Origin of the sequence: Hydrogenophaga sp. (assembly GCF_011390835.1) — a bacterium.
GTDB lineage: Bacteria > Pseudomonadota > Gammaproteobacteria > Burkholderiales > Burkholderiaceae_C > Hydrogenophaga.
In genome coordinates this window covers 1-57,671 of record NZ_JAABRQ010000022.1, presented here as the reverse complement: position 1 = coordinate 57,671, position 57,671 = coordinate 1, and the positions used below count along the sequence as shown (strand labels likewise).

General features: G+C 64.6%; 49 protein-coding genes (1 of these 49 running past the window's edge). 16 read left to right on the top strand and 33 right to left on the bottom strand.

From position 1 onward, the window contains the following. Both GPT34_RS13505 and GPT34_RS13500 read right to left on the bottom strand, forming a co-directional pair. A protein-coding gene (locus GPT34_RS13505; RefSeq protein WP_291013371.1) for a thiamine pyrophosphate-binding protein crosses the window boundary here: on the bottom strand, positions 1–1,053 show its 5' portion. The gene continues 654 nt to the left of window position 1, outside the view; the window shows 1,053 of its 1,707 coding nt (coding positions 1–1,053); its start codon is at positions 1,051–1,053; the stop codon falls past the left edge of the window. Between the two features lie 22 nt (positions 1,054–1,075). Further along, positions 1,076–2,305 carry an MFS transporter gene (locus GPT34_RS13500; protein WP_291013368.1) on the bottom strand — a complete coding sequence of 410 codons (1,230 nt, stop codon included), beginning with the start codon at positions 2,303–2,305 and terminating at the stop codon, positions 1,076–1,078. 226 nt (positions 2,306–2,531) lie between these two features. On the opposite strand from GPT34_RS13500, the gene GPT34_RS13495 reads away from it, so the two are divergent. Further along, positions 2,532–2,789: a hypothetical protein gene (locus GPT34_RS13495; RefSeq protein ID WP_291013366.1), complete on the top strand. Its 258-nt coding sequence runs from the start codon at positions 2,532–2,534 to the stop codon at positions 2,787–2,789. A gap of 29 nt (positions 2,790–2,818) precedes the next feature. Here the strand turns inward: GPT34_RS13495 and GPT34_RS13490 are convergent, their stop codons facing one another. Both GPT34_RS13490 and GPT34_RS13485 read right to left on the bottom strand, forming a co-directional pair. Next, positions 2,819–4,246, bottom strand: coding sequence for a coniferyl aldehyde dehydrogenase (locus tag GPT34_RS13490; RefSeq protein ID WP_291013364.1), 1,428 nt, complete (start codon positions 4,244–4,246; stop codon positions 2,819–2,821). A gap of 83 nt (positions 4,247–4,329) precedes the next feature. Next, positions 4,330–5,049 carry a GntR family transcriptional regulator gene (locus GPT34_RS13485; protein WP_291013362.1) on the bottom strand — a complete coding sequence of 240 codons (720 nt, stop codon included), beginning with the start codon at positions 5,047–5,049 and terminating at the stop codon, positions 4,330–4,332. A 119-nt stretch (positions 5,050–5,168) separates the two neighbouring features. Between GPT34_RS13485 and dctP the strand changes: the two genes are divergently transcribed. The 5 genes from dctP to GPT34_RS13460 are packed head-to-tail and all read left to right on the top strand — an operon-like array spanning position 5,169 to position 10,906. Beyond that, entirely contained in the window at positions 5,169–6,173 is a 1,005-nt protein-coding gene (gene dctP / locus GPT34_RS13480) for a TRAP transporter substrate-binding protein DctP (protein WP_291013360.1), read from the top strand. Continuing rightward, entirely contained in the window at positions 6,163–6,702 is a 540-nt protein-coding gene (locus GPT34_RS13475) for a TRAP transporter small permease (RefSeq protein WP_291013358.1), read from the top strand. The genes dctP and GPT34_RS13475 overlap by 11 nt, the downstream gene beginning before the upstream one ends. Before the next feature lie 24 nt (positions 6,703–6,726). Further along, positions 6,727–8,034 (top strand): TRAP transporter large permease, encoded by a 1,308-nt coding sequence (locus GPT34_RS13470; protein ID WP_291013355.1) that lies wholly within the window; start codon positions 6,727–6,729, stop codon positions 8,032–8,034. A gap of 6 nt (positions 8,035–8,040) precedes the next feature. Next, positions 8,041–9,330, top strand: coding sequence for a malonyl-CoA decarboxylase (locus GPT34_RS13465; RefSeq protein WP_291013351.1), 1,290 nt, complete (start codon positions 8,041–8,043; stop codon positions 9,328–9,330). Positions 9,331–9,367: 37 nt separating this feature from the next. Next, positions 9,368–10,906: a malonyl-CoA synthase gene (locus GPT34_RS13460; protein ID WP_291013348.1), complete on the top strand. Its 1,539-nt coding sequence runs from the start codon at positions 9,368–9,370 to the stop codon at positions 10,904–10,906. 73 nt (positions 10,907–10,979) lie between these two features. Here the strand turns inward: GPT34_RS13460 and clpB are convergent, their stop codons facing one another. From clpB to GPT34_RS13415, 9 genes are all read right to left on the bottom strand, one after another. Further along, positions 10,980–13,598, bottom strand: coding sequence for an ATP-dependent chaperone ClpB (gene clpB / locus GPT34_RS13455; RefSeq protein ID WP_291013344.1), 2,619 nt, complete (start codon positions 13,596–13,598; stop codon positions 10,980–10,982). A 121-nt stretch (positions 13,599–13,719) separates the two neighbouring features. Next, positions 13,720–14,193 (bottom strand): molybdenum cofactor biosynthesis protein MoaE, encoded by a 474-nt coding sequence (locus GPT34_RS13450; RefSeq protein WP_291013341.1) that lies wholly within the window; start codon positions 14,191–14,193, stop codon positions 13,720–13,722. Beyond that, the gene (locus GPT34_RS13445) at positions 14,194–14,445 is read right to left on the bottom strand and encodes a MoaD/ThiS family protein (RefSeq protein WP_291013338.1); all 252 of its coding nucleotides are present in this window, start codon (positions 14,443–14,445) and stop codon (positions 14,194–14,196) included. Further along, the gene (glp, locus tag GPT34_RS13440) at positions 14,442–15,731 is read right to left on the bottom strand and encodes a gephyrin-like molybdotransferase Glp (RefSeq protein WP_291013335.1); all 1,290 of its coding nucleotides are present in this window, start codon (positions 15,729–15,731) and stop codon (positions 14,442–14,444) included. The genes GPT34_RS13445 and glp overlap by 4 nt, the downstream gene beginning before the upstream one ends. 22 nt (positions 15,732–15,753) lie before the next feature. Further along, the gene (gene mobB / locus GPT34_RS13435; protein ID WP_291013332.1) at positions 15,754–16,287 is read right to left on the bottom strand and encodes a molybdopterin-guanine dinucleotide biosynthesis protein B; all 534 of its coding nucleotides are present in this window, start codon (positions 16,285–16,287) and stop codon (positions 15,754–15,756) included. Further along, positions 16,284–17,726 carry a threonine synthase gene (gene thrC / locus GPT34_RS13430; protein ID WP_291013329.1) on the bottom strand — a complete coding sequence of 481 codons (1,443 nt, stop codon included), beginning with the start codon at positions 17,724–17,726 and terminating at the stop codon, positions 16,284–16,286. Before thrC ends, mobB begins: the two co-directional genes overlap by 4 nt. A 13-nt stretch (positions 17,727–17,739) precedes the next feature. Further along, a complete protein-coding gene (locus GPT34_RS13425) occupies positions 17,740–18,054 on the bottom strand; it encodes a response regulator (RefSeq protein WP_291013325.1) in 315 nt (104 codons plus the stop codon). A gap of 24 nt (positions 18,055–18,078) precedes the next feature. Beyond that, positions 18,079–19,401, bottom strand: a complete 1,323-nt coding sequence (locus GPT34_RS13420) for a homoserine dehydrogenase (RefSeq protein ID WP_291013323.1) — start codon at positions 19,399–19,401, stop codon at positions 18,079–18,081. Next, positions 19,398–20,666 carry a pyridoxal phosphate-dependent aminotransferase gene (locus GPT34_RS13415; RefSeq protein WP_291013320.1) on the bottom strand — a complete coding sequence of 423 codons (1,269 nt, stop codon included), beginning with the start codon at positions 20,664–20,666 and terminating at the stop codon, positions 19,398–19,400. The genes GPT34_RS13420 and GPT34_RS13415 overlap by 4 nt, the downstream gene beginning before the upstream one ends. A gap of 163 nt (positions 20,667–20,829) precedes the next feature. Here GPT34_RS13415 and GPT34_RS13410 point away from each other — a divergent pair, with 163 nt between their 5' ends. The 3 genes from GPT34_RS13410 to GPT34_RS13400 all read left to right on the top strand — a co-directional run bounded on the left by GPT34_RS13410 (position 20,830) and on the right by GPT34_RS13400 (position 23,783). Continuing rightward, positions 20,830–21,210, top strand: a complete 381-nt coding sequence (locus GPT34_RS13410; protein ID WP_291013317.1) for an Mth938-like domain-containing protein — start codon at positions 20,830–20,832, stop codon at positions 21,208–21,210. Positions 21,211–21,392: 182 nt separating this feature from the next. Next, positions 21,393–21,869, top strand: a complete 477-nt coding sequence (locus GPT34_RS13405) for a peroxiredoxin (RefSeq protein ID WP_291013314.1) — start codon at positions 21,393–21,395, stop codon at positions 21,867–21,869. A gap of 168 nt (positions 21,870–22,037) precedes the next feature. Beyond that, positions 22,038–23,783, top strand: a complete 1,746-nt coding sequence (locus tag GPT34_RS13400) for a PhoH family protein (RefSeq protein WP_291013312.1) — start codon at positions 22,038–22,040, stop codon at positions 23,781–23,783. 139 nt (positions 23,784–23,922) lie between these two features. On the opposite strand, the gene dnaB is transcribed toward GPT34_RS13400, so the two are convergent. The 9 genes from dnaB to GPT34_RS13355 form a co-directional block, all read right to left on the bottom strand. Then, positions 23,923–25,350 (bottom strand): replicative DNA helicase, encoded by a 1,428-nt coding sequence (dnaB, locus tag GPT34_RS13395; RefSeq protein WP_291013309.1) that lies wholly within the window; start codon positions 25,348–25,350, stop codon positions 23,923–23,925. 206 nt (positions 25,351–25,556) lie between these two features. Continuing rightward, a complete protein-coding gene (rplI, locus tag GPT34_RS13390; RefSeq protein WP_291013306.1) occupies positions 25,557–26,009 on the bottom strand; it encodes a 50S ribosomal protein L9 in 453 nt (150 codons plus the stop codon). Between the two features lie 13 nt (positions 26,010–26,022). Then, on the bottom strand, positions 26,023–26,304 hold the full coding sequence (gene rpsR, locus GPT34_RS13385) for a 30S ribosomal protein S18 (protein ID WP_291013303.1): 282 nt from the start codon (positions 26,302–26,304) through the stop codon (positions 26,023–26,025). Positions 26,305–26,315: 11 nt separating this feature from the next. Then, a complete protein-coding gene (gene priB, locus GPT34_RS13380; RefSeq protein WP_291013300.1) occupies positions 26,316–26,603 on the bottom strand; it encodes a primosomal replication protein N in 288 nt (95 codons plus the stop codon). Positions 26,604–26,628: 25 nt separating this feature from the next. Beyond that, positions 26,629–27,063 (bottom strand): 30S ribosomal protein S6, encoded by a 435-nt coding sequence (rpsF, locus tag GPT34_RS13375; protein ID WP_291013297.1) that lies wholly within the window; start codon positions 27,061–27,063, stop codon positions 26,629–26,631. A 179-nt stretch (positions 27,064–27,242) separates the two neighbouring features. Next, entirely contained in the window at positions 27,243–29,363 is a 2,121-nt protein-coding gene (locus GPT34_RS13370) for a sodium:solute symporter family protein (RefSeq protein ID WP_291013294.1), read from the bottom strand. 3 nt (positions 29,364–29,366) lie between these two features. After that, positions 29,367–29,627, bottom strand: a complete 261-nt coding sequence (locus tag GPT34_RS13365; protein ID WP_291013291.1) for a DUF4212 domain-containing protein — start codon at positions 29,625–29,627, stop codon at positions 29,367–29,369. 3 nt (positions 29,628–29,630) lie between these two features. Further along, on the bottom strand, positions 29,631–30,212 hold the full coding sequence (locus tag GPT34_RS13360) for a tetratricopeptide repeat protein (protein ID WP_291013288.1): 582 nt from the start codon (positions 30,210–30,212) through the stop codon (positions 29,631–29,633). Further along, a complete protein-coding gene (locus GPT34_RS13355) occupies positions 30,203–30,499 on the bottom strand; it encodes a hypothetical protein (RefSeq protein WP_291013285.1) in 297 nt (98 codons plus the stop codon). The genes GPT34_RS13360 and GPT34_RS13355 overlap by 10 nt, the downstream gene beginning before the upstream one ends. Positions 30,500–30,667: 168 nt before the next feature. Between GPT34_RS13355 and GPT34_RS13350 the strand changes: the two genes are divergently transcribed. Next, a complete protein-coding gene (locus GPT34_RS13350; RefSeq protein ID WP_291013282.1) occupies positions 30,668–32,515 on the top strand; it encodes a putative nucleotidyltransferase substrate binding domain-containing protein in 1,848 nt (615 codons plus the stop codon). A 45-nt stretch (positions 32,516–32,560) separates the two neighbouring features. Here GPT34_RS13350 and GPT34_RS13345 read toward each other — a convergent pair whose 3' ends face one another. From GPT34_RS13345 to ppsA, 5 genes are all read right to left on the bottom strand, one after another. Beyond that, positions 32,561–34,753, bottom strand: coding sequence for an exonuclease domain-containing protein (locus GPT34_RS13345; RefSeq protein ID WP_291013279.1), 2,193 nt, complete (start codon positions 34,751–34,753; stop codon positions 32,561–32,563). Then, entirely contained in the window at positions 34,750–35,124 is a 375-nt protein-coding gene (locus tag GPT34_RS13340) for a response regulator (protein WP_291013276.1), read from the bottom strand. The genes GPT34_RS13345 and GPT34_RS13340 overlap by 4 nt, the downstream gene beginning before the upstream one ends. Then, the gene (locus GPT34_RS13335; RefSeq protein ID WP_291013273.1) at positions 35,121–37,898 is read right to left on the bottom strand and encodes a sensor histidine kinase; all 2,778 of its coding nucleotides are present in this window, start codon (positions 37,896–37,898) and stop codon (positions 35,121–35,123) included. The genes GPT34_RS13340 and GPT34_RS13335 overlap by 4 nt, the downstream gene beginning before the upstream one ends. An 18-nt stretch (positions 37,899–37,916) precedes the next feature. Next, entirely contained in the window at positions 37,917–38,135 is a 219-nt protein-coding gene (locus GPT34_RS13330) for a hypothetical protein (protein ID WP_291013270.1), read from the bottom strand. 145 nt (positions 38,136–38,280) lie between these two features. Further along, complete coding sequence (gene ppsA, locus GPT34_RS13325) at positions 38,281–40,692, bottom strand: phosphoenolpyruvate synthase (protein ID WP_291013267.1); 2,412 nt, start codon at positions 40,690–40,692, stop codon at positions 38,281–38,283. A gap of 224 nt (positions 40,693–40,916) precedes the next feature. On the opposite strand from ppsA, the gene GPT34_RS13320 reads away from it, so the two are divergent. Beyond that, positions 40,917–41,738: a pyruvate, water dikinase regulatory protein gene (locus GPT34_RS13320; RefSeq protein WP_291013264.1), complete on the top strand. Its 822-nt coding sequence runs from the start codon at positions 40,917–40,919 to the stop codon at positions 41,736–41,738. A gap of 7 nt (positions 41,739–41,745) precedes the next feature. Here the strand turns inward: GPT34_RS13320 and GPT34_RS13315 are convergent, their stop codons facing one another. From GPT34_RS13315 to GPT34_RS13305, 3 genes are all read right to left on the bottom strand, one after another. Continuing rightward, a complete protein-coding gene (locus tag GPT34_RS13315) occupies positions 41,746–42,135 on the bottom strand; it encodes a hypothetical protein (protein ID WP_291013261.1) in 390 nt (129 codons plus the stop codon). 208 nt (positions 42,136–42,343) lie between these two features. Then, complete coding sequence (locus tag GPT34_RS13310) at positions 42,344–44,197, bottom strand: sodium:solute symporter family protein (protein WP_291013259.1); 1,854 nt, start codon at positions 44,195–44,197, stop codon at positions 42,344–42,346. 15 nt (positions 44,198–44,212) lie between these two features. Next, positions 44,213–44,473: a DUF4212 domain-containing protein gene (locus GPT34_RS13305; RefSeq protein WP_291013257.1), complete on the bottom strand. Its 261-nt coding sequence runs from the start codon at positions 44,471–44,473 to the stop codon at positions 44,213–44,215. Positions 44,474–44,816: 343 nt separating this feature from the next. On the opposite strand from GPT34_RS13305, the gene GPT34_RS13300 reads away from it, so the two are divergent. Genes GPT34_RS13300 through GPT34_RS13290 form a run of 3 tightly spaced genes read left to right on the top strand, consistent with a single transcriptional unit; the run spans position 44,817 to position 52,379 of the window. Then, positions 44,817–45,722, top strand: a complete 906-nt coding sequence (locus GPT34_RS13300) for a caspase family protein (protein ID WP_291013255.1) — start codon at positions 44,817–44,819, stop codon at positions 45,720–45,722. A 42-nt stretch (positions 45,723–45,764) separates the two neighbouring features. Further along, the gene (locus GPT34_RS13295; protein ID WP_291013253.1) at positions 45,765–46,763 is read left to right on the top strand and encodes an N-acetylmuramoyl-L-alanine amidase; all 999 of its coding nucleotides are present in this window, start codon (positions 45,765–45,767) and stop codon (positions 46,761–46,763) included. Positions 46,764–46,802: 39 nt separating this feature from the next. Next, positions 46,803–52,379 (top strand): CHAT domain-containing protein, encoded by a 5,577-nt coding sequence (locus GPT34_RS13290; RefSeq protein WP_291013251.1) that lies wholly within the window; start codon positions 46,803–46,805, stop codon positions 52,377–52,379. A 183-nt stretch (positions 52,380–52,562) separates the two neighbouring features. On the opposite strand, the gene ahpF is transcribed toward GPT34_RS13290, so the two are convergent. Further along, positions 52,563–54,164, bottom strand: a complete 1,602-nt coding sequence (ahpF, locus tag GPT34_RS13285; RefSeq protein ID WP_291013249.1) for an alkyl hydroperoxide reductase subunit F — start codon at positions 54,162–54,164, stop codon at positions 52,563–52,565. Positions 54,165–54,383: 219 nt separating this feature from the next. Then, complete coding sequence (gene ahpC / locus GPT34_RS13280) at positions 54,384–54,965, bottom strand: alkyl hydroperoxide reductase subunit C (RefSeq protein WP_291013247.1); 582 nt, start codon at positions 54,963–54,965, stop codon at positions 54,384–54,386. A 680-nt stretch (positions 54,966–55,645) separates the two neighbouring features. Here ahpC and GPT34_RS13275 point away from each other — a divergent pair. Further along, on the top strand, positions 55,646–56,098 hold the full coding sequence (locus tag GPT34_RS13275; protein ID WP_291013245.1) for an energy transducer TonB: 453 nt from the start codon (positions 55,646–55,648) through the stop codon (positions 56,096–56,098). 90 nt (positions 56,099–56,188) lie between these two features. On the opposite strand, the gene GPT34_RS13270 is transcribed toward GPT34_RS13275, so the two are convergent. Further along, positions 56,189–56,590 carry a heme-binding protein gene (locus GPT34_RS13270; protein ID WP_291013242.1) on the bottom strand — a complete coding sequence of 134 codons (402 nt, stop codon included), beginning with the start codon at positions 56,588–56,590 and terminating at the stop codon, positions 56,189–56,191. 235 nt (positions 56,591–56,825) lie between these two features. Here GPT34_RS13270 and GPT34_RS13265 point away from each other — a divergent pair, with 235 nt between their 5' ends. Next, the gene (locus GPT34_RS13265) at positions 56,826–57,521 is read left to right on the top strand and encodes a Bax inhibitor-1 family protein (RefSeq protein WP_291013239.1); all 696 of its coding nucleotides are present in this window, start codon (positions 56,826–56,828) and stop codon (positions 57,519–57,521) included. The last annotated feature ends 150 nt before the right edge of the window (positions 57,522–57,671 follow it).

Sequence of the window (57,671 nt, the reverse complement as noted above, 5' to 3'; positions counted from 1 at the left end):
GCAGGCCGCAGCCCAGGCGGTCCATGCGAGCTCCGGCGGTGCAGTCAACACCTCCAGGCTGCGCGCGGCGGCGTTCATGGTGGCGCAGATTGCCAGCGTGGGCTGATAGACGCGGCCCAGCTCTTCGGCACTCGAATGGATGTGCACCAGTTTCTGCCGGGGCATCGGCGCCTCGATCAGCGTGTAGCCGCCGGTGGTGGACTCACCCAGCCGTGGACCGATGGCGATCAGCAGGTCGCTCTCGCGCACACGTCGGGCCAGCGCCGGGTTGATGCCCAGGCCGACGTCGCCGGCGTACAGCGGGTGGTGGTTGTCGAACGTGTCTTGAAAGCGGAAGGCGTTGGCCACCGGCAGTTGCCAGTTTTCAGCGAAACGCTGCAGCGCGGCGGCGGCCTGGGGCGTCCAGCCGCCACCGCCCGCGAGCACCAGCGGTCGCTCGGCGGCCAGCAGGCGTTCGCGCAGCTGCCGCAACGAGCCAGGATCGGCCCAGCTTTGCACCGGCTCCAGGCGAGGCAGCGGCTCGGCGTCCACCATCTCGGTCAGCATGTCTTCCGGCAGCACCAGCACCACCGGACCGGGCCGCCCGTTCATCGCGGTGGCAAAGGCGCGCGCCACGTATTCGGGAATGCGCCGGGCGTCATCGATGCGCTCGACGCGCTTGGCCATGCCCTTGGTGCTGGGGCCGAAGAAAACCGCGTAGTCGACCTCCTGGAAGGCCTCGCGGTCGCGCGCGTCACTGGCCACGTCACCCACGAACAGCACCATGGGGGTGGAGTCCTGAAAAGCGGTGTGCACGCCGATGGACGCGTTGGTCGCGCCCGGCCCGCGCGTCACGAAACAGACGCCGGGTCGGCCGGTGAGCTTGCCCTGGGCGTCGGCCATGAAGGCGGCGCCGCCTTCCTGGCGGTTGGTGATGAAACGGATGCGGTCGGCGTGGGCGTGAAAACCGTCCAGCACCGCGAGATAACTTTCGCCCGGCACGCCAAAGGCGTGGGTCACACCCTGGGCAATGAGGCATTCGACCAGGAGGTGGCCAGCGAGTCGAGAGGTCATGGGCAAAGGAATCAAGACAACATCAGGCCGTGCGGCGGCCCACACCGAGGGCGGCAAACACCGCGAGGAACAGCACCAGCGCGGCACCGACCAGGGTGGTGCCATACCAGCCACGGTCCATGAGCTGGCCAAACACCAACGGCGACAGGGCAAAGCCGACGTCCAGCCCGGAGTACACCGTGCCGTAGACACGGCCGGTCGCGCCCTTGGGCGTGGCTTTCTTGATCATCATGTCGCGGCTCGGCCCGCCCACGCCGACCGCAAACCCGGTGGCAGCCAGCGCCACCATGGTGCCCACACCACCCAGCCAGCCGGTTGCGCAGACCAGCAGCAGCAGCGCACCGGCGGACATGGCGTACGCCACGACGCGGTCGCTGGAGAGATGGTGTTGCTGGCCATAGGCCGCCACAAACCCGCCCACCAGCATGCCCACCGCACCGCTGAGCATGTAGGCGCTGATGGTGAGCGTGGCCGCCTCCATGCTCACGCCGTGCAGGCTTTGCAGGATGGAGGGCGCAAAGCTCTGCACCACCGCCAGCGTCATGGTGGAGAGCAGGAAAAAGGCAAAACACCACCAGACCACCGGCAGCCTCAGGTAGGCCAGTTCGGCTCCCTTGGGCGCGTTCAGCTCGCGCACCACGACTTCGGTGCGCAAGTGCTCGCGCTGCCAGAAGAGCACGGCCAGCACGACCGCATACAGAACGGCCGCTGCGAGGTAAGCGGTGCGCCAGTCGGCCAGCGCTGTGATCCCGACCAGAAACGCTGGCGCCAGCGCCCAGCCCAGATTGCCGGTGAGCCCATGGGCACTGAAGGCGTGACCCAGGCGCGGCGCCGACACGCGCTGGTTGAGGATGGTGAAATCCGCCGGGTGGAACGGTGCATTGCCCAGCCCGGCCAGCGCGGCCACCAACACCAACCCGGCATAGCCGCTGGTCTGCGAGGCGAGCAAAGAAGCGAGCAAAAAACAGCCGATGGCACTGAACAGCACCGGGCGGGCGCCCAGACGGTCAACCACAAAGCCCGCGAGCGCCTGACCCACGCCGGAGATCACGAAAAAGATGCTGACCAGCAAACCAACGTCGGAGTAGCTCAGGCCGAAGTCGCGGATGAAGACCGGGAACAGGGGTGCCAGCAGCAGGTGGGAAAAGTGGGACGTGCCATGCGCCAGGCCAACCAGACCGATCACGGTTGCGTCACGGCGCAGAGGGACCGGTGGCGCGGCGGCGGTGTCATCGAGGGCGGCGGTCGTCATGAGGCCGCTATCGTACGCCGCCGCCTGCGGCCTCGCTGGCAGGCTCGAGACAGTGCACAGGACTGGGCCGACGCAGCGCGCCATGCACCGCCCTGGTGAGCAACCTGCCCCATGGCCGGGACCCGTGCGCTGTCAAGGCCCTGTCACACACCCGAACTATGCTGGTACGCATCTTGCATTTGCACAACAATCGCCACTTGCATGGCGGCACGCAGGGGAAGCCAACATGAACAGCTATCAACGATTCTGCAAAACCGCCAAGGCCTGGGACATGCTGGTCCAGCCGGCCCGCATGGGACGCTGCGCCCACAGCTTGCTGCTGCTGGCCAATGGCCGGCGCAGCGAGCAGGAGTTGTCTCTGTTGCTGGGCACCGACGTGTCGGACCTGGCGCGCGACCTGCAGGCAGACGGCTATCTGCAGCCAGTCGACTTCATTCCCTCAGACGATCCTGAAACTGAGCTTGAGCAGCGCACGCTCAACTGAGCGAGCGCCGGCGTTTCAGCGCGCACTGCTCAGAGCCAGCGCTTGAGCAGGCCCATGACGCGGTCGAACTTCGCCCCATAGGGTGGGTAGAAGACGTCGCTGATTGCAAAGCGCGACTGCACCATCACCGGCTTTTGCTGGGTGAAGCGCAGGAAACCCGCTTCACCGTGGTACGCGCCCCAGCCACTTTCGCCCACCCCGCCAAACGGCAGGTTCTCATGGGCGATGTGCATCAGCGTGTCGTTCACCGTCACGCCACCGCTCACGGTGCGGCTGAGTAGTCGATCGCAGGCGATGTGGTCGGTGCCGAACCAGTACAAGGCCAGGGGTCGCGGGCGCTCGTTGATATATTGCACAGCGTCGTCCATGCCGTCGTAGACCAGCACAGGCAGCACCGGGCCGAAAATTTCCTCAGCCATCAGGCGGGAATCGGCGGGTGCGTCGAACACCAGCGTAGGCGCCATCTGGCGGTTGAGCGGTGCGCCAGCGGTCTGGCCGCCCTGCCCCAGCGTCACCACGCGCGCGCCCTGTGATGCCACGTCGGCCACCAGGGATTGCAGGCGGGCCTGGTGGCGCTCGGTGAGGATGGCGGTGTAGTCCGGATTGCCGGCGATGGTGGGAAACAGGCGCTGCACGGCGGCGGTGAAGGCCTGCTCGAACGCCGCCTCCATGCCGCGTGGCAGCAGCACGTAGTCAGGCGCGATGCAGGTCTGGCCGCCGTTGAGCAACTTGCCGTGCGCGATCTTGAGCGCCGCATCGGCCAGGTTGACCGAGCGGTCGATCACACAGGGCGACTTGCCGCCCAGTTCCAGTGTGGTCGGCGTGAGGTTGGCCGCGGCGGCGGCAGCGACCTTGCGGCCCACCGCGGTGGACCCGGTGAACAGCAAGTGGTCAAACGGCAAGCTTGCAAATTCGTGCGCCACATCGGCCCCGCCCTGCACCACGCACAGCTCGTCGGCCTCAAAGGTCTCATGCAGCAGCTTGGCCAGCAAGGCAGAGCTGTGTGGCGTGAGCTCGCTGGGCTTGATCATCACCCGGTTGCCAGCGGCCAGGGCGGTGGCGGCCGGGCCCAACGTGAGTTGCAGCGGGTAGTTCCAAGGGCCAATCACGCCCACCACGCCCAGCGGCTGGCGCTGGATGTAGGCGCTGGCAGGCTTGAGGTAGAGCGGCGTCTTCACGCGCTGCGGTTTGGTCCAGGCGGCCAAGTGCTTTTCCAGGTCGCCCAGCAAGGCACGCAACACGAGGAAGTCGGCGACCTCGGTCAACTGGGGCGAGCGCACGCCGAAGTCGGCCTGTACCGCATCGGCCAGGGCCGCACCGTGGGTGTTGATGAGGGCGCGCATGCGCTTGAGGCGGTCGCGCCGGACCGCCAGGGGCACATCGATCTGAGCGCGGCTGGCCTGGTACTGGGCGTCGAACAGCGCGCGCATGGGAATGTCGGGTGGAGCTTGCGTCATGGAGCCATGATAGTCAGCCTAGGCACTCAACAATAGACCCGCCACCCCAGCAACCGGGTTTCGAATGGGTCGCAATCAGCGAATCAGGCGCCCAGGCGTTGCAGGGGCTCAATGCGCAGGGTGCGCGCAGGGGGCGCCAGCGGCTGGCTGGCCAGGCTCATGAGGTCGGTGAACCGCTGCCCTTGAATCAGCACGTGATCACGCGCGGCCTGCGCCGCGGCTTCTTCCTCACCCTGCTGGAGCGCCCGCACGATATCGCGGTGCTCCTGCAGCGACTGTGACATGCGGTTGCGCAACTGCAGCTGCAGGCGCCGGTAGGGCTTGAGGCGGTTTTTGAGCAACTGGGTCTGCTGCACAAGAAACGCGTTGCCACAGGCCTGGTAGATCAGCTGGTGAAACTGCTCGTTGGCATAGTAGTAGGCGTTGCTGTCCTGCGTGGCGCACTGCGCCTCGCAGGCCACCAGGGCAATCTCGATGTCTCGCAGGGCCGCCTGCGATACGCGGCGCGTGGCCAGGCGCGCGCACATGGCTTCCAGCTCAGCCATGACTTCAAACATCTGGATCAGCTCGGGCATGCCGACCTGTGCCACAAAGGTGCCGCGCTTGGGCTGCACCGCGACCAGGCCACTGATCTCAAGTTGCTGCAGGGCTTCGCGCACTGGCGTGCGCGACACTCCAAAACGCGCCATCAGCTGCTCAATCTGCACCTGCTCGCCCGGGCGCATGCGGCCGTTGACGATGTCGTCTTCCAGCTGGTCTCGCACCTGTTGCACACGGGAGCGGGTGGGTGAGTCGGCTTTCATGACGGCTGCTCCGGCTTGGACGGGCTCGGGGTAACTCCTAGGCCAGTCCTTGTGATGATGCACATAACATCCATGAGGTTTTATACAACATCACCGCCCCCACCAACAGGAGACAAACCATGACCCGATCTTTCAAATTCAGCTTCACCGCCTTGGGCATCGCCGCCCTCATCGGTCTGTCCAGCGCCGCCCAGGCCCAGGTGGTGCTTAAGGCATCCCACCAATTCCCGGGGGGCAAAGGCGACGTGCGCGACGAGATGGTGCAGATGATTGCCCGCGACGTTGCCGCGGCCAATGTGGGCGTGGAGATCAAGGTCTTTCCGGGTTCCAGCCTGGTCAAAGCGCAAGAGCAGTGGAAAGCCATGCTGAGCGGGCAGATCGACATGACCTCGCTCCCGCTGGATTACGCCTCGGGCTTCCACCCGCAGTTCGGCGCCACGCTGATGCCAGGCCTGGTCAAAGGCCACGCCCATGCGCGCCGCATCAACGACTCTGCGTTCATGAAAGACATCAAGGGCATCATTGAAAAAGGTGGTGCGAAGGTGCTGGCCGACGCCTGGCTGGCAGGCGCATTCGCCGGCAAGGACAAGTGCATCAAAAAGCCCGAAGATGTGGTCGGCATGAAGATGCGTTCGGCTGGCGCCACCTTCTCGCAGATGTGGGCGGGTGCGGGTGCCTCCATCGTCTCGATTCCTTCGAGCGAGGTGTACAGCGCACTGCAGCAGGGTGTGGCTACCGCCACCGACACCTCCTCCGGCAGCTTTGTTTCGTTCCGCCTGTACGAGCAACTCAAGTGCATCACCGCACCTGGCGACAATGCGCTGTGGTTCATGTACGAGCCGGTGCTGATCTCGATGAAGAGCTGGGACAAGCTGAACGATGCTCAGAAAAAGGCACTGATGGCCGCTTCGCAGAAGGCTGAAGCCTACTTTGAGGCCGAGTCCAAGAAGCTCGACGACAAAATGGTGGAAACCTTCAAGGCCAACAAGGTTGAGGTGGTCACGCTCACCGACGCCGAGGCCGAAGCTTGGCGCGCTGTGGCCCAGAAGACCTCCTACAAGGAATTCGCTGACAAGGTCCCCGGCGGCAAGGAGCTGATCGAGAAGGCCCTGAGTGTCAAGTAACGAGCGTCCGCTGCCCGCTTGGGTGGCTGGGGTGCACGCAGCGTCGCGCCTGTTTGGCGTGGTCGCTGCGGGCATGATCCTGGTGTCGATCGCAGTGGTGTGCCAGATGGTATTCGTGCGGGCGGTGCTCAACGAATCGTCCATCTGGCAGACCGAGTTCGTGATGTACCTGCTGGTCGCCGCCACCTTCATCGGAGCGCCCTACATATTGCTCACCCGCGGCCATGTCGCGGTGGACGTGGTACCCCTCATGGTGCGCCCGCGCATGCGGCGCCAGCTGCATCTGATCGGCAGTGTGATCGCGCTGGTGTTCTGCGGACTGTTTCTCTGGGCGTCCATTCCCTGGTGGCACGACACCTGGGTGAACAACCAGACGACGGCGTCCATGTGGCGCGCACGACTTTGGATTCCGTACCTTTCGGTGCCGGTGGGCTTGAGCCTGCTGTGCCTGCAGTACCTGGCCGAAGTGTGGCTGGTGATCACGCAACGTGAGCATCCGTTTGGTCTCTCACCCGACGATCGCATCTGACCTCCCCCTTTTCTTGGAGTCCGCATGAGTGCGCTCGCCATCGGTTTTCTGATTTTTCTCGTCACCATCCTGGTGCTGGCCACCGGGTTGCCCATCGCCTTTGGCCTGGGTGCGGTGGCGCTGCTGTTCATGGTGATCTTCGATGGCTGGAACAGCATCCACTTCGTCCCTGAGACCATCTTCGCAGGCCTGAGCGACTTCACCCTGGTGTCGCTACCCATGTTCGTGATCATGGGTGCGGCAGTGGCGAGCTCGCGCGCCGGCGGCGACCTCTACGAAGCCCTGGCCCGCTGGCTGCACCGGGTGCCGGGCTCGCTGGTGATCAGCAACATCGGCGCCTGCGCGCTGTTCTCAGCGCTCACGGGCTCTTCACCCGCCACCTGTGCTGCCATCGGCAAGATGGGCATTCCCGAGATGCGCAAGCGCGGCTACGACGCCGATCTGGCCACGGGCGCGATCGCCGCCGGCGGTACCCTGGGCATCCTGATCCCGCCCAGCATCACGATGATTCTGTACGGGATCGCTTCCGAGACCTCGATCGGACGGCTGTTCCTGGCCGGCGTGCTGCCGGGCCTGATGCTGACCGGTTTGTTCATGCTGTGGGCGCTGTTCATCAGCTGGAAGCGCGGCACGGTGCTGGTGGATGCCGACCGCATCTACAGCATGAAAGAAAAGCTGGAGCTGCTGCCCAGGCTTCTGCCCTTCATTGCCGTGATCGTCGGTGTGGTGTACGCGCTGTACGGCGGCATTGCGACGCCTTCAGAGGCGGCCGGCGTGGGTGCAGCGCTGTGCTTGCTGATGGTGATTGTGATCTACAAGGTCTGGAAGCCGATGGACCTTTGGGCGATCTTGCGCGACGGATTGCGCGAGTCAGGCATGTTGCTGATGATCATTGGCACCTCCATCTTGTTTGGCTACATGATGTCGTCGCTGCAAGTTACGCAGTCGGTAGCCGAGGCCATCGGCGAGATGCAGGTGAACAAGTGGGTGATTCTGGCCGCGGTCAACCTGCTACTGCTGGTCGCCGGCATGTTTCTGCCGCCAGCGGCCATCATCCTGATGACCACCCCGATCCTGATGCCGGTGATCACCGCAGCAGGCTTTGATCCGATCTGGTTCGGCGTCATCCTCACCATCAACATGGAGCTGGGCCTGATCACGCCGCCCGTGGGCCTTAACCTGTTCGTGATCAACAGCATCACACCCGATGTGCGCCTGCCCACCATCCTCAAGGGCGCGTTCCCCTTCATGATGTGCATGGTCGTGGCCATCGTCATCCTGTGCGTGTTCCCGGAGATCGCGACCTGGTTGCCCAAGACCTTGATGGGCTGATCCGCGATGCTCGACAAGCTGCTGCGCCTGACCCAGAAGGCCCGAGGCGACCGCACCCTTGAGCCGCTGCTTCGCTCTTGCCGCCAGCTCGTATCCGAGCGCGGGCAAGCCAATGTGTATGCGCTCGCGGTCGAGGTCATCGAAGGTTACCGGCAGGTGCCCGCTGCGCGACGCGAAGGCTTCTTTGCGGCATTGGCCACCGAGTTCGCGCCGGCGCCTACCGCCGTGCTGGCCGCCGCTACCCGCTATGCGCAGTCACCCGATGCCGATGCACTGGCCAAGCTGACGGAGGTGGTGGAGCCACCGCGCCAAGAGCTGCTGCGCCGGATCAACCGCGCACCCGGCGGCACCGCCATGCTGCTGTCCATGCGCTGCGACCTGCTGGCGCTGCGAAAGAACCAGCCCGAGCTGGCGGCGGTCGACGCTGATTTCCTTCACCTGCTCAGTTCCTGGTTCAACCCGGGATTTCTGCGCCTGGAGCAGGTGGACTGGCAATCGAGCGCGGCGCTGCTGGAGAAGATCATCCACCACGAAGCGGTGCATGAGATCAGCGGCTGGAACGACTTGCGCCGCCGCCTGCAACCCGACCGGCGCTGCTACGCCTTCTTCCACCCCCAGCTGGGGGACGAGCCGCTGATTTTTGTGGAAGTGGCCCTGGTCACTGAAATGGCCGACGCGATCGCCCCGCTGATCGAGTCGCCGCCCGACGCCTCATTAGCCGCCAAGGCGACCACCGCCGTTTTTTACTCCATCAGCAACTGTCAGCCAGGTCTGCGCGGCGTGTCGCTGGGCAATTTTCTGATCAAAAAGGTGGCCGACCAGCTCAAGCGCGAGCTGCCGCAGGTCAAGACCTTTTGCACGCTGTCGCCGGTTCCCGGATTCACCCGCTGGCTCAGCCATGCTGCCGACACCGAGACCCATATCGAATGGCGTTCAGCCATGCAACGGATCAAAGCCTGGCAGCAAGCCCACACCTCAGCACAGCCGGACGATGTGAAGCGCATGCCCAAAGGATTGCGCGAAGACCTGGTCTCGCTGGGTGCGCGCTACCTGGTCGAGTCCTCGCACGAGAGTCTGGGCGATCCGGTTGCGCGTTTCCATCTGGACAACGGTGCGCGCCTGGAGCGGGTGAATTTCGCCGCCGACCTTTCCCGAAAAGGCATTCGTCAGTCGCTGGGCCTGATGGTCAACTACCTGTACGACATCGGGTCGGTTGAGGCAAGACACCAGCAATTCGTTGACAACAAGGTCAGCCACGCGGCGGCCGTCAAACGCCTCTTGAAAACGCGGTCTTGAGACCGCGGTCCATCCGGCCTCTCGCGAGGTTTCTTCCATGAGCACCCAAGAATACAACCTCTACGCCCACTTCCAGTCGGTCTTCCGCCAGCATCCAGAGCGCGTCGCGATCGAATCCGACAGCGGTGAGCGCACCACTTTCGGTGAAATCGACCAGATCAGCGCCCGCATGGCGAACTGGCTGCACGCCAGCGGCGTGAAGCCCGGCGACCGGGTCATGGTGCAGGTGGAAAAGTCGGTACCCGCCCTGCTCTTCTACCTCGCCTGCCTGCGTGCCGGCGTGGTCTACGTGCCGCTCAACACCGCCTACCAGGCGGCAGAGCTGGCCTACTTCATCGCCAACGCCGAGCCACGCGTGTTCGTGTGTGACCCGGCCCGCGAGACAGCGCTGCGCGCCATCACCGAAGAACAGGGCGTGCCCACGCTGGTGAGCCTGGGCGCGGACGGCCAAGGCAGCCTGTTGGCGGCGGTGCAGACGCAGTCGAGCGAGCAGGCGGTTTGCTCGGTCAAGCCCGACGACCTGGCCGCCATCCTCTACACCAGCGGCACCACGGGACGCAGCAAAGGCGCGCAACTCACCCACGGCAACCTGACGTCCAATGTGCACGTCCTGCTGAACCATTGGGACTGGCAGGCTGACGATGTGCTGATCCACGCGCTGCCGATCTTCCATGTGCACGGCCTGTTTGTCGCCGCGCACTGTGCACTCCTGAACGGCAGCAAGATGCTGTGGATCACCAAGTTCCAGCCGGCGCAGGTGCTGGCCTGGCTGCCGCAAGCCACCGTGTTCATGGGCGTGCCTACTCTGTATGTGCGGCTGCTGCAGGAAGCGGCGCTGACGCCTGCGGCCTGCAGCCACATGCGACTCTTCATCAGTGGTTCGGCCCCGCTGCTCACCGAAACCTTTGTCGAATGGCAGGCCCGTACCGGACACACCATCCTCGAGCGCTACGGCATGAGCGAAACCATCATGCTCACGTCCAACCCCTGCCGGCCCGCAGACGGCGAGCGCAAGGGTGGCACGGTCGGCCGACCGCTGCCGGGCGTGCAGGTGCGCTGCGTCGATGAACAAGGGGCGCCCTGCCCTGCGGGCGACATCGGCGGCATCCAGGTGAAAGGCCCCAATGTGTTTCCTGGATACTGGCGCATGCCCGAAGCCAACGCCAAGGAGTTCACCGCCGAAGGCTGGTTTCGCACCGGCGACGTGGGGCGCTTCGATGCCGACGGCTACATCACCATCGTGGGTCGCAGCAAAGATCTCATCATCACCGGCGGCTACAACGTCTACCCGGCCGAGGTCGAGGGCTACCTCAACGACTTGCCCGGCGTCGCCGAATCGGCGGTGATCGGCTGCCCGCACAGCGATTTTGGCGAAGGCGTGGTGGCGGTGGTCGTGCCCCAGCCCGGCGCCAGTCTCAACGCCGAACAATTGACGCAGACCATCAAGTCGCAGATCGCGGCCTTCAAAGTGCCCAAGCGGCTGTTCGTGGTGGACGAACTGCCGCGCAACGTGATGGGCAAGGTGCAGAAGAACCTGCTGCGCGACACCTACGCCAAGGTGTTCGACGCCGCCTGAGGTTACCGCCAAGAAAAAGGCCCGATGCGTTGGCTGCATCGGGCCTTGTTCTTGAGTTGCCGCTTCTGCTGTTTCAGTCGGCCAGTACCGCCTCACCGAACGTGAACACGCCCGGGTTTCGCACCGGGTCCACGTCCACGGGGATCACCGACTTGGGCGCGTAACGGCCTTCCAGCAGCAACTTGGACAGCGGGTTCTCGATGCGCTGCTGAATCGCGCGCTTGAGCGGACGCGCGCCGAACACCGGGTCGAAGCCCACCTTGGCCAGCTCGGCCACCGCAGCGGGCGAGACCTCCAGCCGCAGGTCCATCTTGTGAAGTCGGGCCTGCAAAGCTTTGAGCTGGATGCCCGCAATCGCCTCGATGTGCTGGGCATCGAGTGCGTGGAACACCACCGTCTCGTCGATACGGTTGAGGAACTCGGGCCGGAAATGCTCCTTGAGTTCGCCCCACACCGCGTCCTTCACCTCTTCATAAGGCTGGCCGACCATGGCCTGGATCATGTGGGAACCGATGTTGCTGGTCATGACGATCACTGTGTTCTTGAAGTCCACGGTACGACCCTGGCCATCGGTCAGACGGCCATCGTCGAGCACCTGCAGCAGCACATTGAACACGTCCGGGTGAGCCTTCTCGACCTCGTCGAGCAGCAACACGCTGTAAGGTTTGCGGCGCACGGCCTCCGTCAGATAGCCGCCTTCCTCGTAGCCAACGTAGCCGGGCGGCGCGCCGATCAGGCGGGCCACCGAGTGCTTCTCCATGAATTCGCTCATGTCGATGCGGATCAGGTGGTCTTCGCTGTCAAACAGGAACCCGGCCAGCGCCTTGCACAGCTCGGTCTTCCCCACGCCGGTCGGGCCGAGGAAGAGGAATGATCCCGTGGGTCGGTTCGGATCGGACAGGCCCGAGCGCGAACGGCGGATGGCGTTGGCCACGGCGCCAATCGCCTCATCCTGACCCACCACGCGCTGGTGCAGCTTGTCCTCCATGACCAGCAGCTTGTCGCGCTCGCCCTGCATCAGCTTGGCCACCGGAATGCCAGTGGCGCGCGCCACCACTTCCGCAATCTCTTCTGCACCCACCTGGGTGCGCAGCAGCTGGTGGCGACCCTTGCCTTCTTTGTCAGCCGCCTTGCCGGACTCGACTGCCTGGGCGTCCTTCAGACGCTTCTCCAGCTCGGGCAGCTTGCCGTACTGCAACTCGGCCACCTTGTTGAAGTCACCCTTGTCGGTGTAGCTCTTGATCTGAGAACGGATGCGATCCATCTCCTCCATCACGTCCTTGGAACCCAGCGCCTGCGCCTTCTCGGCCTTCCAGATCTCGTCCAGGTCGGAAATTTCCTTCTCCAGACGGACAATCTCCTCTTCGATCAGACCAAACCGCTTTTGCGACGACTCGTCCTTCTCGCGGCGCACCGCCTCACGCTCAATCTGCAGCTGGATCAGCCGGCGATCAAGCTTGTCCATCACCTCGGGTTTGGAGTCGAGCTCGATCTTGATCTTGGACGCCGCCTCGTCGATCAGGTCGATCGCCTTATCGGGCAGGAAGCGGTCGGTGATGTAGCGATGGCTGAGCTCGGCCGCTGCCACGATAGCCGGGTCGGTAATCTGCACGCCATGATGCACCTCGTACTTTTCCTGCAGGCCGCGCAGGATGGCGATGGTGGCCTCCACGCTGGGTTCACCGACCAGAATTTTCTGGAAGCGGCGCTCCAGCGCTGCATCTTTTTCAATGTATTTGCGGTACTCGTCGAGCGTGGTGGCACCCACGCAGTGCAGCTCACCGCGCGCCAGCGCGGGCTTGAGCATGTTACCGGCGTCCATCGCGCCTTCGGCCTTGCCCGCGCCCACCATGGTGTGCAATTCATCGATGAACACGATGGTCTGGCCTTCGTCCTTGGCCAGTTCGTTCAGTACGCTCTTCAGGCGTTCCTCGAATTCACCGCGAAACTTGGCGCCAGCGAGCAGAGCGGCCATATCCAGCGACAGCACCCGCTTGCCTTTGAGCGAATCGGGCACCTCTCCGGCCACGATGCGCTGCGCCAGGCCTTCGACGATGGCTGTCTTGCCCACACCGGGCTCGCCGATCAGCACCGGGTTGTTCTTGGTACGGCGCTGCAGCACCTGGATGGCGCGGCGGATCTCGTCGTCGCGGCCGATCACCGGATCGAGCTTGCCGGCTCGGGCGCGCTCAGTGAGATCCATGGTGTATTTCTTGAGCGCTTCGCGCTGGCCTTCGGCTTCCGGGCTGTCTACCTTCTGGCCACCGCGCACCGCATCGATCGCCGACTCCAGGCTCTTGCGCGACAGACCATTTTCGTTCGCCATGCGGCCGATGTCGCCTTTGGCGTCTGCCACGGCAAGCAGAAACAGCTCGCTGGCCAGAAACTGATCGCCGCGCTTGATGGCTTCCTTTTCGGTCGCCTGCAGCAGCTTGCCAAGGTCGGGACCGACCGTGACCTGGTCGTGGCCTTGCACGCTGGGCAGCCTCTTGACCGCCGCTTCGGCAGCCTTCGCCAGTCCGGGCACATTGACACCCGCGCGCTGCAGCAGCGACTGCGGGCCATCGGCCTGGCGCAGCATGGCCGCCAGCAGGTGGGCTGGTTCGATGAAGGCGTTGTCGTTGCCCAGCGCCAGCGTCTGAGCATCGCTCAGGGCTTCCTGGAACTTGGTGGTGAGTTTGTCGAGTCGCATGAAAGGTTCACTCCACGAAGGGTTGCATTACCAGTCATGTGGCACTGCCCTGCCCATTTTCAAGGCATGAGGGCCTAGCTGCGTTCGCGACCTGCGATCTACTTGACCCAGATCAAACCACTCAGGCGTTGCTGGCAGCGATGCCCCAGCGGGCCAGCGCCGCGTCGTCGCTGACGCGGGCATCGACCCAGCGTGCACCGCCGGGCGTCTGCTCCTTCTTCCAGAACGGCGCCTGAGTCTTGAGGTAGTCCATCAAGAACTCGCAGGCCTGGAAGCTCTGACCCCGGTGGGCAGAGCTGACCACCACGAGCACGATCTGGTCCAGCGGCATCAGCAGGCCCACCCGGTGGACCACCCGCGCGCCGAGGATGTCGAAGCGCCGGTGCGCCTCGTCGATCATGGTCTCGATAGCCTTCTCCGTCATCCCTGGGTAGTGCTCCAGCTCCATGGTGCTGACGCTTTGGCCTTCATTGCGGTCTCTGACGGTGCCGATGAAGCTGCACACAGCACCCACGCCCGGGTTGGTGGCGCGCAGGCGCGCCACCTCGGTGCTGAGGTCAAAATCTCTGGTCTGGATGCTGACCCGCGCGTGCATTCAGCCCCCTGTGACCGGTGGGAAAAAGCCGACCTCGGCGCCTTCGCTGAGCGCGGCCGTCTCATCGCTCATGGTCTGATTCAGCGCCAGGCGCACAGGCCTGCCACGTGCCAGCGCTTCTGCGTGTGCGCCGCCGCGCGCAATCAGCTCATCACGCAGGGCGCCCAGGGTGGAGGCTTCAGTCTGGACCAGTTCGCTGCCCTGGCCCAGTGTCTCGCGGATGGAGGCGAAATAGCGCAGGGTCACGTTCATGCCAGCAGCTCGGAAAAAGAGAGGTAAGCGACCAGATCGCCACGGGCGATGGTCGTGCCCGCCGGGTTGTCGACCAGACCGTCGCCCCAGACCGCCGAGGTGAGCACACCCGAGCTTTGGTTGGGAAACAGGTCGAGGCCCTCCTGATCGTTGCGGCGCACCCGCAGAAATTCCCGCCGCCTGTCGGCGCGGGGCAGCTCGAAGTGGGCGGGCAACATCACCGGTCGGCGCGTCGGCACGGTGGCGCCTTGGAGCGCCAGCAGGAAAGGCCGCACAAGCAACAAGAAAGTGGCGAAGCTGGACACCGGGTTGCCCGGTAGGCCCATGAAATGGCACGGCTGGGCTGCGGCCGCACCGGCGCCAGCGTCGCGCCTCACGGTGCCGTAGGCAAAAGGCTTGCCCGGCTTCATCGCGATCTGCCACAGGTCGAGCGTGCCGAGCTGCTGCACCGAGGGCTTGATGTGGTCCTCTTCGCCCACCGATACGCCGCCGCTGGTGAGGATGAGGTCGTGGTGATCGGCTGCGGTCTTGAGCGCGGCCAGGGTCAGCGCGCGCTGGTCGGGCACGATGCCGAGGTCGCTCACCTCGCAACCCAGTCGTTGCAGCAGGGTGCGCAGGAAAAAACGGTTGGAGTTGTAAATGGCGCCTGGCTTCATGTCGGACGGCGCGACCTCGCCTGGCATGACCAGCTCGTCGCCCGTGGAGAACAAGGCCACGCGCGGACGCCGCACCACCGGCAGCTTCGCCAGCCCCAGGCTGGCCGCCAGACCCAGGCTGGCAGGCGACAGGCGCTGGCCGCGCGGCAAAACCACTGCGCCGCGTGTGACGTCTTCACCTGCCCGACGCACCCACTGGCCCACGCCAGGTACGGCATCAATGTGCACCGCGTGCAGGTCGCCCCCGACCTCGCGGGTGTCTTCCTGCATCACCACCGCATCCGCCCCCTCGGGCATGGACGCGCCGGTGAAGATGCGCGCACAGGTGCCGGCTCGCAAGGGTTCGGCGGCATGACCCGCAGGAATGCGCTGCGACACCGGCAGCACCACGCCCGCCTCGGTCACGTCGGCCCGGCGCACCGCATAACCGTCCATGGAGGAGTTGTCCTGCGGCGGCACCTGCAGTTCGGACACCAGATCCACCGCCAGCACCCGACCATCGGCCTCGAAGGTGGCCACGGTCTCGGTGGCATTCAGCGGCAACGCGTGCGCCAGCAGTTGGTCCAGTGCCTGGTCGAGCGCCATCAGCGGCGCGCGCGCCGGTGAGGTCGGGGGGTGTGCGGTGTTCATGGGCTTGCAGGTCGGGTCGGCTTCAGGCGTACGCCTCGGGGTTGTAGTCGAAGCGCTCACTATTGTCGATCAGCCACTGGGCCACGTCATCGACGCGGTTCAAATCCAGCACCGGGCGCAGGGTGGGTTCGGGCAGCTGATCGGCGCTATCGGTGGCGATCGCCACCACAAACGCATCATCGGGATAACGAGCGGGTTTCCCGCTGGCTGCGCGCCAGACCTCCAGCTTCAGCAGGTTGCTCTGCTTGAAGCCTTCGACCAGCACCCAGTCAACACCGTCGTACAGTGTGGCCAGGGCCTGGTGCACGGTGACGGCGCCGGGCACCTCGAACTCGCGCATCAACACCAGCCGCTGGCTGGAGACCGCTACCACTTCAAGCGCGCCGGCCTGCCGGTGGCGCCAGGTGTCCTTGCCGGGCTGATCGATATCAAAGTCGTGGTGGGCGTGTTTGACCACCGACACTCGCAGGCCGCGCAGCCGCAGCGCAGGAATGAGCTGTTCAACCAGCGTGGTCTTGCCCGAACCGGAGAAGCCGGCAAATCCCACAATCTTCATGGCGCTGCGCAGTGCTGGGTGACGTAGGCCTGCACCGCGGCCGTGTCCGCCGGCATGACCTTGACCCGCTTGGGCAGGTTTTCAATGCCATCGAACTGGGGCGGGCGATCCGGCTGGCGGCCCAGCGCCTCGACGATGGTCTCGGCGAACTTGATCGGCAGAGCGGTCTCCAGCACGATCATCGGTACGCCGGGCTGAAGGTGCTCACGCGCCACCTTCACACCATCGGCGGTGTGGGTGTCGACCACCATCTGGAAACGCGCAAACGTGTCGCGAATCGTTTCCAAGCGGTTGAGGTGGGTGCTGCGCCCGCTGACGAAACCGTAGCGGGTGGCGGCCTGTTCGAACGCCGGGTCGTCACCAAGCTCGAATCGGCCTTCGCGCCCCAGCTGTTCGCCAAACAAGGTCTTGACCCGGGCTCCGTCTCGGCCCAGCAGGTCGAACACGAAACGCTCGAAGTTGCTGGCCTTGGAAATGTCCATGGACGGGCTGGAGGTCTCGTGGGTATCGGCGCTGGCGCGAACGCGGTAGGTGCCGGTGCGGAAAAACTCGTCGAGCACATCGTTTTCGTTGGTGGCCACCACCAGTTGCGAAATCGGCAACCCCATCATGCGCGCCACGTGGCCCGCGCAGACGTTGCCGAAATTGCCGCTGGGCACGGTGAAGCTAACCCGCTGGTCGTCAGTCGAAGTGGCCTGGAAATAACCGGCGAAGTAATAGACGACTTGAGCCAGCAGCCGTGCCCAGTTGATCGAGTTCACCGTGCCGATCTTGTGAAGGCGCTTGAAGTCAAGGTCGTTGCTGACGTTCTTGACGATGTCCTGGCAGTCGTCGAACACGCCTTCGATGGCGATGTTGTGAATATTCTCGTCGAGCAGGCTGAACATCTGCGCCTGCTGAAATGGACTCATGCGCCCGTGCGGGCTGAGCATGAACACGCGCACACCCCGCTTGCCGCGCATCGCGTATTCGGCGGCGCTGCCGGTGTCACCCGAGGTGGCGCCCAGGATGTTGAGCGTTTCGCCGCGGCGCGCCAGCTCGTATTCGAACAGGTTGCCCAGCAGCTGCATGGCCATGTCCTTGAAGGCCAGCGTTGGCCCGTTGGACAAGGCTTCAAGCCAGAAACCTTCTTCAAGCATTTTCAGAGGCACGATCTGCGGCGTGCCGTACACCGCTTCGGTGTAGGTCTTGTCGCACAAGGCCTTGAGGTCGGCGGCCGGGATGTCGTCGATGAACAGCGACAACACCTCATAGGCCAGCGCCGCATAGCCGCCGGATGCGCCATTGGCGTACACCTTGCGCCAGCGCGCCAAGGTGGCCGCATCCACTTGGGGGTAGTGTTCCGGCAAGTAGAGTCCGCCATCAGGCGCCAGGCCCTCAAGCAAGATTTCGCAGAACTGCCGGCGCTCGGGATGGCCACGGGTGCTGAGGTATTTCACAGATCGGTCCAGGTCAGAAACTCACGCCGTACACACGGATGTCGATGAGGAAACGCGAGGCCATCAGGCCGACGAATCCGCCGATCAGGATCAGCCAGTGCAGCTCGCGCTGCGCCCGGTTGTCCGTGCGATCCAGCAACACAAAATACAGCCACGCAGCGAGGAAGCTGGCTGCGCCATTGAGCAGCACATCCCACCAGGGCAGAAACATTCGCAAGGCCAGCGAGACCAGCGCGGCATACCAGAAGGCCAGGTGCCAGCGTGGCATGTCCACGTGCGCCATCTTGAGCAGGGCCGCCAGGGTGAGGGCCGCAATCAGGGTGGGCATGGCGCCAGGCCAGGTTGCACCCGCTCAGCTCAGTTCCTCCTTGCGGATGCGCACAATGGGAGCGAGCACGGTGGGCAGGGCCTGCATCTGGGCCAGCACCGAATCCATGTCGCCCTCGCGGGTATCGTGGGTGAGGATGATGAGATCAGTGGAGGTGGCGCCCTCGCCGCCCACCTGGTCGGCCTCGCGCTGCAACACGGCGTCGATGCTGATGCCGGCGTTCGCCAGAAGGCCTGTCACCTTGGCCAACACGCCAGCCTGATCGGCCACGCGCAGGCGCAGGTAATAGCTGGTCACCACCTCGCTCATGGGCAAGACCTTGAGGTCGCTCAGGGAGTCGGGCTGGAATGCCAGGTGCGGCACGCGGTGCAGCGGATCGGCGGTGTGCAAGCGGGTGATGTCGACCAGATCGGCGATCACCGCGCTGGCGGTCGGCTCGCTGCCGGCGCCTTTGCCGTAGTACAGCGTGGAGCCCACCGCATCGGCCTGTACCAGCACCGCGTTCATCGCGCCTTCGACATTGGCGATCAGCCGACGGGTGGGCACCAGACTGGGGTGCACCCGCAGCTCCACACCCTGAGCGGTGCGCTTGGTGATGCCCAGCAGCTTGATCCGGTAGCCGAGCTGCTCGGCGTAGCGGATATCGGCTCCGGCCAGCTGGGTGATGCCCTCCACATAGGCCTTGTCGAACTGCACCGGGATGCCAAATGCGATAGCGCTCATCAGCGTTGCCTTGTGCGCCGCGTCCACTCCCTCGATGTCGAAGGTCGGGTCGGCCTCGGCGTAGCCCAGCGCCTGCGCTTCCTTGAGCACGACGTCAAAGTCCAGCCCCTTGTCGCGCATCTCGGACAGGATGAAGTTGGTCGTGCCGTTGATGATGCCCGCCACCCACTCGATGCGATTGGCGGTCAGCCCTTCACGCAGCGCCTTGATGATGGGAATGCCGCCGGCCACCGCGGCCTCGAAGGCCACCATGACGCCTTTGGCCGAAGCGGCTGAAAAAATCTCGGTGCCATGTACCGCCAGCAGCGCCTTGTTGGCGGTGACCACGTGCTTGCCCGCAGCGATGGCCTCCATCACCAGCGTCTTGGCGATGCCATAGCCTCCGATAAGCTCGATCACGATGTCGATCTCTGGGTTGGCAATCACGGCCCGGGCGTCGCTGACCACCCTCACATCAGGGCCGACGATGCTCTGGGCGCGCTCCACGTCCAGATCGGCCACCATGGTGATCTCAATACCACGGCCGGCGCGCCTCTGGATTTCTTCCTGGTTGCGTTGCAGCACGTTGAAGGTGCCGCTGCCCACGGTGCCTATGCCCAGCAGGCCTACTTGGATCGGTTTCATAAGGTCGTTGTCAGAGTGGGTCGAGAAGGGGATTCGGTGGCAGCAGCATGGCGCTTGCGCCAGCTCTCCAGGAATTTGGCGACGCGCCCGATCGCTTCGCGCAGATCATCTTCGTGCGGCAGGAACACAATGCGGAAATGCTGGTTGTCGGGGTAGTTGAAGCCCGAGCCCTGTACCAGCATCACCCGCGTTTCCTGCAGCAGTTCAAGGAACAGCTGCTGGTCGTCTTCCACCGGATACATGGCTGGATCGAGCTTGGGAAACATGTACAGCGCGGCGCTGGGCTTGACGCAGCTCACGCCGGGAATGGCGGTGATGAGCTCGTAGGCCAGGTCGCGCTGGCGGCGCAGTCGACCACCTTCGCATACCAGGTCGTTGATGCTCTGGTAGCCGCCGAGCGCGGTCTGGATCGCCCACTGGCCGGGCACGTTGGCACAGAGCCGCATGTTCGAGAGCATATTCAGACCCTCGATGTAATCCTTGGCAGGCTTCTTATCGCCCGAGACCACCATCCAGCCCGCTCGGTAGCCGCAGGAGCGGTAGCTTTTGGACAGCGAGTTAAACGTCAGGGTCAGCACGTCTTCGCTCAGGCTGGCCAGCGCGGTGTGCTGGACACCGTCATAAAGCACCTTGTCGTAAACCTCATCGGCAAAAATTACCAGATCGTGTTCGCGTGCCAGCTCAACGATGCCTTTGAGCAGCGCGTCGGAATACATCGCGCCGGTGGGATTGTTGGGATTGATCACCACGATGCCTTTTGTGGCCGGCGTGATCTTGGCCCGGATGTCGTCCAGATTGGGCATCCAGCCGTTGGCTTCGTCGCACATGTAATGCACCGGCGTGCCGCCCGAGAGGCTCACTGCGGCGGTCCACAGCGGGTAGTCAGGCGAAGGCAGCAGCAGCTCGTCGCCATCGTCGAGCAAGGCGTTGGTGGCCATCACTATCAGCTCGCTAGCCCCATTGCCTAGATAGATGTCTTCCAGCGTCACCCCGGCGATGTTCTGCTTCTGGGTCTCGTGCATGACCGCCTTGCGCGCGGCAAAAATGCCTTTGCTATCCGAGTAGCCCGCCGAATTCGGCAGGTTGCGGATCATGTCCTGCTGGATTTCCTCGGGCGCGTCGAACCCAAACACCGCCAGGTTGCCGATGTTGAGCTTGATGATCTTGTGCCCCTCTTCCTCCATCTGCCGCGCTGCGTCCATGATGGGGCCGCGGATGTCGTAGCAGACGTTGGCAAGCTTGGCGGATTTGTGGATGGTCTTCAAAGTCCCTCCCGGGGCATCAGGGGTCTTGCCGGGCAGCACCGGTCGATCAAGCGGCCGCACGCTACCATTTGACTGGCGGTCACTGAGGAAAACCTGCAATTTGACCACAGTTCAACCGCCCTTCCGCCCGCGGGCACCCCTCGACCTGACCACCACTTTCGCCATGAAACTGCACGCCGACCAGCCCGATGTCCAGACCATCACCGCCTACGGTGCCGGCTGGGTGGCGGTGGACGGCGAGCGCCACACCAGCAGCCTGGTGATCAGCGCAGCCGGCGCCCTCGAGGCCTGGGATTGCGACCGCTTTGAAGCGCTGACCGCCGCACAATTCGACCGCTTGCTGACGCTGGGCGCCGAACCGCCTGAGCTGGTGGTGTTCGGCAGTGGGGACCGCCTGCGTTTTGTGAAACCCGCCTTGCTCAAGAGCCTGATCGAGCGCCGCATCGGCGTGGAGACCATGGACACCGCCGCCGCCTGCCGCACCTACAACATCCTGGCCGGCGAAGGTCGGAGGGTAATCGCGGCCCTTCTACTTGAAGTCTGAAAGCCCGCTCCATGGCGACACAGCCTCTGGCGAACAGTGGCGTTTGGACCAAAGAGCCATTCAAGGTAAAATAGAAGATTGCCTGCCACGCCGTGGTAGCCCCTGCTCTGGCGGGGAGACGACGGCGATTCCCATGGCCGGCCAACGAGTCAGCATCCACTTAAGTCAGGGGTCCCAACAGCATGGCAGTCGTTGTCAACAAACCAATTCCCGAATTTGAATCCATGGCGACGGGTGGCCTTAAGGTCAGCAACCAGACGCATCTGGGTCAGACCATCGTGCTCTATTTCTACCCGAAAGACAACACGCCCGGCTGCACCACCGAAGCCATGCAGTTCCGAGACAAGTACAAGGATTTTGTGAAAGCTGGCGCCGAGGTCTTCGGCGTTTCGCGTGACAACATGACCTCGCACGACAGCTTCAAAGCCAAGCTGGAACTGCCCTTCGAGCTGGTGGCCGATACCGAAGAGAAGATGTGCCACATGTTCGGCGTGGTCAAAAACAAGATCATGTACGGCAAGAAGGTCAAGGGCATCGAGCGCAGCACCTTCCTGATCGGGCCTGACGGCGTGCTCCGGCACGAGTGGCGCGGGTTAAAAGTGCCCGGGCACGTGGAAGACGTTCTCAAGGCCGTCAAGGCGCTGAAAAAGGCCGCCTGAGCCTGTTGCGCCGGCCGAGCCTTCGGGTCCGGCGCGCGCCTCATGCATAATGAAATCATGTTTCGGGAAGCTCCAGCGCACAGTGTCAAACGCCAGTTTCCCGCCGCCTCATCAAGCCGTCCGGTTTTCCTGACGGCTTTTTCTTTTTCGGCCCTGCGCTGATCCCCCATGCCCCTGCCACCAGCCCCTGCCAAACGTGCCGCCCTGCTTTCCGCTGAGGCCTACCGCCTGAGGGCGGCCGAAGACAGCTTCGACCTCCTGCCTGAGCCTGCCATCGCCCCGGCCATCCAGCCGGCGGCCCGCCCAGCGCCCCCCCCTGCAACTGCGGCTCCAGCGGCTTCGCCAAAAGGCGGTCGCGGTCGAAGCGGACAGCGCTCGCGTCCCGAAGCCCGAGAGTCCGAGCCGGCCTCGGCACCCGCGCAGACCCCGGCGATGCATGCACGCTCGGCGCCTGCAGCACCAGTGCCTGACGCCCCCCCGGCAGCGCAGCGAAAGTCTGCGCGGAGCCGCTCCGCCAGCAACGGTCCAGCCCGCCTGTTTGTGCTTGACACCAACGTCTTGCTGCACGACCCGGTCAGCCTGTTCCGATTTGAAGAACACGACATCTTCCTGCCCATGATCGTGCTCGAAGAGCTCGATGGCCACAAGAAGGGCATGACCGAGGTGGCCCGCAACGGCCGTCAGACCAGCCGCACGCTGGACGCCCTGGTGGCGCAGCAGGGTGCAGACCTGGTCAAGGGCCTTCGCCTCTCGGGCACTGGCAATGTGTCAGCACGAGGCCTGTTGTTCTTTCAGACCGAGCCGCTGGACGCCACCTTGCCCAGCAGCCTGCCCCAAGGCAAGGCCGACAACCAGATCCTGGGCGTGGTCCAGGCGCTGCGCGACAAGTATCCCCAGCGCGAGGTGATCCTGGTGTCCAAGGACATCAACATGCGGGTCAAAGCCCGCGCGTTGGGTCTGGCCGCCGAGGACTACCAGAACGACAAGACGCTGGACGATGGCGAGTTGTTGTATGCCGGCGCGTTGTCCTTACCCTCCGATTTCTGGACGCGCCAGAGCAAGACCATTGAAAGCTGGCAGAGCGGCAGCCACACCTTTTACCGCGTCAGCGGGCCGGCGGTGGCGCAGTTCTACATCAACCAGTTCGTCTATTTCGAGGCGCCGGGCGAGCCCTCGCTCTATGCCCGCGTGACCGAAATTCGAGACAAGTCCGCAGTGCTCAAGACGCTCAAGGACTTCACCCACCTGAAGAACGCCGTGTGGGGCGTGAGCAGCCGTAACCGCGAACAGAACTTCGCGCTCAACCTGCTGATGGATCCCGAGATTGATTTTGTCACGCTGGCCGGCACCGCCGGCACCGGCAAGACGCTGATGGCACTGGCCAGTGGCCTGACCCAGGTGCTGGACGACCGGCGCTACACCGAGATCATCATGACGCGGGCCACGGTGAGCGTGGGTGAAGACATCGGCTTCCTGCCCGGCACCGAAGAAGAAAAAATGGGGCCCTGGATGGGTGCGCTGGACGACAACCTGGAGTTCCTGGCCAAGGGCGATGGCGGCAACGCCGGCGAATGGGGGCGCGCCGCGACCAACGAGCTGATCCGCAGCCGCATCAAGGTCAAGAGCATGAACTTCATGCGCGGACGCACGTTCATGAACAAGTACGTGATCATCGACGAGGCACAAAACCTCACGCCCAAGCAGATGAAGACGCTCATCACGCGGGCTGGTCCTGGCACCAAGATCATCTGCATGGGCAACCTGGCGCAGATCGACACGCCCTACCTCACAGAAGGCTCATCGGGCCTGACCTACGCGGTCGACCGCTTCAAAGGCTGGCCGCACGGTGGCCACATCACGTTGGCGCGCGGCGAACGTTCGCGACTGGCCGATTTCGCAAGCGAGATTTTGTAACCCCCGCGCTGCGCCTGCTGCGGTTCACCTCCCAGAGAGCGGCACCGATAGCCTGAAAGAGCCAGTTCCGATATGCCCTGGGCACCCAGAAGAAACCCGGTCAAGACCGGGTTTCTTTTTGTCTGGATCACGTTGCAGGTCAGAAATCGCCGCCGCCAGCCAGGCTCTCGAAGCGGGTGAGCATGTTCAGGAAGGCGAGCTTGACCGTGCCAGTGGGGCCATTTCGCTGCTTGCCGATGATGATCTCGGCCACGCCGGGCTCCTTGCACGCGTCCTTGGTGTAGTACTCGTCGCGATAGATGAACATGATGATGTCCGCGTCCTGTTCAATGGCGCCGGATTCGCGCAGGTCGCTCATCATGGGGCGCTTGTCGGTGCGGGTCTCGACGCTGCGGTTGAGCTGCGAGAGTGCGATCACCGGGCACTGCAGTTCTTTGGCCAGCATCTTCAGACCGCGAGAAATCTCGCCCAGTTCAGCGGCCCGGTTGTCGCCGTCTGAGCCGCTGCCACTCATGAGCTGCAGGTAGTCGACCACGATCAGGCCCAGCTTGCCGCACTGGCGCGAGAGACGGCGCGCGTTGGCGCGCAGCACTGAACTGGTGAGGCCCGGCGTCTCGTCGATGTGCAGCGACACATTGCGCAGCTTTTCGATCGCCTCGGTCAGGCGCGGCCACTCGTCGTCGGTCAGTTTGCCGTTGCGCAGATGGGTCTGGTTGATGCGGCCGATGGAGCCGACGATACGAACCGCCAGCTGGGACGCGCCCATCTCCATCGAGAACACTGCCACTGGCAGGCCTTCATTGAGCGCCACGTGTTCGGCGATGTTGATCGCAAAAGCGGTTTTGCCCATGGACGGGCGCGCGGCCAGCACCACCAGATCACCGGCTTGCAGGCCCGACGTCATGCGGTCCAGATCGACAAAGCCGGTCGGTACGCCGGTAATGTCGTTCGGGTTGTCAGCCATCTCCTGCACACGGTCCAGCAACTCAACCACCAGGGTGTCCATGCCCTGGAAGCCCTCCTTCATGCGCGAGCCCTCTTCCCCGATGTTGAAGATCTTCTGCTCGGCTTCATCCAGAATTTTGTCGACCGGACGGCCCTGGGTATTGAATGCTGCTGTAGCGATTTCGTCGCTGGCGGCGACGAGCTTGCGCAGGATCGCACGCTCGCGCACGATCTCGGCGTAGCGCCGGATGTTGGCGGCGCTAGGCACGTACTGTGCCAGGGAGTTCAGGTAGGCCAGACCGCCGGCGTCGTCGGCCTTGCCCAGGTTTTGCAGGTGCTCGTACACCGTGACCACATCGGCCGGCTTGCTGCCATTGACCAAGGTCGCGATAGCCGAATACACCAGCCGGTGTTCGTATCTGTAGAAGTCCGAATCGGTGACCAGGTCGGCCACCCTGTCCCAGGCGCCGTTGTCGAGCAACAAGCCGCCCAGCACGCTGGATTCGGCCTCGATTGAGTGCGGTGGCACCCGGAGCTGGGCCAGCTGGGGATCGGCAGCGGCGCCGAGGTCGTCAAGACCGGCATCGAAAGATGAGAAAGGGGTGGAGAAAACGGCAGGCATGTCGGGGTGCAAAGGGCAATGGGGCATGGTACGCCGGGGGGCGGCGCAAGTCACGGGACAAGTCTGTGGAAAAGCGGTGCATGGACGGTGAACAGCCGAATGGCGGCGATCGCCATCCCGGTTCATTTCCCCATGAAAAAAGCCGCCCTCCCAGCGGACGGCGGCTTCGGGGTTGGGCGCTGGGCGCCCCACCAGAGGTCAGATGATCAGGCGGTTTCGCCGAGCACCGATACCGGCACTTCCACCGTAACGTCGGTGTGCAGGTGCACGTTGACCGAGTAGTCACCCACGTTCTTCAGCAGGCCGTTGGGCATGCGAACCTGGGCCTTGGCGACGGTGAAGCCTTGCTTGTTCAGCGCTTCGGACACGTCGTGGTTGGTCACGGATCCGAACAGGCGGCCGTCCACGCCGGCCTTCTGGGTCAGCTTGACCGTCACGGCAGCGAGCTTTTCGCCCAGCGCCTGGGCTTCGGCCAGCTTGGCAGCCGCGACTTTTTCGAGCTCGGCACGGCGGCCTTCGAAATCAGCGATGGCCGTCTGGGTGGCGCGGCGGGCGCGGCCTTGAGGGATCAGGAAATTGCGGGCGTAGCCGTCTTTGACTTTGACCACATCGCCAAGGGCGCCGAGGTTGACAACTTTGTCGAGCAGGATGATTTGCATGTCAGGCTCTCTTTCAGACGCGGTGCTGGTCGCTGTAGGGCAGCATGGCCAGGAAGCGCGAGCGCTTGATGGCGGTGTTGACCTGGCGCTGGTAGAAGGCACGGGTGCCGGTCAGGCGCGCGGGGATGATCTTGCCGTTCTCGGCGATGAAGTCACGCAGGACATCCACGTCCTTGTAGTCGACTTCTTCGACGTTGGCCACGGTAAAGCGGCAGTAGCGCTTGCGCTTGAACAGCAGCGATTGCGTGTTGCGCTTGGGGCGCTTGTCTTTGTTGAAACGTTTGGGTGCAGCCATGATGGGCCTTCCTATGTCTTGCTGAAATCTTGAATGTGGAACAACAGGCCTTTGCCGTTGCGTGCGTTGGTCATGAAACCGGAGAAGTTGTAGGAAGAATCGAGGCCCGAGCGGGCCAGGGTTTCTGCCTGACTACCGAAGACAACAGCCCTCAGTTGCAACTTCACCTCTCTCGGCGTGCCCATTTCGACCACCTGAGACTCGTGCTCCAGCACGATGTTCAGAGCGGGGATGCCGGCCGGTGTGTAGCGCAGGGTTTGCACCTGCACCACGGAGGCCGACAATTCGAAACGGTTCACCGACTGACCAGATCACGCAGCGCGATCAGGCAGCCGTGCGCTCCTGCGAGTTGTTGCGGTCACCACGGTCACCACGGTCACCGCGGTCTCCACGATCACCCCGGTCGCTGGGCTGCTGAAGCTTTCGGGCTTCTTCGCGCTCGACCGACTTCATCATGCTTGAAGGACCAGTGTCGGCCTTCTTGCGCAGCACGGTCAAGTGGCGCAGCACGGCGTCGTTGAACTTGAAGGCGTGCTCCAATTCGGCCATCACCGCCTGGTCGGCTTCGATGTTGACGCACAGGTAGTGAGCCTTGGACAGCTTGTTGATCTGGTAGGCCAGCTGGCGGCGGCCCCAGTCTTCCACACGGTGGATCTTGCCGTTGCCGGCGGTGATCATGCCTTTGTAGCGCTCCAGCATGGCTGGCACTTGCTCGCTTTGATCCGGATGGATCAGCAAGACGATTTCGTAATGACGCATAAACTCTCCTTATGGATGACCCCGCGCCATCGACTCATTTGAGTGCAGGCATGGGATTCGGGTGAAAGCCGCCCCCAGCGTCGGTCGGGGTGCGGCAAGGCGAAGCCCATGATTCTAGCAAATCCCGGGCACGCCAGCCAGACCTGCCTGGATGACGCTCATTAGACGTTTTCAAGCACTCAGGACCCAGGCGGATCGTCGGGTAGCCGCGGGTAGCGCACATACTCCACCAGCGCCTGCACCTCCCGGCTGGGCGCAGGCATCACCAGGCTGAGCGCGATGATGACGGCAAAGCCCACTGGCACGCCGAACAAGCCGGCCGAAATCGGCTGGATGCCCCACCAGAGCTCCACCGGCGCGGTCACGCCAAACACCTGGCGCAGCCAAGGCTGGGTGGTGGCCATGTAATACAGCGTCACGCCCAGCCCCGCTAGCATGCCCATGGACGCGGCGAACCCATTGGTCCGTTTCCAGAAGATACCCAGGACCAGAGCCGGGAAAAACGAAGCGGCAGCGAACGAAAAGGCCGCTGACACCAGAAACAGGATGTCCGCCGGTCGCTGCGCCGCCACGTAGGCTGCGGCCAGTGCCACCATGAGCAGCAACACCTTGGAGATGGTCACCCGGCGCGCGGTGGACGCGTTGGGGTCGAACATCTTGTAGTACATGTCGTGCGACAAGGCATTGGCGATGGTGAGCAATAGGCCGTCGGCGGTGGACAGGGCCGCAGCCAGACCGCCGGCCGCCACCAGACCGGCAATCACATAGGGCAAGCCCCCGATTTCGGCGGTGGCCAGGACGATGATGTCGCCGTCGATGCTCATTTCATTGAGCTGCAGCAGGCCATCGCGGTTGATGTCGGTCAGCGACAGGAGCGAAGGGTCCACCTTGTTCCAGGCACTGACCCAGGCAGGCAGCTGGTCAAACGGCGTGCCCACCAGCACATGAAACACCTCGAACTTCACCAGCACCGCCAGCGCTGGCGCGGTGAAGTACAGCAGAAAGATGAACAGCAGGGACCATGTGACCGATTCCCGTGCCTGCTTCACGCTCGGCACGGTGTAGTAGCGCATGAGGATGTGCGGCAGCGCGGCGGTGCCGATCATCAGGCAGAAAACCAGGGCGAGGAAGTTGCGCCTCGACTCCTCGAAGAGCTTGCGCTCGGCGGCGTCGCCGTCGGGATCGCCCGCAAACTGGGCCGCGTGAGGTGGCATGCCGTTGAGGGGTTTGGACTTGGTATCGGCTTCGGCTTTGGCCGCGGTCCAGATGGCGCGCGCAGCCGCGGCGTCCCGCGGCAGCGCCGACACCGCCTTTTCCGCCACCGAGATATCTCGCGACGGCGCCTGGGCTTGCCGAAGCCGCGCGAGCCGCTCCTCGGCCGCGGCCTTGTCAGCCGCCAGTGCAACCGCCGGGTCCTGCAGCTTGGCACCCAGCACCAGCGAGCGCTCGCGGTACAGCCCTCGCACCTCGAGCTCTTTGGGGTCGTGCGTGAGCAGGTTTTCCTTCGCCGTGACCTTCTCCAGTTGAAATCCATAGATGGCCTGAGGCACAGGGAAACCAGTCTGCTTGACCGACAGCCAGACCACCGGCAACAAATAGGCCAAGATGAGCACGATGTACTGGGTCACCTGGGTCCAGGTCACCGCCCGCATACCGCCCAGGAACGAACACACCAGGATGCCCCCCAGACCCAGGAACACGCCCAGCTCGAAGGCCACCCCGATCAGGCGCGAGGTGATCAGACCGACGCCATAAATCTGCGCCACCAGGTAGGTGAAAGAGCACAGGATGGCCGCCAGCACGCCGATCAAGCGAGGCAGGTGCCCGCCATAGCGCTCGCCCAGGAAATCCGGGATGGTGAACTGGCCAAACTTGCGCAGGTAAGGTGCGAGCAGCAGCGCCACCAGGCAGTAGCCACCGGTCCAGCCCATGATGAAGGCCAGCCCGCTGTAACCGGTAAGGTAGAGCGTACCGGCCATACCGATGAACGAAGCGGCCGACATCCAGTCGGCGCCGGTGGCCATGCCGTTGTAGATGGCCGGCACGCGTCGCCCCGCCACGTAATACTCGGTCGCATCGGTGGTCCGGCACATGACGCCGATGCCCGCGTACAAGCCGATCGTGGCCAGCAAAAAAATGAAGCCGATCCATTCACGCGACAGGCCGAGCTGCTCCAGTCCCGCGAGCAGCGCCACAAATACCACAAAGCCCAGCGTGTACCAGCGGTAGACCTTGTTGAGCTGGCGCTTGAAGGCGCGGTTGTACGCTGCGTTGTCGCTGGAGGGTCCAGGGATGGCCATGCCTCAGGGCTCCTCTTCCTGCACGCCGTGGCGCCGGTCGAGTCGGTTGATGTACCAGGCATAAAACCCGATCAGCAACAGGTAGACCAACAGAGCGCCCTGAGCGCCCATCCAGAAGCTGAACGGCCACCCGAAAAAACTGAAGCTCAGCTCGCGCGCAAAGTAGCTGACGCCAAACGTCACCAGAAACCAGATCAGCAGCAGCAGCGCGGTGATCCGAAGATTGGCATGCCAGTGGCGGCGTCGTGCGTCGTTTTCGGCCATGACTCAGGCGCTCGCGGCCCACAGGCCGGTGTCGCGTTCGAGCTGATCCGCCACCTTGGGCTCGAAGCCGCGCAAATGCACCAGGATGCGCTGCGCCTCCGTGATCCGACCTCGCTCCAGGTGAACGCGCGCCAGCTGATACCAGGCGTGCGGGCTCAGAGGCTGCAATTCCGTGCCTCGCTCCAGCGCCCGCAACGCCTCGTCCCATTGAGCGCAGCGGATGTGGCACAGGCCCAGTCCATACCAGGCGCGGTCCATCGCTGGGTCCAGCTCGGTGGCGCGAACCAGCGACCGTGTGGCCTCATCCAACTGGCCCAGCGATTCCTGCACAAAGCCCAGGTTGAACCAAGCCGTGGCCTGCTGCGGCACCAGCCGCACAAGCTGTGTCAGGTCGGCGAGCGCCGCCTGGGCTTGACCCAGTTCCATCAGCAGGTGGACGCGGGTGGCGAGCGCGTGGGTGTTGGAGGCATCCGCCGCAAGCAGTCGGTGCGTCAAGGCGAGTGCGTGTGCGCGCGCACCAAAGGCCAGCAGCCCGCGCAGACGCAGACTATTCGCCTGGCGACGAATCGCGTGATTCAAAGACAAGCGGCGACCCCGATGACCCGGCAATGCGACACCTTCCACGCGGTGACCGCCAGCCAGGCGAAACCGAGCAACAAAAACGCCACCAGAGACAGGTGGCGCTCCAGCACAAAGCCAGGTGTGAGCCGCCGCGCCAGCCACACCGCAGGCCGAGCGACCGCGTCGAGCAGCTGGTAGGCCAGATTGTGCTCGCGCCGCGAACCGGCGAGAAGGCCCAACACGGCTCGACCCAGCAAGGCCAGGGCAGCCATTTCAAGCACCGCCTTGAGCGCGAGGATGAAGGTCAGCATGTCAGTTTCGAGTCAAGTTGAATGATTGTGAATCGCCAACTTACCCTCCTCTTACACATGGCCCGTACCAGGTTCTGACTCAGGTCAAACCCTGCATGGCGTTTACCCGCGCTGGGCGCAGATGCGGGTGTAGCATTTGTTGATTGATCGCCAACACACTGAGACACCATGCCTGACCATGCCCCGACGCTGATTGACGCCATCCGCACTCACCGCATCTGGGGACTGTTGAGCGCGCCAGCGCGCCAGCGGCTGGCCGAATCACTCAGCCTGCGATCGGTCGCGGCGGGCGAGCTACTGGAGACCGGCGACGAACACGCGGCGGCCCTGCACTGGCTGGTCTCGGGCGAGCTGGCGCTACACGACGAACAAGGTCAGCCCGTCGTGACCTTGCAAGCGGGTGACCTCATGGGCACAGCCGGGCAACCGGCGGTGGCCTCCGCCCGGGCACAGACCGACTGCCAGGTCGCCAGCCTCGATGCCGCACTGGTGGAGGCACTGCGCGAGGACACTCCGGCGGTGGCCTACCTGCTGCCCTCCCCTTCAGCCACCGCGCCGGGCACGCCCCGCGACCGCAACAGCGCCGAGCCCGCGATCAACCTCATGACCGCTCCGGTGCGCTCACTGGTCAAGCGGGCACCGATCACGCTGCCGCCGCACACCTCCATCAGCGAGGCCGCCCGCGTCATGAGCGAGCAGCGGGTGTCTTCGGTACTGATCGTCGAGCAGGATCACCTGTTTGGTCTGATCACCGACCGCGACCTGCGCAACCGCGTGCTGGCGGTGGGCCTGGACCCGAGCCGTCCGGTGGCCGACATCACCACGCTCGCGCCACTGACCATCGACGTGCAGAACCCCGCGTTCGACGCCTTGCTGCTGATGGCGCGCCACAACATCCACCACGTGCCGGTGCTCGACGGCCAACGCATCGTCGGCATGATCACCGCGACCGACGTGACCGAGCAGCACAGCACTTCGGCGGTCTACCTCGCGGGCGAGGTTTACAAGCAGACCACGGTCGAAGGGCTGCAGGCAGCCAGCTTGCGGATCAAGCGGCTGCAGCAAAGTCTGGCGAGCGCCCAGGCCTCGGCCTACAGCAGCGGCCACATCATCACCGCCATCACCGACGCCATCACCAGCCGCCTGCTGCAACTGGCCGAGGTCAAGCTGGGGCCGCCGCCGGTGGACTACGTGTGGGTGGCAGCGGGCTCGCAGGCCCGCAACGAACAGACGGCCAAGTCCGATCAAGACAACTGCCTGGTGCTGGACGACAGCTACGAAGAAGCGCAGCACGGGGCCTACTTCAAGGCCTTGTCGCAGTTCGTCTGCGACGGGCTCGACGCCTGCGGCTACATTTACTGCCCCGGCGAGATGATGGCCATGACCGACACTTGGCGCCAGCCCAAGCGCCGCTGGGCCGAGTACTTCGCGCGCTGGACCGGCGCACCCGATCCGAAGTCGCTCATGCTCACCTGCGTGTTTTTCGATCTGCGTGCGGTGCACGGCAACAGCGCCCTGCTGGACGACCTGCGGCGCGACGTGCTCCAGCGCACCAAGGGCAACTCAATCTTTCTGGCCTACATGGTTGGCAACGCCTTGCAGCACCAGCCGCCGCTCGGCGTGTTCAAGGGTATCTCGACCATCCGCAGCGGCGAGCACAAGGGCAAGATCGACCTGAAGCACACGGGTGTGGTGCCCATCGTGGACCTGGCTCGGGTCCATGCGCTGGCGGGTGGACATGAAGCGGTGAACACCCATGACCGGCTGGTCAGCGCCGCTGCGGGCGGCTCGATCAGCGAACAGAGTGCGCGCGACCTGCGCGAGGCGCTGGAGTTCCTGGCTTTCACCCGCATCCAGCACCAGGCACGACAGATCGGCGCTGGTCAGGCACCCGACAATTTCCTGCCGCTGGACGACACCTCCAACTTTGAGCGCTCCCAACTCAAGGACGCTTTCACCGTGGTGCAGTCGCTGCAGAACGTGCTGGGGAACCGCTACCAGGCCGGGCGGTTTTGACCTACCCCCGAGGCGGCCCGATGCTCGGGCCGCCTCGGAGGGGGGTCAATACTTGAGTCGGGCGTAGAAGGTCTTCTGCGACGCTTCGCGCGCTTCGCCCAGCGTGTGGATGCCTTTTTCCGCCAGCAACGGAATCAGCTTCAGAAACGCCTCGGCCGTCACCATGGCGTCGCCCAGTGCGGTGTGGCGCCCGACGATGGTGACGTTGAAGCGTTCGGCCAGGGCTTCCAGTCGGTGCGAGTCCTGATTGGGGTGCACCAGGGCGGACAGCAACAGAGTGTCGAGCACCGGGTGGTCGAATACCGCGCCGGTCTGTGCCTGCTTGAGCTGCAGAAACCGCATGTCAAACGCCGCGTTGTGAGCCACCAGCACAGTGTCCTGCGCAAAGGTGTGGAAAGCCGGCAGCACCTGGTCGATCGTGGGTTGGCCCAGCACCATCTCGGGCCGGATGCCGTGAATGGGAATGCCGGCTTCGGGGATGGAGCGTTTCGGATCCACCAGTTGCTCGAAGCTTTCCTGGCGCAGCAGCTTGTTGTTGACGATGCGCGCCGCACCGATCTGGATGATCTCGTCGCCCTGAGACGGGTTGAGTCCGGTGGTCTCGGTGTCGAACACCGTGTAGCTCAGGTCAGTCAAGAGCCGGTCATCCAGCGAACGGGTGAGCTCGGTGGTCTTGAACAGATCGAAGTCGTAGTATTCGGGCCGGCTGTCGCTCGGCAAGAGGGCCGCTTTTTCTGCCTGCTCCTGCGGGTTGGCCAGTGGCAGCAGCAAGCGGAAAAACGCCTGGTGGCGCACACGCTCACGTTCAAACCAGAACGCGCCCGCATGGCGCTCGATCACATCGCGCACTGTGAGACGCGTGGCTTCACCGCCGGTGCGCATGGCGTCCATCTCCCAGCTCATCACTGTCTCGGTGCTCATGGCCTGCCCCGTCCAGACCAGGTCCAGCTGCGCTTTGCCAGCGCTGCTGGCGGCCGTACTCAGGCGAAGCTGCACAAATTTCACCGCAAACTCGTCCTTCAGCCGCCCCGCCAAGTACACCAGCACCTGCAACAACGAAAAACTCTCCACCTTGAGCCAGAGGCCAGCGTCGACCTCGGCTGCGTTGGCGTTGAGGCCAGTCACCACCTCGATGCGCCGGGCGGCCGCATTGACGAGGTCGGCGCCCAGCATGTCTTCCAGTGGCCAGCGTGTCTTGAGGTTGGTGGTCGAGCCGGTTTCCAGCGCGCTGATGCGCTGGCTCAGAGCGGTCGTCTCTTCACGGATGACACCCAGGAAGCGCTCGCGCATGGCGGGCTCCAGATCCGGGTAATCCAGTATGTCCAAGGCCGCCTGCATGTTGCCCAGCGCAGCGCGACTGCCTTCGGTCAGGCTGAGCAGCACCTGATCCTTGGCGGACTCGGCTTCGAAGTCGCGCGTGATGTTGTCCAGCATCAGCACAAAGCCGGTGAGGTCGCTGCCATCTTCAGCGCTCACGCCCTGCGTGGCCCGCACTGGCGCCATCTGCACCCGCAACAGCTGTCCTGCCGGGGTGGTGGTGACGAACTGCGCCGACGGCTGGGCCGCGCCGCGCAGCATGCGCTGCTGGATATTCTCCAGCGCGTGCGTGACCAGCTTGCGGTCGAACACGCCGTAGATCGACCGGCCCAGGCCGATCAGCTCGGCGCCACCCGCCACCCCGGGCGTCTGCGACAAGGCACGGAACTGCATGCGCGCGCGGTTGTTGTAGAGCAGCACGCGGCCATCCAGGTTGCACACGACCACGCTCTGCGTGAGCTCGGACATCAGCGCGGCCAGCCGGCTCTTTTCCGCCTCGATGCCCTGCGCAGCCTCCTGCACCTTGCGCATCATCTGTTCGCGCAGTTCTTCTCGCTGCCCCACCAGCTGGTTGAACAGGTCGGCCAGCACCTGGGTCTCGACATTGCCCTTGGGCTTGAGCGTGCGAACCACGTCGGTGCGCAACAGGACTTGCGCTTCTTCAGCCAGTTGCACGGAGGGCGTGACCCAATGGTCAAACCAGCGCTTGAGTGCCCAGGCGATCGCCGCCATGCCAGCGCCCCAGGTCAGCAGCACCAGGACCAGCCGTTCGCCTAGCAGGGCCCACACCGTGTTGCGCTCCACTGCCTCCAGCGTACTCCCCACCAAGACCATGGTCGCCAGTAGCCAGGCCACCGACAGCAGGCCTGCCACCCCCAGCAACAACCAGAGGCGCCGGTCCGTGGTCTGCTGACCGCTCATGGCGCCTCGCCCAGCATGTCACGTACCTTCTGCACCAGCTCCTTGGTGGAAAAGGGCTTGGTCATGTAGGCGTTGGCGCCCAGCGCCAGGCCCTTGGCCACGTCCGTGTCGCGACCCTTGGCGGTGAGCATCAGGATCGGCGTGTCGCGCAGCACATCGCTGGCACGCACCTCGCAGCAGACGTCGAAGCCCGACTTGTTCGGCATCATCACGTCCAGCAGCACCAGCGCCGGTCGCTCTCGAAGCAGCACATCCATGGCTTCCTGCCCATCGCGCGCCAGCAGCACCTCGTAGCCTTCGCGCTTCATCAAAAACTCCAACGAGATCAGGATGTTGGGCTCGTCATCGGCAATCAGGATTTTTTTTCTCATGTGTCGCTGCTCCTCTTGTTGTCGTCCATCGTTCCTGCTCCGGTGGCGTTGCCCGCGTGCGGCAGCGCAAATCCGAAACAAGCCCCCTGCCCCGGCGCCGACCGCAACCACATGCGGCCGCCGAAATGTTCCACGATCTGTCGGCTGATCGGCAGGCCCAGTCCGGTGCCCCCAGGCCGGTAATGATCGTCACCGGCCACTTGCCGGAATTTCTCAAACACCACCGCTTCCTGGTCGGGCGCCATACCCGGTCCGTTGTCCTGCACTTCCAGCGTCAGCTCGTCTCCCGCTTCCTGCACACGAAGCACCACCCGACCCACGTCGCGAGGCGCGTACTTCAGCGCATTCGACAGCAGGTTGAGCACCACCTGGGTCAGCCGGTCGGCATCCGCCCACACTGGTCGCACCCGCTCAGGGAGCTCGATCACCAGCGCCACACCGCGCTCGCGGTAGTTCTCGCGCATGGTGCCCGCAGCCTGCTCGGCCACCTCACACAAATCGATTTCGGTGCTGCGCCAGTCGGCTTGCCCGGCCTCGATCTTGGCCATGTCCAGCACCTGACTCACCAGGCGGCTCAGCCGCTCGGCCTCGCCGACGATGATGCCCAGAAACTGCTGCCGCTGGGCAGCATCCATGTTTTCATCGTCGCGCATCAGCTCCGACAGCGCCCTGATCGAAGTCAAAGGCGTGCGCAATTCGTGCGTCACCGACGACATGAAATCGTCTTTCATGCGATCCAGGCTCTTGAGCTTGTCGTTAGCCTCCCGCAGGTCAGTGGTGGCGCGCTCCAGGGAACGCGACTTGTCCTCCAGCGCGTGCGAATAGGCGCGCAACTGCGAGGCCTCGTCGAGGATGCGCAGCACATCGTCCAGATCCAGCGGTTCCTCTTCCACAGCCGAGGCCACCATGACCCGCGCCGAGGCGCTGCCGATGGCGCCAGCGAGCTGGGTCTCGACAAACTGCACCAGCCGCGCATCGCCCGGAATCTGAGCGATGTCCGACACCCCCAAGCCTCGAGCGTAGCCTGTCAGCAGGCGCTGCGCAGCCTCCGCACCCAGGAAGCGCCCCATCAGCGGCAACAGCGCCGACACCTGGGCCCGGCCCTGCCAGAACACCGGGGGCGCCTGGGCAGTGCGGCGGAACACGTCCACAAACAGCAGGGCCTGGCTGGTCTCGGCGGCGGAGGGAACTCGCCACAACGACACGCCCACATAAGCGCCCACGTTGACCAGCAGACTCCAGAAAAGCGAGTGGGTCAGGCCGTCCAGACCCGCCAGGCCCAGCAAGGCCTCGGGCTTGAGCCAGATGAGGCCCCAAGGCCCATCGTGCAGAAAGCTCTCGGACAACAGCCAGCCCGACTTGGCCAGCGAGGGCAGCATCAGCGTGTAGGCCCAGAAGGCAAACCCCAGCAGCAAGCCCGCCAGCGCCCCGCGCCGGGTACCACCGCGCCAGTACATCCCGCCCAGCATCGCTGGGGCGAACTGCGCCACGGCGGCGAAGCTGATCAGGCCGATGCTCACCAAGGCGTAGGCCTCGCCGGCCAGATGGAAATACAAATAGCCCAGCAGCAGGATGGTCAGGATCGCAGCCCGGCGGATGCCCAGCAACAGGCCGGTCAGATCGCTGCTGGCCCTGGCGCCGAAGCGCCGCATGCGCAGCAGCAGGGGCATGACCAGATCGTTGCAGACCATGGTCGAAACTGCGATCGCCTCCACGATCACCATGCCCGTGGCCGCCGACAGACCGCCGACAAACGCCGCCAGTGCCAGCAGCGTCCAGCCCTCGGCCAGTGGCAGCGACAGGATGAAAGTCTCGGGATCCATGCGACCCGGACCGAAATACAGCAGCCCCCCCAGCGCGATCGGCAGCACGAACAGGTTGATCAGCAGCAGGTACAGAGGAAAGACCCAGACCGCGCGCCGCAGATGGCGCTCGTCGACGTTCTCAACCACCATCACCTGGAACTGGCGCGGCAGGAAAATCACCGACAACATGGCCAGCAGCGTGAGCCCGGCCCATTGCGCGTAGGCAAACGATTGCCCTTGTTCGAACTGCATCAGCTGGCGCAGGCTCTCGACACCGCGCGCCTGCTCAAACAGCGCCGCCGGGCTGGAAAACAGCCCGAAGCTCACGAACAGGCCCACCGCCAGGAATGCCAGCAGTTTCACCAGAGACTCAAATGCGATCGCCGCCACCATACCTTCGTGGCGTTCGGTGCTGTCGAGGTGGCGCGCGCCAAACACCATGGTGAAGCCGGCCAGGGCCAGCGCCACGTACAGCGTGCTGTCGCGCCACCAGTCCACGCCGGTAGCGGCCGGCTGGCCCAGCGGTGAAGTCAGCACCGCGTAGCCGCTGGCAATCGCTTTGAGCTGCAGCGCTATGTAGGGCACGATGCCCACCACGGTGATCAGGGTCACCAGTCCCGCGAGCGTCGGGCTCTTGCCGTACCGGCTGGCGATGAAGTCCGCAATGGAGGTGATGCGGTATGTCTTGGCAATGCGGATCATCTTGCGCACCACCATCCAGGCCAGCACCATGGCCAGCATAGGCCCCAGGTAAATCGGCAGAAACCAGACGCCAGAGCTCGCCGCGCGACCCACGCTGCCGAAGTAGGTCCAGGCGGTGCAGTACACGGCCATCGACAAGGCATAGACCCAGGAGTTGCCAATCACCGACCGCCCGGCCGCAGCGCGCTGGTCGGCCCAATAGGCCACCGCAAACAGCAGCAGCAAATAGGCGAACGAAACGCCGATGACCAGGGATGCCGGGAGCATTGCGGCCTGCCGTGAAGCTCAGTCTTCGGAGAGGCCGGGCCGATCGTGGCCGCGCTCGACCACCCAGGCCAGGGCCGCGATCAGCGCTGCCCAGAGCAGGAACAGAGCGGTCGGGAACAGCGGAAGGCCAGCAATGGACAGATCGTGGTCCCACAGCGCGAGCAGGGGGAAGTTGAACAGCAGCAGCCCAGCCACGAACAGGGCCACCAGGCGTTGAGCGTCCAGGCCTTGAAACATGCGCTTCTCCTCGTCGTGTTGCCGGCGCAGATCTTCACCACGCGCTACAAGCATTGTGCGCCTGGCGCTGACCCTGCACTGACTCACCCAAATAGAAAAAAGGCAGGGGAGCACCCTGCCTTCTTTCAACGCGATGGAGCGGATCCTACTTGGCCGAGGCGGCGAGCAACTGCCAGGTGTCGACCACCGAGTCCGGGTTCAAGGAGATTGAGTTGATGCCTTCGTCGCGCAGCCACTGCGCGAAATCCGGGTGGTCGCTGGGGCCCTGGCCGCAGATGCCCACATACTTGCCCTCGGCCTTGCAGGCGCCAATCGCCATCTGCAGCAGCACCTTGATGGCCGGATCGCGCTCGTCAAAGTCCTGTGCCAGCAGCTCCAAGCCCGAGTCGCGGTCCAGGCCCAGGGTGAGCTGGGTCAGGTCGTTGGAGCCGATGGAAAAACCGTCGAAGAACTGCAGGAAGTCCTTGGCCAGTACCGCGTTGCTCGGGATCTCGCACATCATGATCACCTTGAGCTCGTGCTCGCCGCGCTTGAGGCCCTTTTCCGCCAGCAGCTCTGTCACTTTCTGCGCCTGGCCCAGGGTACGAACGAACGGCACCATCACCTGCACGTTGCTCAGGCCCATGTCTTCGCGCACGCGTTTGATCGCCTCGCACTCCATGGCGAAAGCTTCGCGGAAATCTTCGCTGATGTAGCGAGCGGCTCCCCGAAAGCCCAGCATCGGGTTTTCTTCATCGGGCTCGTAGCGGCTGCCACCGACCAGCTTGCGGTACTCGTTGGACTTGAAGTCTGACAGGCGCACGATGACTGGCTTGGGCCAGAAGGCGGCGGCGATCGTCGCCACGCCTTCGGCCACCTTGTCCACGTAGAAGGCGCGCGGGGAGGCATGTCCGCGGGCCACCGATTCCACCGCCTTCTTCAGGTCGGCATCAATCGCCGGATAGTCGAGGATGGCCTTGGGGTGCACGCCGATGTTGTTGTTGATGATGAATTCCAGCCGCGCCAGGCCAACACCGCTGTTAGGAATCTGGCAGAAGTCGAAGGCGAGCTGGGGGTTGCCCACGTTCATCATGATCTTCACGTCCACCGGTGGCATCTCGCCGCGCTTGACCTCCGTGATCTCGGTCTCCAGCAAACCGTCGTAAATGTGGCCGGTGTCGCCCTCAGCGCAGCTCACCGTTACCAGCGTGCCGTCCTTCAGCGTTTCGGTCGCATCACCGCATCCCACCACCGCTGGAATGCCCAGCTCGCGCGCGATGATGGCCGCGTGGCAGGTGCGCCCGCCGCGGTTGGTCACGATGGCGCTGGCGCGTTTCATGACCGGCTCCCAATTGGGATCGGTCATGTCGGTCACCAGCACGTCGCCTGGCTTGACCTTGTCCATTTCGCTGATGTTGTGCACCAGGCGCACCGGGCCGGTGCCGATCTTCTGTCCAATGGCGCGGCCCGAAGCCAGCACCGGACCCTTGCCCTTGAGCTTGTAGCGCACCTCGGTCTTGCCCGCGGCCTGGCTCTTCACCGTCTCCGGACGCGCCTGCAGGATGTACAGCTGACCGTCGTTGCCGTCCTTGCCCCATTCGATGTCCATAGCGCGGCCGTAGTGCTGCTCGATCACCAGCGCGTAGTGCGCCAGCTGCTCGACGTCGGCATCAGTCAGGCTGTAGCGGTTGCGCTGCTCCACCGGCACGTCGACGGTCTTGACCAGCTTGCCTTTGAATTCACCTGTCGCCGCCTTCTCCTCGGCACTGGTGAAAGTCATCTGGATCAGCTTGGAGCCCAGGTTGCGGCGGATGAGAGCCCGCTTGCCCGCCTTCAGCATGGGCTTGTGCACGTAGAACTCGTCCGGGTTCACCGCGCCCTGCACTACCGTCTCGCCCAGACCATAGCTGGAAGTGATGAACACCACGTCTTCAAAACCGCTTTCGGTGTCGATGGTGAACATGACACCGGCGGCCCCCAGGTCAGACCGCACCATGCGCTGCACGCCGGCAGACAAGGCCACGTCAGCATGGGCAAAGCCTTTGTGCACCCGATAGCTGATGGCGCGGTCGTTGTACAGCGAGGCAAACACCTCTTTCATCTTGTGCAGAACCTCGTCGATGCCGTGCACGTTGAGAAAGGTCTCCTGCTGACCGGCAAACGACGCGTCGGGCAGGTCTTCGGCGGTGGCCGAGGAGCGCACCGCAAACGTGGCCAGTTCATTGCCATCGACCAGCGTCGTGTAAGCCGAGCGGATAGCCTGCTCCAGATCAGCCGGGAACGGCTGCTTTTCCACCATGGCCCGGATCTCGGCACCGGCTTCGGCCAGGGCGCGCACGTCTTCGGTGTCGAGTGCGTTCAGCCGCGCGTTAATGCGATCGGTCAGTCCTTCGAACTTCAGGAACTCGCGAAACGCGTGGGCGGTGGTGGCAAAGCCAGTGGGCACCTTCACGCCGCTGGGCAGCTGCGAGATCATTTCGCCGAGGCTGGCGTTTTTGCCGCCGACGACCTCCACGTCGGTCATGCGCAGATGCTCGAAGGGCACGACCAGGTCGGTCGGAGAAAACAGTTGGGACATGGAAAGACTCCGCTCAAGTTAAAAACCGGGAGCCGTCACGCTGCTGGGGACCTTGTTGTGGTGTTCTGGGTCGGCCTGCGGGCGGAGGCAAGAATCAGGGGCCGATGCAACCGGGATAATGGACGTGCATGGATGCCCCAATTGTAGGTGGCCCAGTCTTTGCCCCCCGATCGCTGCTGGCGGTCTTCTCGAATTCCTCACAATTTGCCACCTGGAGTTTGCCCATGCCCAACCGCACGGTTTTTTTCGTCTCCGACGGCACCGGTATCACCGCCGAAACCTTTGGCAACGCCATCCTGGCGCAGTTCGAGGCCGAGGTCCGGCGCGTGCGACTGCCGTTTCTCGACAGCGTGGACAAAGCCCACCAGGCGGTGCGCCAGATCAACCACACGGCCGAGGTGGAAGGCAAGCGCCCTCTGGTATTCGTGACCGTGGTCAACATGGATGTGCTGGAGGTCATCAAGGCGGACTGCAGCGGCATGATGCTCGACATGTTTGGCACCTTCGTCGAGCCCCTGGAGGCCGAACTGGGCATCAAGTCCAACCACCGGGTGGGCCGCTTTTCTGATGCCTCCAAAAGCAAGGAGTACGACGACCGCATCGAGGCCATCAATTTTTCGCTGATGCACGACGATGGCCAGAGCCACCGCGATCTGGAAGGCTCTGATGTGATCCTGGTCGGTGTGAGCCGCAGCGGCAAAACGCCCACCAGCCTCTACCTGGCGATGCAGCACGGCCTCAAGGCGTCCAATTACCCGCTGATTCCTGAAGACTTCGACCGCCGCAAGCTGCCGCCAGCCCTGGTGCCCCACCGCAAGAAGATCTTTGGCCTCACCATCGCGCCCGAGCGCCTGGCCCAGATCCGCAACGAGCGCCGACCCAACTCGCGCTATGCCAGCCTGGACAATTGCCGGGTGGAGGTGAGCGAGGCCGAAGCCATGATGCGGCGCGAAGGCATCCGCTGGCTCTCGACCACCACCAAATCGATCGAAGAGATCGCCACCACCATCCTGCAGGAAATCCGGCCCGAGCGGCTGGGCTACTGAGGCGCACTCAGCTGGACTGGTCCGAGCCGGGGGCACCCTTCTTGGCTTTGGTCTTGGGCCCCAGACCATGGGCCTGGCGGCTCAGGGCAAACGATGCCAGCAGCTTGCACCAGAGCGTCACGCCAGCGATGGCGATCCAGTCGTCGGCGGCCAGAGCCTGAAAGCCCAGCACGGCCACCAGCACGCCCACCATGATGACGCCGCCAACGAAGTTGATCGCCATCTCGTAGGGCGCGTATTTCTCGGCGTTGGTAGGTGGCACACCCTTCTTCAGGGCCACCTCGGAGAAGTCGCGGCGAACCAGGATGCGCCAGGCGCGGCGCAGCCAGAAGAACGACACTGGGAACAGCACCAGCAAAAAGATCCAGTTGAAGATGTAAACACTCGGCAAGTTCATCCGGCAAACCCTTGTTGAAATCAGCGCTCGATTCGCTGTGGGGGAGCGGCGGTGACACCGCTCCCCCACAGCGGCCTGGGTACACACCCCGGCCTACGGGGATTGTGCTGTACAGGCAGCTGCAAAAGAAAAGACCCCGTCAGCAAGCCGACGGGGTCTGCTTCACCCCCGCTCTGGACGATCGCCCAGTGCGGATGGTGTCAGGCCATCAGTGGCCGGTGGCTGCGCCGGAACCGCGCGGGATGCGCACCGATTCCACCAACTCCTGGATGTGCTTTGGTGCAGGTGCGGTCATCTTGTTCACCAGGAAGGCCACCACGAAGTTGGTGATCGCGCCCACGGTGCCGAAGGCCTCGGGGGTGATGGTGAAGAAGCTGTTCGCCCCGCCGATCAGGCCGAGGTAGTCGGTGCCCTTGATGAAGAAGATGCCCTTGTGTGCGAACACATAGAACAGCACCACGAACAGGCCCGCCAACATACCAGCGATCGCGCCCTTGTCGCTCATCGTGCGGCTAAAAATGCCCATCATCAGCGCGGGGAAGATGGTGGAAGCCGCGATACCGAAGGCCAGGGCCACAGTACCAGCTGCGAAGCCCGGCGGATTCAGACCCAGATAGCCCGCCACGAAGATGGCCACGGCCATGGCGATCTTGCCTGCCATGAGCTCGCCCTTTTCGCTGATGTCGGGCTTGATGGCGCCCTTGATCAGGTCGTGGGAGATGGCCGAGGAGATGGCGAGCAACAGACCCGCAGCGGTCGACAGCGCAGCGGCCAGACCGCCGGCGGCGACCAGCGCGATCACCCAGTTGGGCAGCAGCGCGATTTCCGGGTTGGCCAACACGATGATGTCGGCATTCACGGTCAGCTCGTTACCCTTCCAGCCGGCCGCTTCGGCCTTGCCTTTGGCGGCTTCGTTCTTGGTCTTGTCGTTGTAGTACTGGATGCGGCCGTCGCTGTTCTTGTCTTCCCACTTGAGCAGACCGGTCACTTCCCAGCGCTTCATCCAGGCTGGACGCTCCTCGTATACCAGGCTGGCCTCAGGCGCATAGACGTCGGCGTTGGCTTTCACCGCATCCGAGCTCACGACAATGCCACCTTCCGGGCTCTTGACCAGGCCGACCGCGCTGTTCACGGTACCGACCAGGTTCAGGCGCGCCATCGCGCCCACGGCAGGTGCCGTGGTGTACAGCAGGGCGATGAACACCAGAGCCCAACCGGCGGAGGCGCGGGCATCGGCCACTTTCGGCACGGTGAAGAAGCGCACGATCACGTGCGGCAGACCGGCTGTACCGATCATCAGCGACACGGTGTAGAAGAACATGTTCAACGTGGAACCGTTCGACGAAGTCGTGTACTGGCCAAAGCCCAGATCGGTCACCACCTGGTCGAGCTTGGAGAGCAGCGACACGTCGGTGCCCGACAGATTCGCGCCCAGGCCCAGCTGCGGCAGGAAGTTGCCGGTGAGGTTCAGCGAGATGAAGAAAGCGGGCACCAGGTAGGCCAGGATCAGCACGCAGTACTGCGCCACCTGGGTGTAGGTGATGCCTTTCATACCGCCGAACACCGCATAAGCAAACACGATCGCCATGCCGATGTAGATGCCCTGATCGCTGGTTACGCCCAGGAAGCGCGCAAACGTCACACCCACGCCAGTCATCTGACCAATGATGTAGGTCAGCGATGCGACCAGCAGGCACAGCACGGCCACGTTGCGGGCGGACTTCGAGTAGAAGCGATCGCCGATGAACTCGGGCACGGTGAACTTGCCGAACTTGCGCAGGTAAGGCGCCAGCAGCATGGCCAGCAGCACGTAGCCGCCGGTCCAGCCCATCAGGAACACGGCGCCGCCGTAGCCCAGGTTGGAGATCAGGCCGGCCATGGAGATGAAGGACGCGGCCGACATCCAGTCAGCGGCCGTGGCCATGCCGTTGGTCACGGGGTGAACCCCGCCGCCGGCTACGTAGAACTCGGACGTGCTGCCCGCGCGCGCCCAGAAGGCAATGCCGAGGTAGAGCGCAAAGCTCAACCCGACAAAGATGTAAATAGTGGTTTGCAGTTCCATGTTGCTTCCTTGTGATCAGTCTTCTTGCATGCCGAACTTGCGGTCGATCTTGCCCATCGCCCAGGCGTAGTAAAAGATCAAAGCGATGAATATGTAGATGGAGCCTTGCTGGGCAAACCAGAAGCCCAGTGGGTAGCCGCCCAGGTGAAAGCTGTTGAGCAAGGGAGCGAACAGGATGCCCGCGCCGTAGGAAACCAGTGCCCAGATGATCAGCACCTTGGTCAGAAGACCCAGGGTGGCCGACCAGTAGGCCTTTGCGTTGTTGTCACTTGCCATGAAAGTCATCTCCTCGGAGTGATGCTTTTGCTATTTCGACGGGGTGAACCGCCACGATTTGCATGCCAGCCACCGTGCGGTTTTTGGCATTACGGGGCGGACTGTGGACACGCTTTCTTACATCAAAATTGCTGGCGCCCTGCTCTGGCACCAGGCCTAGGGTAAGCCCCTAGCAAATAGCGGCAGACGGGCGGTGCAACGCTCCAATGCTCGGCTCGCTGCAGTCCCCAACTCAGCCTGCGGCCAACAACTCCTTACATCTTCTGGTTTGCGCCCTGGGCGCTGAGCGCCCAGAATTTGTGACAAATCGCACGTACTGCGATGTCAGCGGAGGGAGCAAGCCATGGCGACCCAACCCAGACCCGTCAAGCCCCGGCAGGCCCAAGGCATGTCCTTGCACATCGGCATCAACAAAGTTCAGGCCTCGGCCTATGCGGGATGGACTGGCCCCCTGGCGGCTTGTGAGTTCGATGCGAACGACCTGACTGCTGTGGCCCGGTCTCAAGGTCTGGTGCCTCAGTTGCTGCTCACCCAGCAAGCGACTCGGTCCAAGGTGCTGGCAGCCCTGCGCGCTGCAGCCCGCCGGCTGGTGGCAGGTGATCTGTTCTTCCTGAGCTACTCCGGTCATGGCGGGCAGGTGCCCGATGTCAGCGGTGAGGAACCCGACAAGCTCGACGAAACCTGGTGTCTCTACGACGGCCAACTGATCGATGACGAGCTTTACTTACTGCTCAGCCGTTTCCGCTCCGGGGTGCGTGTGCTCGTGTTGTCCGACAGTTGTCACAGCGGCACGGTGGTGCGAGCGGGCCGAGAGCCAGGCGCAGGCGCTTCAGCCCGGCCACGCATCATGCCGCCAGCGGTGGGCATGCGGGTCTATCAGGCCCACCAGGCGTTTTACGACCGGTTGCAGGAGGAGGCCACGCGCGCAGCAGGTGGTGCCGTCATCGATCCTGACGTGGCTCTCGCGCAGGTCGCGGTCAATCCTCGGCTGGGGGCTATCGTCAAGGACTTCCAGCCAGCAGTGCTGCTGATCTCCGGCTGCCAGGACAACCAGTTTTCCATGGACGGCGACCACAACGGTGCGTTCACCGAACAGGTGCTTCGCGTCTGGAACCACGGCAGCTTCCAGGGCAATTACGCCCTCTTCCACGCCAAGGTCCGGGCGGCTCTGCCGCCCAGCCAATCACCGAATCTGTTCACCCTGGGGCCAGCCGCGACCCTGCTCAAACAGACACCGTTCACGTTGTGAACGCCATTTGGCCTGCGCCGCAGGTCAGCCACAAGGACGCCCATGCTCAAGCTCAAGGATCACCGCCTCACCGGTACAGGCGTGAGCCAACAGCCCACGCCCAACACCGGTGGCGCTCTGCGGCCCCGGTTCCTGATCCTGCACTACACCGCAGGCCGAGATCTGGAGAGCTCGGTGCGCTCGCTCAACACCCGCAAGCCGCAGGGCAATGCGTCGGCCCATGTGGTGATCGGGCGCGACGGACGCATCGTGCAACTCGCCCCGTTCAGTGTGCAGACCTGGCACGCTGGCGTGAGCCAGTGGAACGGCATCAACGGACTGAATGCGCACGCCATCGGCATCGAGCTGGACAACGCGGGCCGGCTGCACCAGGAAGGCGATCGTTTTGTAGCCTGGTTTGGCAAGGCCTATCCGCCACGAGAGGTGGTGCAAGCGGCCCACCCCCATGGCGGCGGCCCCCAACCCTGGCATGCGTACAGCGAGGTCCAGATCGCGCGCACGCTGGAGCTGTGCGAACTGCTCGTGGCGCAATACGGTTTGCAGGATGTGCTGGGCCATGAGGACGTGGCACGTGGGCGCAAGACCGATCCTGGGCCGGCCTTTCCCCTCACGGCGGTGCGCGCGCGGGCGCTGGGCCGCGGGATGGATGCCGATCCGCGCTGGGTCGTCACCGCTTCGCGCCTGAACATTCGAAGCGGCCCCGCGGCGAGCTTCGACACGCTGGGACCGGCGCTGCCCAAGGGCACCGAGCTGATCCGCCTCGAGGCCCAGGACCGCTGGAGCCACGTCGAGGTGGTCGGCGGCACCGATCGCGAAGGCTGGGTCAGCAACGATTTCATCGCACCCGCTCCACGGCCTCGCTCTGCCGGCGAGACCGTGCTTCCGCGCAGTCAGCGCAGCACCTCCGCGGCCAGGGCTCGCAGCCGTGCTGCGCCCGTCCAGCCAGCCAAACGGCCGGTGTCGCGACGCAAGGCCACCTCCATCCAATTGCCGCCCAAATCGGCGACACGCCGAACCGCCAGCAAGAGCGCCGCCGGCTGACCACCGCCCAAATCCAACCACAGACCCACGAAAGCCCCCATGGCCAGCAGCCCACCCCCGACCCCCATCACCTTCGCCGTGCGCGGACAACCCGCCGGACTGCGGGGCGCGCGCGCAGGCACGCTGGACCGAGAGGCCGATGGCCGTGGGCGGGTGCTGCAGTCCGTGCGCTTGGGTGCCACGCGCGGCAGCAACGAAACCCTGCAGCTCACTGCGCGCCCTGGGCTGGATGTGGTGGTGCTGCACATTGCACACGGTCCATCGCTCACGCTGCACCCCGAGACCGCGCGCGACCTGATGCTGGCGCAGGCGGGCACGGCCCCTGGAGCGGCCACGCGCGGCGCGACGGCCGACGGCGCGGTCGCGGTGCCGACCCAGCTGGCCTGGCAAGGCGGGGATGCCGAAGGTACGTCGCGTGGCGCCGGCCGCGGCCGGCTGGGCCAGGCGCTGCTGACCGGCATCGACATCGTCACCGACTTGCTCAGCGGTCCGGCCGCCCGCTACACCGCCGCTCAGATCGCAGCCCGTGTGGACCAGCAGGTCGACCCCGGCCTATACCGGTTACCACCCCAGGGATTTGGCCAGCCACTCAAAGGGCATGGCCATAAGATCGCCCGCTTGCCGCCGCCAGCGCGGCCGGGTGCGCCCGTGCTGGTGCTGTTGCACGGGACCTTCTCCAACACTCAGGGTACCTTCGGCAAGTTGTGGCAGCACCACCCCAGCCGCGTGCGTGAGCTGTTTTCGCACTACGAGCAGCAGGTGTACGGGTTCGATCACCCCACGCTCGGACAAAGCCCGATCGAAAACGCGCTCGCCCTGGCAAAGACGTTGCCCGACGGCGCCCGCCTGCACCTGCTCACGCACTCGCGTGGCGGTCTGGTGGCCGAGGTGCTGGCGCGTGTGTGCGCGCTGCCGACACTCGACGCACGCGACCTCGCGCCCTTCAAGGACCCGGTCTACCGCCAGCAGGCTCAGGCCTTGCGCGCGCTCGGCGCCGAGCTGCAGGATCGCGACATCCGTGTGGAGCGCGTGGTGCGCGTGGCCTGCCCTGCGCGCGGCACCTTGCTAGCGTCCAAGCGGCTTGACGCCTACGTGTCGGTGCTGCGCTGGTCGCTGCAGCTCGCCGGTATTCCGGTGGCGCCAGCGCTGGTGGATTTCCTGGGCGAAATCGCCACCCAGCGCACCGATCCCACTTTGCTGCCTGGGCTGGAAGCGATGACGCCCCAAAGTCCCCTGGTGCAGTGGCTGCACGACACCGAAGCGCGCGGGCGCGATACCTTGCCCGGGCAACTGCGGGTGGTGGCTGGCGACATCCAGGGCGATTCGCTCACCAGCTGGATCAAGACCCTCCTGGCCGACGCGTTTTACTGGACCGACAACGACCTCGTGGTGCAGACCCGGTCCATGTACGGCGGCACACCGCGGGCAGCCTCCGGCGGCCAGGCCAGCGCCAGCTTCTTGCTGGACCGCGGTGGCGAGGTGACGCACTTCGCTTATTTCAGCAACCCGAACACCGCCAATGCGGTGTGCAACGCTTTGGTGCAGGACGCCCCGAGCGGCTTCTTACCGATCGGCCCACTCTCCTGGGCCGGCAGCAGCAGCGACGGCTTGCGCGCGGGGCCACGAGCAGCCAGCCTGCCGGCCGCGGCGCAGCGCCCAGCGGTGATCGTGCTGCCCGGCATCCTGGGCAGCCACCTGAGTGTGAATGGGCAGCGTGTGTGGCTCGGCTTGCGCCTGATCGGCGGACTGGGGCGCATCGCGTACCGCGCCGATGCCACCAACGTGCTGCCCGACGGCGCCATTGGCAGCGTGTACGACGCGCTCAATGAGCACCTGAGCACCAGCCACGAGGTGATCGAGTTCTCGTTCGACTGGCGCCGCCCGATCGAAGAGGAGGCACAGCGGCTGGCCGAGCGCATCGACCAGGCGCTGAGCGAGCGCCAGGCCAGTGGCCAGCCGGTGCGCCTGCTCGCCCACTCCATGGGCGGCCTGGTGGCGCGCACAGTGCAGCTGGAGCGCCCCGACGTGTGGCAACGCTGGCTGGAGCGGCCGGGCTCGCGCCTGCTGATGCTGGGCACCCCGAACGAGGGCTCGTTCGCGCCCATGCAGGTGCTCACGGGCGACGATCCCTTGAGCAACACCATTGGTGGTTTCGGCCTGCCGTTCCAGGACCATCGCTTTCGCCAGCTCATGGCCGAAATGCCGGGTCTGCTGCAGCTGCAATCCGGCTTGCTCGACCCGTCGCTGGGCCTGCAGAACAGCCAGCACTGGCGGGAGCTCGCTGAACAGGACATGGCCTTGCTCATCGAGGCCAACCGCTGGCACAGCCAGGACGTGCAGCGCAACATCTACCGCTGGGGCGTACCGCCGCAGGCGGTGCTGGACCAGGCGATCTCGCTGCGCCAACGCCTCGACCAGCAGCGCAACGACGCCCTGCCCGCGTTCAGCGACCGCCTGCTCATGGTGCTGGGCCAGGCGCGTTTCACCCCCACCGGCTTTGAGCTCGACACCAGCGAGGGCCTGGTCTACCTCGACGCACCAGAGACGGGCGATGGTCGTGTTACCCAAGACAGCGCCCTGCTTCCTGGCGTGCGCGCCTGGAGCGTGCCCTGCGAGCACGGTGACCTGCCCAGTCACCGAGAAGCCTTTGACGCCTACCTGGAACTGCTGGAGCGAGGTGACACCCAGCGACTGACCAGCGCAACCGTTCACCGCGGCGCACAAGCGATGCCGGTGCGCAGCCGGCCGTCTCGACAGCGCAGCGACCAGGCTCAACCGCCGGTGTCGCTGCCCGAGTTGTTCCGCCTCGGCAGCTCGCCCCCCTCGTCGAGCCCGGGCAGGGCGGCGGCTGCTGCGCCCGCCCTGCGCGTGAGCCTGCACAACGGCAACCTGCGCTTTGTCAGCGCGCCGCTGCTGGTGGGCCACTACGGCGCCTCCACGCTGACCGGCACCGAGCGAGTGGTGGACATCTTCATCGGCGGCGCCATGGCGGCCTCGCTGGCCGCCGGCCTCTACCCCGAAGCCCCGGGCACTCACCAGATCTTCCTCAACCACCGCCAGGACCCGGCCAGTCCGTTTGCCTTGCCGCGACCGCCCCATGTGGTGGTAGCCGGTCTGGGGGAAGAAGGCAAACTGCAGAACGCCGACCTGACGCTGACCGTGCGCCAGGCCGTGATGGCCTGGGCGCAGCGGGTGGCCGAGAGCCCCGGCGCAGGCGAAACGCAGTTTGAGCTGTTCGCCACGCTGATGGGCAGCGGCGGCGTCGGGGTCAGCGTGGCGGCGTCGGCTCAGGCGCTGGTGCAAGGCGTGCGCGAGGCCAACGAACGGCTGCTGGCGGGCGGCTGGCCCGTGGTGGGCCATCTGCGCCTGATCGAGCTGTACCTCAACCGCGCCACCGAGGCCTGGGGTGCCCTGCAGCTGCTGGTCAACGCAGCGCCCGAGCACTACGCCCTCACGCCACGCGTGCTGGCCGGTGTGGGCGCCCTGCGCCAGCCGCTTGAAACCAGCTACCGGGGCACCGGCCACGACTTCATCAGCGCCATCTCCACCCGCGACGACGATGGCGAACCCACCATCACTTACACCCTGGACACGCAGCGTGCGCGCTCGGAGGCGCGGGTGCAGGCCACGCAGACGCGGCTGGTGAGCGAGCTGGTGCGCCGTGCCTCCAACGAGGCCAATCGCGATCCGCAAATCGGGCGCACGCTTTTCCAGTTGCTGGTCCCGGTGGAGATGGAGGCCAATCTCCGTGGCAGCGACGAGCTGCTGCTGGAGCTCAACGACGGCACCGCGGCCATCCCCTGGGAACTGCTGGACGCACCCCAAGATGGTCGCGGCGGGCCGACCACCCCCTGGGCCATCCGCAACAAGTTGCTGCGCAAGCTGCGCACAGTGCAATTCCGCGGCCAGGTGAGCGACGCGCGGCGCGAAGACGCAGTGCTGGTGATCGGCGAGCCGCGGTGCGACCCGAACCTCTACCCGCCCCTGCCCGCCGCCCGCAGCGAAGCCGAGGCGGTCCGCGAAGCGCTGTGTGGCCCGGGCGGCATCGACGCCGAGCGGGTTCACGCATTGATCGCACTCGACGACCACCTGGGGCCCGACGCCGCCGCGGTCACCAACGCCCTGCTGGCCCGCCCGTACCGCATCGTGCACATCGCCGGTCATGGTGAACCCGAACTGCTGCGCGGCGACTTGCCGCCGCAGTTGCGCGGGGTGGTGCTGAGCGACGACACCTTCCTGGGTCCGCGCGAGGTCGAGGCCATGCGCGTGGTGCCCGAGCTGGTGTTCCTCAACTGCTGCCATCTCGCCGCCGACCCACAGCAGTTGCTCAAGGGCTACGACCGCGCCAGCTTCGCCGCCGGCGTGGCCAAGCAGTTGATCCGCATTGGTGTGCGCTGCGTGGTGGCCGCCGGCTGGGCGGTCGAAGACCACGCCGCCAACCGCTTCGCCACCCGCTTTTACGAGGCGCTTTTGCGCGGCGACCGCTTCATGGACGCGGTGCACGCGGCCCGCGTGGCCGCGTTTGAAGCCAGCCCCCAGGGCAACACCTGGGCGGCCTACCAGTGCTATGGCGACCCGGAGTGGGTCTGGCAGCCCGACCACCGCGGCCCTCATCGCCCGCTGGCGCCGGTGGGGGATGCGTTCACCGGCATCGCCTCCCCGGTTGCGCTTACGCTGGCGCTGGAAACGCTGGCGGTGGAGAGCAGCACCCAGGGCGCCGATCCGGCCCGGCAGCGCGAGAAGATTGCCCACCTGAAGGGACGTTTTGCAGATACCTGGGGCGGCATGGGCGCCGTGGCCGAGTCTTTTGGCGTGGCCTGCGCCGCGGCCCACGATGTCGAGGGCGCGATTCACTGGTACGGCCAGGCGGTGGCGGCCAACGACGGCAGTGCCTCGGTGAAGTCCAGCGAGCAGCTGGCCAACCTGCGGGCGCGCCGGGCCTGGGATCGCCTCCGCAAGCACACCGATGCACGGCAACCAGCCGCCGAAAAGGCCTCGCTCATCACCCAAGGGCGGCGTGAGATGGCCGAAGCGGCGCAGCTGCTGCAGGCGCTGGTGACGGTTTCGCCCACCGTCGAGCGCGAAAGCTTGCTGGGCTCGGTGGCCAAGCGCCTGGCGATGCTGGAGCGACTGGCTGGGCAGCGCCGGGCTGAAGCCGTGGCCATCGCGCAGATGACGGCGCACTACCGCCATGCGGTGAGTCTGGCCGAGCAGACCGCGCACCCCGGCTTCTTCTATCCCGCGCTCAACCTGCTGGCGGCCGAGCTGCTGGGACCCGCTCGCCGCACCCCGCGGCTCAACGCGGATCTGGTGAATCGGGTGCGTGAAGGGCTGCTGGCCAAGCGCCGCGACGACCCTGACTTCTGGAGCGTGGTTGGCCTACCCGAGCTGGGCGTCTATCAGGCGATCGACCAGGGTGAACTCGCGGCGCAGCTGCCCGAACTGCTCGCGGCCTATCAAGACCTGCACCAGCGTGCGGGCACACCGCTGCACTGGGCTTCGGTGGCCGACCAGCTCGATTTTGTGCTCGCACAACGGGGAGTTGGCCGCGGAGCCGAGGCCAGCGCTGCCAGACGCCTGCAGCTGCAACTGCGTGCCTACGCCGACAGCCCGTGATCGGACCCCTTGGCTGGGGCGCGATGCACTGCGAGGCCATGTTCACACCACTTTCCTGAGATGCGATGCAGATCAAAAAGGTGATGCGCGGATGCTGGCCGGATTCTTCTGGAGCAGCGGCGACGAGACCACTGAGGCCTGGCGGCTGCAGCGCAAGCCTTACACGCTGCGCCGCCGAGACACTCAGGCCGGTGAGGCGTCGGCCACTGGCTCAGCCGCGGTTGGCACCGAGGGCTGGCGGATCAGGTAGTCGAAGGCGCTGAGCGCGGCCTTGGATCCGTCGCCCGCAGCGATCACGATCTGCTTGTACGGCACCGTGGTGCAGTCACCGGCGGCGAACACGCCCGGCAGGTTGGTGTGGCCCTTGGCATCGACCTCTATCTCGCCGAAGCGGCTGAGGTCCAGCGTGCCTTTGAGCCACTCGGTGTTGGGCACGAGACCGATCTGCACAAACACACCGGCCAGTTCGATCAGCTGCTCCTCGCCGCTGACACGGTCCTTGTAGCGCAGCCCGTTCACCTTGCCGTCGGCGCCGGTGATCTCGGTGGTCTGGGCGTTCACGTGAATCGTCACGTTGGGCAGGCTCTTGAGCTTGCTCACCAGCACCGCGTCGGCCTTCAGCGCGTCAGCAAATTCGACTAGCGTCACGTGCTGCACGATACCTGCCAGATCGATTGCAGCCTCCACACCCGAATTGCCGCCGCCAATCACCGCGACCCGCTTGCCCTTGAACAGCGGACCGTCGCAGTGCGGGCAATAGGCCACGCCCTTGTTGCGGTACTCCTGCTCGCCAGGCACGTTCACGTTGCGCCAGCGCGCACCGGTCGAGAGGATCACGCTGCGGCTCTTGAGCGTGCCTCCGTTGGCCATTTGCAGCTCAATCAGGCCACCTGGCTCGCTTGTCGGCACCAGCTTGTCGGCGCGCTGCAGGTTCATCAAATCCACCTCGTAGTGGCGCACCTGGGCTTCGAGCGCGGCGGCAAACTTCGGCCCATCGGTCTCCAGCACGCTGATGTAGTTTTCGATCGCCATGGTGTCGTTGGTCTGGCCACCAAAACGCTCGGCCGCCACCCCCACACGAATGCCCTTGCGCGCGGCATACACCGCCGCGGCTGCACCGGCAGGTCCACCGCCAACGATCAGCACATCAAACGGGTCTTTCTCGCTCAGCTTGGCGGCCTCGCGCTCGTCGGATTTCACATCGAGCTTGGCCACGATCTCTTCCAGCAGCATGCGGCCCGAGCCAAACACCTCATCGTTGCGGTACATAAGCGGTACCGCCAGAACCTGACGGCGATCCACCTCTTCCTGGAACAGCGCACCGTCGATCACCACAGTCTGAATACTCGGGTTGACGATGGCCATCAGGGCCGCAGCCTGCACCACGTCGGGGCAGTTGTGGCACGACAGGCTCATGTAGACCTCGAAGCGGTGCTCACCCTCCAGGGCCTTGATCTGCTCGATTACCTCGGGCTCGACCTTCGGCGGGTGACCGCCGGTCCACAGCAGTGCGAGCACCAGCGAGGTGAACTCATGGCCCAACGGGATCGCCGCAAAACGCACACCGGTGGTCTCGCCCTCGCGAGCGATCACGAAAGAAGGCTGGCGCGCGTCGGATCCTGACTCGTCAAACGACACCTTGTCGGACAACGCGGCAATCTCCTCCAGCAGCCGACGCATCTCGCCCGCCTTGGCACTGTCATCCAGCGAAGCAATCAGGCGAATCGGCTGCCGCAACATCGCGAGGTAGGAGGAAAGCTGACTGGTGAGGGTCGCATCAAGCATGGTGAACTCCTTCAAAAACAAAAGTGGGTGCACTGAACCAGTGCCGCTGGTGCATGGGCCTCAAAACAAAGCCCATGGGTCTGCGGTACGAGATAAAGAACTAGAAAGGCAGCCGTAACGCAGTGCCTTTACTGAGAACATTGCGGGTCCGGCTCCGCCGGCCCGCAGACGTTGCCCCCTGGAGGGGGAGACGCGCCGCGGGCGCGGCGCGGGGCTGGGTCAGATCTTGCCCACGAGATCCAGCGATGGCGTCAGCGTCTCGGCGCCTTCGTTCCACTTGGCGGGGCAGACCTGGCCTGGGTTCTTGGCCACGTACTGGGCGGCCTTGAGCTTGCGCAGGGTTTCCTTCACGTCGCGGGCGATGCTGTTGTCATGCACTTCCATCGTCTTGATCTCGCCTTCGGGGTTGATGATGAAGGTGCCGCGCAGCGCCAGGCCTTCTTCTTCGATGTGCACGCCAAAGCCACGCGTCAGCTGGTGGGTGGGGTCACCAATCAGCGGGAACTTGGCCTTGCCCACGGCCGGCGAGGTCTCGTGCCAGACTTTGTGCGAGAAGTGGGTGTCGGTGGTCACGATGTAGACCTCGGCACCGGTCTTCTGGAACTCGGCGTAGTTGTCGGCGGCGTCTTCCACTTCGGTGGGGCAGTTGAAGGTGAAAGCGGCGGGCATGAAGATCAGCACCGACCACTTGCCGTGCAGGTCTTTCTCGGTGACTTCGATGAACTTGCCCTGGCGGAATGCCTGCGCCTTGAACGGCTGGACCTTGGTATTGATGAGTGAAAGAGCGTTGATGATGGACATGGTGATTTCCTGTTTGCGAGGGTTGAAGAAATGTGAGCAGCGGTGTTTGGCTGCGACCCATGAATAATAGTTGCGAGCTATTGATTCGTCGAATTGATAGTTGCTATATACCCGATAGCTTTTGATGCGGTGCAGCATCATTGATGCCTTGACCTTCACCTGCTGCCCCACCCAGTGCGGGCGGTGAAGTCTTGGCCGCGCACAGGCCGGCATGCCATCATGCGATCCATGTTCAGGCTCCCGAGTCGCCGTCTCCCGTGAAATACCCTGTGCAGCCTGTGCAGGTGCTCCCCCCGTGGGGAGCCGAGCCGCGCCTGTCGACTCGCCCTGGCCTGGCGGTGGTGGCTGCTGTGCTGGCCCTGCACGCGCTGGGCTTGTGGGCGCTGGCACCGAGCCAGTCCCGCCCAGTGCTGCAGCCCACGACCCCAGTCATGGTGTTGACTGGCACCATCGACTTGCCACCATCCGTCGCAGCCGCCAGCCCAGTGGCGCCGACACGGCGGGCTGAAGAGCGAAATCCGCCCCCTCCACCTGCGATCCCAACCACGCCCGAGCGGCTTGCCGTGGCGCCGACCCCAACCACGCCCAAGCCGCCCGCCCTGGCGCCACCGACCGCGGCATCCCGACCTGTTATGCCGGACCCCCCGCTGCGCGAGGCCCCTGAAACAAGCGCTCAGACCATGGCTGCCAACGAAACGCGGCTCGCGGGGGCATCGGCGCCGGACACAACGCCAGGCGCATCGCCAGTCGCCGCCGAAGCTGGGCTGGGCATGCGTTCGCCAGGCGCAGCCGAAGCGGCGACGCCTGATACCGAGCAGACCACCTCGCGGGCCGATCCTGGCGCGCAGCGCATCGAGCTGCCGCGTCAGATCGGAGCCTACCTGAGCAATCCGCCGCCGCCCTACCCGCCGCTCTCCCGGCGCCTGGGTGAACAGGGACAGGTGACCCTGCGCGCATTCATCGACGCCGACGGCACCGCTAGCCGCGTGGAGGTGTTGAATTCCAGCGGCTTTGATCGGCTTGACCGCGCTGCCCTGGCGGCGGCCAAAGACTGGCGCTACCTGCCCGGCACACGCGCGGGCCAGCCCGTCGGCATGTGGTTCAACCTGCCGGTGGTGTTTGAACTGAAGTGAGGCGAAGCCGGGCCAGCCGGCGCGCTGTGGTCACTTGCGGGGCGACAGGCCGGACCCGAAACGGCCGCGGCCTGGGCCCGCGGTGACGGCTTACAGGGCCGCGATGCCTGCGCGTGCGATCTGCACGTCTTCCGACGACTTCACGCCGCTCACGCCCACCGCGCCAATGCATTGGCCGTCTTGCAGGATGGGCACGCCGCCCTCGAGCATGCCAGCGATGGTGGGTGCGCTCAGGAACGAGGTGCGACCCTGGTTGATCACATCTTCGTAGACCTTGCTCTCACGGCGGCCCAGGGCGGCCGTGTTGGCCTTGGCCGGCGCGATGTGGGCCGAGACCGGGGCAGCGCCGTCCAGCCGCTGCAAGGCCAGCAGGTGGCCTCCGTCGTCGACCACGGCGATCGTCACCGCCCACTGGTGCTTAAGGGCTTCAGCTTCGGCGGCGGCCACGATGCGTTTGACGTCGGCGGCTTCGAGCACAGCTTTGTTTTTCATGAACTTCTCTGGGTTGGTTGGGTCTGAGTAAAGGCAAATGCAGCACCCCGAACAAGGGGCGTAACGAACCTTACCGCAGGCATTGGTGCCACGGTAGTCAGGGGTGACCATACCAAAATGAAGGTTTTCGGCCGGATCGCCCCGGTCTGCACACGGTCCGTACAATGTGCATCACCAAGCAGGCGCCTGAGGCGCTGTGCATTCAACGAGTCAGATGATGAAGGAGCTCACCACCATGACCGACCACGTACAAACCGGCGACCGCTTTGGCGGCGCCATCTCCCGCGATGTTCAGCGCAACAAAGTCATGCGCAACACCTACTGGCTACTGGCCTTGTCCATGCTGCCCACGGTGCTCGGCGCCTGGATCGGGGTGACGACGGGCATCACAGCCAGCTTGACAGGTGGCTTGGGCCTGATCGTTTTCCTGGGCGGGGCTTTTGGCTTCATGTTCGCCATCGAAAAAACGAAGAACTCGGCCGCTGGCGTGCCCGTGCTGCTGGGCTTTACCTTCTTCATGGGTCTGATGCTGTCGCGCCTGCTAGCTGGCGTGCTGGGCTTCAGCAACGGGTCCAGCCTGATCATGACCGCCTTCGGTGGCACGGCTGGTGTGTTTTTTGTGATGGCCAACCTGTCAACCGTCATCAAGCGTGACCTCACGGGCATGGGCAAGTGGCTGTTCATCGGCATGCTGGCCGTGTTCTTCGGCGCCATCATCAACGTGTTCGTGGGTAGCCCGGTGGGCATGGCGGTGATCGCCACCCTGGCCATCGTGGTCTTCAGTGGCTACCTGCTGTTCGACCTCAAGCGAATCGTGGACGGCGGCGAGACCAACTACATCACGGCCACCCTGGGTCTGTACCTCAGCGTGTTCAACATCTTCCAGAGCCTGCTGATGTTGCTGGGCATGTTTGGCGGCGACCGCGACTGAAGACGGCATCAGCCGGAAAAAGGGACCTACGGGCAAGCCCCTCGCTTAATCTGTTGAAGGATTGAGCTGATTTTGACAAGATGCCTCGTAGGTTCACGGACTTACGAGGCATTCTTCTTGTCGACTCCAATCCCGGCGCCCGCGCCACCG

Coding starts and splice junctions, on each gene's coding strand:
- GPT34_RS13335 (WP_291013273.1), bottom strand. CDS start 37,898: ATGCTCCCGGCATCCCTGGTCATCGGCGTTTCGTTCGCCTATTTGCTG.
- rplI (WP_291013306.1), bottom strand. CDS start 26,009: ATGCAAATCATCCTGCTCGACAAAGTTGTCAACCTCGGCGCCCTTGGC.
- ahpC (WP_291013247.1), bottom strand. CDS start 54,965: ATGTCCATCATCAACGCTCTTTCACTCATCAATACCAAGGTCCAGCCG.
- GPT34_RS13295 (WP_291013253.1), top strand. CDS start 45,765: ATGCTCAAGCTCAAGGATCACCGCCTCACCGGTACAGGCGTGAGCCAA.
- GPT34_RS13310 (WP_291013259.1), bottom strand. CDS start 44,197: ATGGAACTGCAAACCACTATTTACATCTTTGTCGGGTTGAGCTTTGCG.
- dnaB (WP_291013309.1), bottom strand. CDS start 25,350: ATGCCTGCCGTTTTCTCCACCCCTTTCTCATCTTTCGATGCCGGTCTT.
- rpsF (WP_291013297.1), bottom strand. CDS start 27,063: ATGCGTCATTACGAAATCGTCTTGCTGATCCATCCGGATCAAAGCGAG.
- GPT34_RS13315 (WP_291013261.1), bottom strand. CDS start 42,135: ATGAACTTGCCGAGTGTTTACATCTTCAACTGGATCTTTTTGCTGGTG.
- GPT34_RS13345 (WP_291013279.1), bottom strand. CDS start 34,753: ATGAGCGGTCAGCAGACCACGGACCGGCGCCTCTGGTTGTTGCTGGGG.
- mobB (WP_291013332.1), bottom strand. CDS start 16,287: ATGAAGATTGTGGGATTTGCCGGCTTCTCCGGTTCGGGCAAGACCACG.
- clpB (WP_291013344.1), bottom strand. CDS start 13,598: ATGCGACTCGACAAACTCACCACCAAGTTCCAGGAAGCCCTGAGCGAT.
- GPT34_RS13405 (WP_291013314.1), top strand. CDS start 21,393: ATGGCAGTCGTTGTCAACAAACCAATTCCCGAATTTGAATCCATGGCG.
- GPT34_RS13465 (WP_291013351.1), top strand. CDS start 8,041: ATGCTCGACAAGCTGCTGCGCCTGACCCAGAAGGCCCGAGGCGACCGC.
- GPT34_RS13275 (WP_291013245.1), top strand. CDS start 55,646: ATGGCTGCCAACGAAACGCGGCTCGCGGGGGCATCGGCGCCGGACACA.
- GPT34_RS13495 (WP_291013366.1), top strand. CDS start 2,532: ATGAACAGCTATCAACGATTCTGCAAAACCGCCAAGGCCTGGGACATG.
- ppsA (WP_291013267.1), bottom strand. CDS start 40,692: ATGTCCCAACTGTTTTCTCCGACCGACCTGGTCGTGCCCTTCGAGCAT.
- GPT34_RS13270 (WP_291013242.1), bottom strand. CDS start 56,590: ATGAAAAACAAAGCTGTGCTCGAAGCCGCCGACGTCAAACGCATCGTG.
- GPT34_RS13490 (WP_291013364.1), bottom strand. CDS start 4,246: ATGACGCAAGCTCCACCCGACATTCCCATGCGCGCGCTGTTCGACGCC.
- GPT34_RS13265 (WP_291013239.1), top strand. CDS start 56,826: ATGACCGACCACGTACAAACCGGCGACCGCTTTGGCGGCGCCATCTCC.
- GPT34_RS13330 (WP_291013270.1), bottom strand. CDS start 38,135: ATGTTTCAAGGCCTGGACGCTCAACGCCTGGTGGCCCTGTTCGTGGCT.
- GPT34_RS13425 (WP_291013325.1), bottom strand. CDS start 18,054: ATGCCCACCCTGATTGCGGCCCTCACCCTGGCGGCCCTGCTCAAGATG.
- GPT34_RS13500 (WP_291013368.1), bottom strand. CDS start 2,305: ATGACGACCGCCGCCCTCGATGACACCGCCGCCGCGCCACCGGTCCCT.
- GPT34_RS13445 (WP_291013338.1), bottom strand. CDS start 14,445: ATGAACGTGACCCTGCGCTATTTCGCCTCCATCCGCGAGACACTGGGC.
- GPT34_RS13400 (WP_291013312.1), top strand. CDS start 22,038: ATGCCCCTGCCACCAGCCCCTGCCAAACGTGCCGCCCTGCTTTCCGCT.
- GPT34_RS13370 (WP_291013294.1), bottom strand. CDS start 29,363: ATGGCCATCCCTGGACCCTCCAGCGACAACGCAGCGTACAACCGCGCC.
- ahpF (WP_291013249.1), bottom strand. CDS start 54,164: ATGCTTGATGCGACCCTCACCAGTCAGCTTTCCTCCTACCTCGCGATG.
- GPT34_RS13340 (WP_291013276.1), bottom strand. CDS start 35,124: ATGAGAAAAAAAATCCTGATTGCCGATGACGAGCCCAACATCCTGATC.
- dctP (WP_291013360.1), top strand. CDS start 5,169: ATGACCCGATCTTTCAAATTCAGCTTCACCGCCTTGGGCATCGCCGCC.
- GPT34_RS13320 (WP_291013264.1), top strand. CDS start 40,917: ATGCCCAACCGCACGGTTTTTTTCGTCTCCGACGGCACCGGTATCACC.
- GPT34_RS13365 (WP_291013291.1), bottom strand. CDS start 29,627: ATGGCCGAAAACGACGCACGACGCCGCCACTGGCATGCCAATCTTCGG.
- GPT34_RS13410 (WP_291013317.1), top strand. CDS start 20,830: ATGAAACTGCACGCCGACCAGCCCGATGTCCAGACCATCACCGCCTAC.
- GPT34_RS13485 (WP_291013362.1), bottom strand. CDS start 5,049: ATGAAAGCCGACTCACCCACCCGCTCCCGTGTGCAACAGGTGCGAGAC.
- GPT34_RS13350 (WP_291013282.1), top strand. CDS start 30,668: ATGCCTGACCATGCCCCGACGCTGATTGACGCCATCCGCACTCACCGC.
- GPT34_RS13450 (WP_291013341.1), bottom strand. CDS start 14,193: ATGCACGCGCGGGTCAGCATCCAGACCAGAGATTTTGACCTCAGCACC.
- GPT34_RS13290 (WP_291013251.1), top strand. CDS start 46,803: ATGGCCAGCAGCCCACCCCCGACCCCCATCACCTTCGCCGTGCGCGGA.
- GPT34_RS13355 (WP_291013285.1), bottom strand. CDS start 30,499: ATGCTGACCTTCATCCTCGCGCTCAAGGCGGTGCTTGAAATGGCTGCC.
- GPT34_RS13300 (WP_291013255.1), top strand. CDS start 44,817: ATGGCGACCCAACCCAGACCCGTCAAGCCCCGGCAGGCCCAAGGCATG.
- GPT34_RS13470 (WP_291013355.1), top strand. CDS start 6,727: ATGAGTGCGCTCGCCATCGGTTTTCTGATTTTTCTCGTCACCATCCTG.
- GPT34_RS13305 (WP_291013257.1), bottom strand. CDS start 44,473: ATGGCAAGTGACAACAACGCAAAGGCCTACTGGTCGGCCACCCTGGGT.
- rpsR (WP_291013303.1), bottom strand. CDS start 26,304: ATGGCTGCACCCAAACGTTTCAACAAAGACAAGCGCCCCAAGCGCAAC.
- GPT34_RS13460 (WP_291013348.1), top strand. CDS start 9,368: ATGAGCACCCAAGAATACAACCTCTACGCCCACTTCCAGTCGGTCTTC.
- GPT34_RS13420 (WP_291013323.1), bottom strand. CDS start 19,401: ATGAAACCGATCCAAGTAGGCCTGCTGGGCATAGGCACCGTGGGCAGC.
- glp (WP_291013335.1), bottom strand. CDS start 15,731: ATGAACACCGCACACCCCCCGACCTCACCGGCGCGCGCGCCGCTGATG.